Origin of the sequence: Phenylobacterium sp. (assembly GCF_041920015.1) — a bacterium.
Lineage (GTDB): Bacteria > Pseudomonadota > Alphaproteobacteria > Caulobacterales > Caulobacteraceae > Phenylobacterium.
The window spans coordinates 1-54,910 of sequence record NZ_JAYRST010000006.1; the positions used below are offsets into that span (position 1 = coordinate 1).

Below are 54,910 nucleotides of genomic sequence, written 5' to 3' on the forward strand. Positions count from 1 at the left end.
CGTCCACTAATTCGGGGGAGGATCACTTTGAGTTCCCCTCCAATAGCGGACATCCATCAGCAGATGTATGTCGGGATCTGCAAGAGAAACGTCGTGCGATTACAATCTCGCCTATACTCAAGACGCCCGCCATGCGCCGTTGCGATCTGACGCGCGAGCGTCAGCCCGATGCCGGAGCCTTTTGGTTTGGTGGTGTAAAACGGCACGAACGCGGCCTCCGGCTCGACGAGGCCGGACCCGGTGTCCGAGACAGTGAAGCTGACGACGCCATCTTCGGCCACGCAGGCCAGGCGGACTTCGGGGTCTAGCCCTCCAGCGGCCGCATCCCTGGCATTGATGAGAAGGTTCAGCAGCGCCTGTTCGAGTAGGTCGACATCGACTTCGATCAACGCCTGCGGACGGCAGCTTGCGCAGACGAAGCGCACGCCCGACGTCGTCATCATCGTCCCTACCAGGCCGTCGAGCCTCGCCAGAACCTCGGCGGCCGTCACCTTGACCATCGCCCCCGGCGAGACCTCAGCCACCCGCCGGTAGCGCTCGACAAAGGTCATCAGGCCACTGCTGCGCCGGCTTATGATCTCCAAGGCGTCTGGCAGGATCTGCGCGTCGAGGCTCCCGGTCCCGACCCGCTGCAGCAAGCTCTGCGAGAGCGAGGCGATCGGCGTGAGCGAGTTCATCATCTCGTGCGCCAGAATCCGTACCAGATCGCTCTGGGCCTTAATCTCCACCAGATCCAGATCGCCAGCCAATGTCTGAAGCGATACCAAACGCCGCCCGCTCATGGCGGGAGTCCGAAAGACGCTGACCTGCATCAGAGCCGAACGGCCGCCCGCCAAGTCGACGATCTTGCGCCCGCCAGGGGTCCCAACATCCAGTCCGAGAGGCTTCCCAAGTCCAAAGCCCAGCTCGAACGCCGCGCGATTGCCGTGCAGCACCCGCCCCTGGTCGTCGACCACAAGCAGCGCCGCCAACGAGGTCTCCACCAGACTGTCGAGGAAGTCGATCTGCTCCTGGCGCGCCGCGCGAGCTGCTTCGAGCCGCGCCTGCGCGCGGCCCATGGCCGCGCCGAAGGCCGCAAACTGGCGCGGGGCCCGGGGCCACTCATAGCCCTGCGCCGCGACGCCATCGACGAACTGCGCCAAGACACGATCCGCCGAGCGTGACGCTCGGGCCAGATCCGCGGCCACGATGACGATCACCACGCCGAGCACGAGTGCGGTGGCATAGAGTTGGCGGGAGATGGCCAGGAAGGCGACCAGCGCCAATACGCCGATCAGCACCGCGCGCCAGACGACGCCGACCGCGAAAGCCGTTGCGCCCGCGCGCGCGTCAGAGGCCATGACGTTCAAGCCGCCGATAAAGCGCCGGCCGGGTCAGTCCCAGCATGGCGGCGGCGCGGGTCATGTTGCCGCCGCTGGAGGCCAGCACCCTGACGATCGCTCGGCGTTCGATCTCGCCCAGGGTCAGACCCGCCTCGGCCCGCCGCGTGCGCGTCGCCTCGGCCGCCTTCATCATCGCCGCTTCCAGCGCCTCGTTTCGCCACGGCTTGAGGACAAAGTCCTCGGCGCCGCGCTTCAGAGCCTCCACCGCCAGACTGACCCCGCCAAAGGTCGTCATCAGCACAACGGACAATTCGGGTTCGGACGCCTTGAGCCGCCCCAGCGCATCGAGCCCCTCATCGCCGCTCCGAGCACCGAGCGCAAAGTTCATGTCCAGCAACACCGCGTCGCAGCCGGCCGCGCGCGCCTCGATGTCCGCAGGCGACTCCGCCAAATCGACCTGCACCTGCGGTCCGCCCAGCGCCAGCGCCGCGGCCTTCAGCACGTCGGGGTCGTCATCGACAATCAGAAAGGCCAACGCCATGCCATCAGTCTATGGCGAAGCCCCGCCCCGGCAAGCCGCCGCCTTCCAAAGGGTTTGGACGGCATCTGTTCGCCCGGTCAGCCGGCGGTGTCCGTTTCCGGACGCTTTCTCCCCCGCCGCCGCCCACTGAACCGCGCAACCCCTTGCAGGGGCGCTGTTTCCTCTCTGGTCCGAACTGCGTGATCCTGTTGCTCGAGATGACCGAGAGCATGGACAAACCGATCGCAAGGCCAAGGTGGTGGCGGTCCCGCCGCACCCTGCTTGCGGGCTGTGCTGGCCTTGCCCTCGCCGCATTGGTCCTCACTGTCACGATGGCGGGCTTCGGCGCACGCTCCTCTGTTCGCACGCCGGCGGCCAATCTGACGATCGACACAGTCCGCCACGACGTCTTCCAGGACTTTGTCACCCTGCGGGCCAAAGTCGTTCCGCGCGACATCGTCTATCTCGATGCTCTGGAGGGTGGGCAGGTCGAACAGGTCTTCGTGCAGCCTGGCGACTTAGTGGCGTCCGGCCAGCCGCTCCTGCGCTTCCGCAACACCGCGCTGGAGCTTGAGGTTCTCGACCGCGAGGGGCGGTTGGTAGAATCCATCACCCAGCTGCAGACCTACGAGAAGCAGCTGGAGGACACACGCCTCGCCAACGAAAAGGCCGTCGCCCGCATACAGTACGACATCGTCCGGCTGCAACGCTCCGCCGAACGACGCGACGCCCTGCTCGCCAAGGGTTATGTCAGCCGCGACCAGCACGAGGCGGTGCACGACGAACTGGCGTACAATCGCGGACTGCTGCCGCTGCAGCTCACCGCCAACCGCGAGCAGGAGACCCTGCGTCGCCGGCAGACCCCCCAGATCCAGGCCGAGCTGGCCAGTCTGCGCGAAAGCCTGGTCATCACCCGCGCGAAGCTTGAGAGCCTCGTGCTCCGGGCGCCCATCGCTGGCCGCTTGACCGACATGGACCTCAAGGTCGGAGAAATCCGCGACCGCGGCCAGCGACTGGGGCAGATCACGCCCAATACGGGGTTCAAGCTGCAGGCCGATATCGACCAGTACTATCTCGAGCGCGTCCGGGTCGGACAGCAGGGCCAGGTGGAGATCGCCGGCCGCTCGAGCGCGTTTCGGGTCGTCCGAGTAGATCCCCAGGTCAAGAACTCCACCTTCCAGATCGAGATGGCCTTCGACCAGGCGCCACCCTCGGGCCTGCTGCCCGGGCAGGCGCTGGAGGGCCGGCTGACGCTCGGGGGCGATCGGAAGGGTCTCGTGCTGGCCGCAGGTCCGTTCCTTGAGCGCTCGGGCGGCGACTGGGTGATGGTGCTGAACGACGGCGGGCGGCGGGCTGAGCGCCGGCGCGTGCGCCTTGGCCGCCGCAACGCCGAGCAGGTGGAGGTCCTGAGCGGCCTCACCGCCGGCGAGCGCGTCCTGACATCGGACTACACGAGCTTTGAGAAAGTCGATCAGGTGATCCTGACGAAATAGGAGGGCGGCATGCTGAGACTGGAATCGATCAGCAAGATCTACCGGACCGAAGAGATCGAAACCCTGGCCCTGAACGAGATCTCCCTGGAGATCGCGCCGGGAGAGTTCGTCGCGATCATGGGGCCGTCGGGCTGCGGCAAGTCCACCCTGCTCAATGTGCTGGGCCTGCTCGATGGGCCGTCCAGCGGGGCCTACCACTTCTTTGGCGAAGAAGTGGCCAGCTACCCCGAGCGCCAGTTGACCGCCCTGCGCCGCGACCACATCGGGTTCGTGTTCCAGAGCTTCAACCTGATTGACGACCTCTCGGTCGCCGAGAACGTCGAGGTCGCCCTCCTTTACCGCCGCGTCCCTGCGGGTGAACGGCGCAGGCGCGTGATGGCAGCGCTGGAGCAGGTCGGCATGGCCCACCGCGCGCGCCATCGTCCCAAGCAATTGTCCGGCGGCCAGCAGCAGCGGGTCGCCGTGGCCCGCGCGCTGGTCTCCGAACCAAGCCTGATCCTCGCCGACGAACCGACCGGCAATCTCGACACCGCCAACGGCGAGGCGGTTATGGCGATGCTCACGGGCGCGGCGGCGGCCGGCGTCACGGTGGTCATGCGGCTCGACACCGACAAGGTCATGCTGGTGTTCTCGCGCCCGTGCTCGGAGCAACTGCGTGATCAGTTGCGCGCCCTGCCCGGCGTCCGCAGCGCCGCCTGCGCCTCGGCCAATGCGCTCAACCTCTCCGAAGACCGCCACACCGTCGTGATCGACGGGAGGAAGGTCGATCTCGCCGTCGCCCCAGTCGACTTCGACTTCTTCCAGGTGTTCGGCCTTCGCCCTGTCGCCGGGCGTTTCTTCGACCGCACCCGCCCCGCCGATGGAGACCTCACGCTCGAGGACGCCAATCCACCTGTCGTCATCAACGAGGCGGCCGCCCGTCGCCTGGGCTTCAAGAGCCCAACCGCGGCGGTGGGCGCCACGATCCTCTGGCCCGGCGTCTGGGACGAGAGCCAGCGCCGCGACACCTTTACTCTGCCGCCGCTGCGTCCCTCACGTGTGATCGGGGTCGCCCCCGACTTCACCCTGGGATCGATGCGCGAGCCGATCCAGCCGGCGCTCTATTCGATCGGCCGTAACCTGCCGCCCTATTCCGTGGCGCTGGCGGCCAAGCTCGACGGCGCGCAGCTCCCGCAAACCCTCAACGAGGTCGACCGGATCTGGCGGCGCGTCGGCGGCGGTGAGCCGAAGCTGCAGGTCTTCGTCGATCAGTTCACGCTGCGCCTCTACATCGACACCCTGATACAGGGCGCGACCATCGCGCTGGCGGCGCTCATCGCCCTCTCCATCGCAGGCCTCGGTCTCTTTGCGCTGTCCGCCTACACGACCGAGCGCCGGACCAAGGAGATCGGGATCCGCAAGGCGATGGGCGCGGGGTCGTCCGATGTTCTGCGTCTTCTGCTCTGGCGGTTCAGTCGTCCTGTGCTGATCGCCAACCTCATCGCTTGGCCGATCGCCTGGCTGGTGATGCGCCAGTGGCTGCAGACCTTCGCCTATCGGGTCGAGCTCGCGCCCTGGACGTTCCTGGCCGCTGGCGTCGGCGCCCTGGTCATGGCCTGGGCCGCCGTTCTGGCTCACGCTCTGCGTGTCGCCCGCGCCAAACCCGTCAACGCCCTGCGCTACGAGTAGGCCACGCATGTTCCGCAATGTTCTGGCGGCGGCCCCGCGCAATCTGGGCCGCAACCGCTTCTACGGGACCCTCAGCATCGCCGGGCTGGCGCTCGGCTTGGCCGCCGCGATCCTCACCGCGCTCTACGTTCGCAGCGAGCTGTCCTACGACCAGTTCGCGGCGGAGAGCGAGCGCACGTTCGTCGTAACTTCTGACCTGCGCTCACCAGGCGAGGCCCAGGTTCTCTCCGACTACGCTCCGGCCTGGATCGGTCGCCGTATCTCGCAAGGCGTGCCGCAGGTGAGCGCCGCAGCGCGCCTGGCCTATGATCAGGTCAGCCTGCGCCACGGCCAAGTCTCCGCGCGTGAGAACCTGGCTTGGGTGGACCCGGACTTCTTTGCCGTTCTGCGCCTGCCAGCCCTCGCCGGCGATCCGCGCGAGGCCCTCAGCGATCCGGCCGGAGTGGTCATCACTCGGTCGCTCGCCCGCAAGTACTTCGGCGCCGAGGCGCCGCTTGGCCGGAGCCTCGAACTGGACGGCCACCACAGCCTGCGCGTCAGGGCTGTCCTGGCCGACTTCCCTCCCGAGACCCATTTGACCCAGCAGGTGTTCGCCTCAGGCCGCGCCTCGTTCTCACGGCTCGCCCGCATCGACGCCGGCTCCAACCCGAACCAGGGATTCGCCACCTGGCTGGTCACACCGCAGCCGGGCCGCTCGCCACCCTTCCGGTTCGAAGCCGTCCGCCTGCGCACCTATGTCCGCCTGGAAGACCCTGGTCATGCGCCCGCCGCGGCCGACGCCCTCAACCGGCTTGCGGTAAGCAGCGCCATCCGCGCCGGTCTGCCGCCCGGCTCCAGCGTGCGGCTGGGACTGGCTCCCCTCACCTCACTGCACCTGCAGGACTTTCGCGGCGCCAACCTGGGCGCCGGCGACGTCCGCTCCAGCCGTGGGGCGCTCCTTGGTCTTGCCGCAGCCGCCGCGCTCGTCCTCGCCCTGGCTCTGATCAACCTGATCAACCTGACGACGGCCCGGGCCGGGCAACGCGCGGTCGAGGTCGGCGTCCGCAAGGCCGCTGGCGCCCGCCGACGCGATCTAGTCGTTCAGTTCGTAGGCGAAGCCTCGTTGCAGGTCATCGCCGCTCTGGTTCTGGCGATCGCCGTTGTCGAACTGATGCTCCCGGCCCTCAACGCCTTCCTCGGCAAGGCGATGAGCTTTCCCTACTGGCGCGATCCAAGCTCAGCGCTCGCCCTCGCCGCAGGGGCCTTGGCGCTATCCCTCGCGGCCGGCGCCTACCCAGGCCTTGTGCTCTCAGCATTCCGCCCCGCCAGGGTTCTCAAGGGTGGTGGCCCCGTCGAGACGGCGGGCTCCGGCGGCGTCCGTCTTGCCCTTGTCGTGGGGCAATTCTCGGTCCTGATCGGCCTGGCAGTCGCCGTCAGCGTCGTCTGGATGCAGACCCGCTTCGCGACCGGTGAGGGGCTGCGGATGGACACCGACCAAGTGCTGGTGGTGCAGGCCACGCCCTGCCGCGGCGCCTTTGAGGCAGAGGTTCGCCGCCTCCCAGGCGTGCGCGCCGCGGCTTGCTCCTCGCGCAACCTGCTGGGCCTCGACGACTTCGATCCGGTCAAGAACGTGATGGACGCCAAGGTCGCCGGCGGCCCGACCGCCCATGCCGACATGGGCCTGGTCGACCAGCATTGGTTCGCGCTCTATGGCGTGCAGCCCCTCGCCGGTCGCCTCTTCTCGCGCCAGCACGGCAAAGACGAACTGCCGGTGCAGAACTTCCCGCAGCTCCAGCGCGGCTCGGTCGTGATCAATGTGGCCGCCGCCCGCGCCCTTGGCTTCGCCGGCCCGCAGGCTGCCCTCGGCAAGCAGATCCAGGTCGGGCCCGGCTACGGGGAGTTTGAGGTCATCGGGGTCACGCCCGACGTCACCCTCGACCTGAAGAGCGCGCGGGTGAAACCGACTTTCTTCTTGGTCGACTTCGCTAACTATCCGGCCGACCAGGTGCTGAGCATCAAGCTGGGCGGAGCAGACCTCCCCAAGACCGTCCGCGCCATCGACCAACTCTGGCGCTCATCGGGCCAGCCCGGCGAAATCCGCCGCCAGTTCCTGGACGACTATGTCGAGCAGCTCTACGTGACGACCATCCGGCAGGGCGTTCTGGTCAGCATGCTCTGCGGATTGGCCCTCTTACTGGCCGGCCTCGGGCTCCTAGGCCTGGCGGCGTTCACCGCGGAGCGACGCACCAAGGAGATCGGGGTGCGCCGGGCGCTGGGCGCCAGCCGGCGCGCCATCCTGCAGATGCTCGTTTGGCAGTTCACCAAACCCGTTCTTCTCGCCTGCCTGATAGCCTGGCCGATCGCCTGGCTGGTTATGCACGCCTGGCTTGAGGGCTTCGCCTACCGGATCGCTCTATCACCCTGGATCTTCATTGCCGCTGGTCTAGCTGCGCTAACTCTAGCCTGGTCAACGGTTCTGGCGCACGCCCTCAACGTGGTCGCCCGCAAACCGGTTGACGCCTTGCGACACGAATAGGTTCGTGCCAGCGAGGATCGCCCGCTGAGCGCTACATCGAGAAGTAAGTAGTGAGTTAGGCTATCCTCTCTAATAGACCGCGTAGAGAAATATAGCCTGAAAGCAGCATCCTATCGGAGATAAGTTGCCGCGCGACTGCCCCCTCCGCCACCCTTGCTCAGATCCTTGAAACACAAGGGGATCGAGCAAGCCCAGCTTCCCTTAGAGAATGAAGCACCGCCTGTCTGTCACACGTGTAGCAGATGGAATCTCGCCGACTATCTCGGCCTGCTGCAAGCGAGCGAAGATTGCCTCCTCCGCGGCTGGGCGGCGCTGCGCGAGGCGCACCCGACCACTCCCGATGTCGGCCAGCAGAGCGCGCTGTTCGCCGGCTGGTCGCGCGAGAATCTCGCCGCGCTCGCGCCTTATGCGGGGACTTACGGCGCGCGCCAGGAGGGTGAGCCGGAGGCCTTGGCGAGGGCGCTTGCCGTCGGTCGTCCGCAATCGGGTTTCGGCCTGATGCGCGACCTTCAGGCCCTGTGGCTGATGGCCAACGAAAGCTTCGTCTCGACGACGGTGCTCATCCAGGGCGCCCGCGCGCTTGGCGACCGCGATCTGGAGAAGAGCCTGCGCGAGATCGAGAACCGCAACGACCGCCAGCGCACCTGGCTCATGGCGCGTCTCCGGCAAGCCGCGCCGCAAACCCTGGCCGTTCCGTCCTGAACCTCGACGGCGCGGCGAACCGAGGAGCTCGAAAAATGGCGAAGCGATTCAAGATCGGCGATCATGTGACATGGAACTCCGAAGCCGGCCGGGTTTCGGGGACCATCATCGCCGTCCATACCCGCGACTTCGACTACAAGGGCCACACGCATCGCGCGACGGAAGACGACCCTCAATACGAGATCAAGAGCGACAAGACCGATCATGTCGCCGCGCACAAGGGCGGCGCCCTGCGCCATGTATGAGCGCGGCCAGGCATGACGCCGCCCTTCTTCACCATCGGCCATTCGAACCGCAGCCTGGAAGCGTTCGCCGGGCTTCTGCGCGACGCCGAGGTGGCGCTGCTCGTCGACGTCCGGAAAATCCCGATGTCGCGCGCCAATCCCCAGTTCAACGCGGACGCGTTGCCGGCCGCCCTGGAGCCCTTCCAGATCTTCTACGAGCATATCGCCGCGCTCGGCGGCCTGCGCGGCAAGGCCCCTGCGCTGCCTGCGGACATCAATGGCTTCTGGGAGAACAAGAGCTTCCACAACTACGCGGACTACGCGCTTTCCCAGCCTTTCCATGAGGGCTTGAAGCGCCTGATCGAGGCGGGGTGCGAGCGACGCTCAGCGATCATGTGTTCCGAAGCGGTCTGGTGGCGATGCCACCGCCGCATCGTCGCCGACTATCTCATCGCCAACGGCCAGACCGTGTTTCATATCCTGGGGCCGAACCGCATCGAGCCCGCGCGCCTGACCACGGGAGCCATCGTCCAGCCCGACGGGACCGTCCGCTATCCCGCTCCGCATGGCCCTCAACGATGATCGAGAAGGTATTGGAGCGCAAATCGGGAGATTGCTATTGGCTTGGCTGCGGCGGTGGCGGCGTCGCCGACCGGCCGCCTACGATCCCTGCCGCCCGTCACGAAGGGTTCAGATGACCAACCTCACCACCCCGTTCCGATACCGTGGCTCCGATGGTCAGGCTCTGGCTGGTTATCGTTGGTCGGCGGCCTCGGCCCAGCCTCGCGCCGTACTGCAACTGGCCCACGGCGCCGGCGAGCACGCCGGGCGCTATCGCGCGGTTCTCCAGCCCTTGCTCGACGCCGGCTACGTCATCTACGCCGCCGACCATCGCGGCCATGGGCTTACCTCCGGCATGTCCGGCCTCGGCAGTTTCGGCGCCGGCGGAGCGCCCGCCTGCGTCGACGACATGGCGACGCTGGCCCGCCTCGCCCGCGAAGCAAATCCTGGCCTGCCGCTCGTGCTCATGGGCCATTCCATGGGCGCCATGTTCGCGCAGGCCTTCATCCTCGACCATTCGGACCTGATCGACGGGCTGGTCCTGTCGGGAACGGCGGGCCCGGGACCACGGACGCCCGGCGGCCCGAACAGCGTCTACAAGACCCCACGGACCGACTACGACTGGCTGAGCCGCGCGCCGGCCGAGGTCGACGCCTACATCGCCGACCCGTTCTGCGGCATCCAGTTCGATGCGGACTCCGCAGCCTCGTTCGCATCGCTGCGCGAGCGGCCGGCCTCGCCTGACGCCCTCGCCGCGGTGAAGCCGGGCCTGCCGATCTATATATTCGTGGGCGACGAAGACCCCATCAACCACAAGCTCGAACGAATCCATCCCCTGGTCGCGAACTATCGCGCCGCAAACCTGGCGGTGGACCTGAAGGTCTATGCCGGCGGCCGTCACGAGATGCTCAACGAAACCAATCGGGACGAGGTCGTCGCCGACCTCCTGGCCTGGCTCGACGCGACGGTCGGTCGCCTCGCCGCGGGAGTCTGAACACACCGCCCGCCGAACCGCGCGACGATCAAATTTGCTCGGGGCTGGGCATCGGCCGCCCCGACCTCGTATAAGGCCCGCCCGGCGCGCCGGGAAAGGATGCGTGTCGTCAGGTCGCGGTGGCAGGAGATGTGAAGATGAGCAAGGTGCTAGTGATCGGCGCCGGCGGCGTGGGATCTGTCGCCGTCCACAAGATGGCGATGAACTCGGACGTCTTCTCCCAGATCACCTTGGCGAGCCGTCGCCGCGCCAAATGCGACGCGATCGCCGTCTCGGTGAAGCAGCGGACGGGCGTGAGCATCGAGACCGCGGAGCTTGATGCCGACGACGTGGAGGCGACCGCCGCGCTGATCGACCAGGTGAAGCCGGAACTGGTGGTCAATCTCGCCCTCCCCTACCAGGATCTCTCGATCATGGAGGCCTGCCTGAAGGCCGGGGCCAACTATCTCGACACCGCCAACTACGAGCCGCGCGACGAGGCCAAGTTCGAATATGGCTGGCAGTGGGCCTACCAGGACCGGTTCAAAGACGCTGGGCTGACGGCGGTGCTGGGCTGCGGCTTCGATCCGGGCGCGACCTCGGTGTTCGCCACCTACGCCCGCAAGCATCTGCTCGACCGGATCGACACCCTCGACATCCTCGACTGCAACGGCGGCGACCATGGCCATCCGTTCGCCACCAACTTCAACCCGGAGATCAACCTGCGCGAAGTCACCGCGCCCTCGCGTCACTGGGAAGACGGCCGGTGGGTGGAAGGCCCGGCCCTGTCGAACAAGCAGTCGTTCGACTTCGCCGAGGTCGGCCCCCGCAACATGTACCTGATGTATCATGAGGAACTGGAGTCGCTGGCGCGCTTCTATCCGGAAATCCGGCGCATCCGGTTCTGGATGACCTTCGGCGACAGCTACCTGAAACACCTGGAAGTCTTGTCGAATGTCGGGATGACCCGCATCGACCCGGTCAGCTTCCAGGGCGTGGAGATCGTCCCCCTGCAATTCCTGAAGGCGCTGCTGCCCGAGCCCTCGTCCCTGGGGGCGGTCACCCGCGGCAAGACCAATATCGGTGTCATCGCCACCGGCCAGAAGGACGGCGAAGAGAAGACCGTCTACATCTACAATGTCTGCGATCACGAGGAGGCCTATGCCGAGACCGGCAGCCAGGCCGTCAGCTACACCACCGGCGTGCCGGCGATGATTGGAGCGCGGCTGATGCTGACCGGCGCCTGGTCGGGCGCAGGGGTCTTCAATATGGAGCAACTGGACCCCGATCCCTTCATGGACCTGATGAACAGCCAGGGCCTGCCTTGGCAGGTGCGGGACCTGCCCGCGCCGCTGGCCTTCTGATCGCATGGAGACCCAAGCCGGCGGCCCTGGCGCCTTTGCGCGCTTCGACCTTGGCCGTGTCCCCTCGCCTTGTTTCGTGGTCGATGCAGCGGCGGTCCGACGCAACCTCGAGGTTCTAGGGGATATCGCGGACCACAGCGGGGCCAGGGTGCTGCTCGCCCTCAAGGCCTTTTCGATGTGGGCCCTGGGCGATCTGGTCGGCGAGCGCCTGCACGGGGTCTGCGCCTCCGGGCTCTGGGAGGCGCGGTTGGCGCGCGAGCATTTCAAAGGCGAGTTGACGACCTATGCACCGGCCTATCGCGCGGCGGACCTGCCCGAAATCCTGCGCCTGTCCGACACGGTGATCTTCAATTCGCCGGCCCAGATCGCCCGGTTCGAGGCGGTGATTTCACAGGCGCGGGCCGATGGCGAGGTGTTCGAGATCGGCTTGCGCCTGAACCCCGAGCACAGCGAGGCGCCCGTCGCCAAGTACGATCCCTGCTGCCCCGGATCGCGCCTGGGCTTTCCGGTGTCGCAACTGCGGCCCGAGCATCTGCGCGGCGTCGACGGCCTGCATGTCCACGCGCTTTGCGAACAGGGTTTCGAACCCCTGCAGCGACTCTGGAATGCGCTGGAGCCGCAGATCGAGAGCCTGCTGCCCGGCCTGAAGTGGGTGAACCTCGGGGGCGGCCATCACATCACCCGCGCCGACTACGCCCGCGAGGACCTGATCGCATTCGTACAACGCATCCGGGGCCGGCATGGCGTCGAGGTCTATCTGGAGCCTGGCGAGGCGATCGCCCTGGATGCGGGAATCCTGGTCGGCGAAGTCCTCGACGTCTTCGAGAATGGCGCGCAGGTGGCGATCACCGATATTTCGGCGACCTGCCACATGCCCGATGTGCTGGAGGCCCCCTATCGTCCGGCGATGCTGGGCGAAGCAGACGACGGCATGGTCGTCCGCCTGGGCGGGCCGTCCTGCCTGGCCGGCGACGTCATCGGCGACTACCGGTTCGCGCAGACGCCCAGCCCGGGAACGCGCATCGCCTTCCTCGACCAGGCCCACTATTCGATGGTGAAGACCACCACCTTCAATGGGGTCCCTTTGCCCGCCATCGCCCTCTGGAACAGCGAAACCGACGACCTGCGCCTGGTGCGGGAATTCGACTACGAAGATTTCCGCGATCGGTTGTCCTGAAGGGGCAGAACGCCAGACCGGCGCCCTTCAGGTCAAAGGTCCACGGGACGGCCCGAAGCCTCTTCCTCGAGCGTCACCGCGACGTCGGCGTTGGCGGAAAGGCGCACCCTGTCCCCTTCCACATCGGCGACGAAGCCGAGCTCGATATAGTGATGATGCTTGCCGTGCGCGCCGAAGCCGTCGCGCTTCTTCAGCTTGATGCGCGAGCCGTCCACTCGGTCCACCGTCCCCACATGCACGCCATCCGCACCGATGACTTCCATGTCCGCCTTGATCTCGTCAGTCATCTCTCGTCCTCCATCGACCGACAACGCAATGACTACTCAGATTGTTCACGCCGCCGCCCGGTGGCGCGCGCCGCGACCCGCGGAAACGATGCCTCAAGACCGATGCAGGCTCAGGCTTCTGCATGCGCGGGCGGCCGAGAGACTTTGGCACGCCTCGCGATCAGCTCGCCATAGCAAGTATTGGCTTGATGAACATCAAGCCAAATCCTGACGTCCAATCCTTGAGCCTCATATGTCCCGGCGATATGTAGAATAGCTACATATCGTGGAGATGTTCGATGCAATCCTGGCCCGCCGCGCTGCTGGTGCAACGCCGACGAGGAACGACGTTCAAAGCCCTTCGTATTGCGGCCGCGGCCTGGCCTGTGCTGGCCCTGGCCGCCGGACAGGCCCTGGCGCAACAACCGCCGCCGGAGACCTGCACGGCCATCAGCGATGAAGGCCTGCCCCCCGCCCTGGCGGGCTGGGCGAGCCGCTCGCCCGTGACCGCCGCCGCCGACGTCTCCGGCGTGGGCGCCGCGCAGCTTCCCGTCGGACGGTCGATCGCCGCCAAGCTTCGGCCGACCCGCGACGTCGTCTTTCCGGTGCTTCCCGCCCAGCCCGGCGGCTCGGTCAGCCACAGCGGCCTGTTCGAACTGCCGATCACCGAGGCGGGCGACTACCAGATCTCCTTGGGCGGCGGCGCGTGGATCGACGTGGTGAGCGGGGAAAGCAGCATCCAGTCCTCGCGGCACGGTCCCGGCCCGGCGTGCTCCAGCGTCCGCAAGACCGTGACCTTCCCGCTGCAACCCGGCCGATACGTAGTCACGATCACTGGGGCCGGCGATCCGGAGTTGGTCCTCATGGCCTCGCACGCCGCGCCCTGAAGATCACACCATGAGGATCTTGGCCGCCGCCGTCTGCGCCGTCGCTGCGATCGGATGCGCGGCGGCCGCCCCCGATTTCGACTGGGGTCTTCCGCGCGGCGTGGCGCCGCCGCCGGTCCCGGCCGATAACCCGATGTCTGCGGCCAAGGTCGAGCTCGGGCGGCGGCTTTTCTACGACGCGGACCTGTCGATCGACGGAACCCTGTCCTGCGCAAGCTGTCACGAGCAGCACAACGGCTTTGCGCACAGCAATCCCACGCGCCCGGGCGTCAAGGGCGCGGCCGGCCGGCGAAACCCCATGGGCCTCGCCAATGTCGGCTACTTCAAGACACTCACCTGGGCCGATCCGGGGCTGACGAGCCTCGAACAGCAGGCGAACGTGCCCATCGTCGGCCTGCATCCCGTCGAGATGGGGATGCACGGTCAGGAGGCCGAGATCGCGCGGCGGCTGGGCGGCGACGCCTGCTACCGTCAGATGTTCGCCGCCGCCTTCCCGGAGGAGGAAGGCGCGATTTCATTGGCCGCGACGACCAAGGCCATCGCCGCCTTCCAAAGGACGCTGGTCTCCTGGTCCTCGCCCTATGACCGCTATCTGCGCGGCGAGCGCGCGGCGATCTCGCAGGTCGCCCGCCAAGGCGCACGCCGCTTCCAGACAGCGGGCTGCAGTCAGTGTCATGCAGGCCCGGCCTTCACCGATGGCGAGTTCCACGTGATCGCGCCGATCCGCGGCGCCGATGAAGGGGCCTATGAGAAGACCGGCCGCAAGGCCGACCGCGCCGCGTTCCGCACGCCTTCGCTCCGAAACCTCGAGGTCACGGCGCCCTACCTGCATGACGGCTCGGCGAAAACGCTCGAAGCGGCGATCATGGCCCATGAGGGCGTCCCGCGCCTCGCCGACCAGGACCTGGCGCAGATCGAGGCGTTCCTCCGAACCCTCACCGATCCCGACTTCCTCAAGGCGGAGCGGTTTTCGGTTCCAAAATCCTTCTGCGGGGTCGCTCGCCTCCGCTGAGCATCAGGACGCCTCCAGCGGCCCCGCCAAACGGCTCGCCCGCCTTCGAAACTCGGCTAAGCTGGTTTCAGGGAGAAACGCCGATGACAGACGACAGCAAGATTCAGGACTGGCCCGCCATCGTCGGAGAGCTGGAGCGGCTGCTCAAGCTGCGCTCCATCCCCTTCGGCATGAAGATGTTCGAACGTCGCGAGGACATGGAGGCGATCGAGCGCATTCGGCGTCCTTCGGCGGTCCACACCCTCGACCAGGTGGTCGGCCAGGCTTCGCGCCTCGGCTGGACGGTGGGCGTCACGGCCGACGATCTCGTCGGCGCCCAGTGTCGGGCCGTGGTGGGGCTGGGCTCGGCCAAGTCCGACGCCTGGCGGTCGGGCCGGCACATGACCGGGGTCTGGTTCTCCACGGAGGAGGACGCCGCCGCCCACCAGGCGGCGATGAACTGCGTCCCCGACGGCCGCTACGAGGCGCTCGCCGTCGGACCGCTGTCGACTGGCAAACTCGATCCGCCGGACATCGCCCTCTTCTACGCCACGCCCGGCGCGATGATCTATTTCATCAACGGCCTGCAATGGGCCGGCTACAAGCGGTTCGACTGGAGCGTGGTGGGAGAGAGCGCCTGCGCCGACAGTTGGGGCCGCGCCCTGACCAAGCGCGAGCCGAGCCTTTCCATCCCCTGCTTCGCCGAGCGCCGCTATGGCGGGGTGCTGGACGACGAGATGCTGATGGCCACGCCGCCGGAACACCTCCTCAAGGCCATCGAGGGGATGAAGGCGCTGTCCAAGAACGGCTTTCGCTATCCCTTCCCGCAATACGGCGTCCAGCAGGACGTCCGCACCGGCATGGCGGTCAGCTACGCGCCGAGTTAGGCAAGTGCGGAGCGCGGCCGCTATCGTCGCGCCCGGACGCCCCACGCTCCGCATCTGATGCAATTTGCATCATTTCGATGGTGCGCAAGCCCTCGCTTGCACAAATTTCATGCAATTCGCCTCATCAGGCGCCGACGCCTCTCCCGGCGAGGTGAGCCCGACCGCCAGAGTGGGGGCGATGAGGATGACATCGGACACCATCGCCGCGCTCCATGGGCGCTCGACCGCGCGCGGCGCGCCGATCGGCCTGGAGCGCCCATGAGTTTCTTCGAGATGACGGACGCGGCCGGCCGCGTGCGACCCTGCTACGCCGGCGTCCAGCAATGGGTCGAGGCGGTCGGCGTCGATGGCCTGAGGGCCCGCCTCAAGGAGGCCGAGACCATCTTCCGTCGCATCGGGATCACCTTCGCGGTCTATGGCGAGGGCGGCGACCCGGAGCGGCTGATCCCGTTCGACCTGTTGCCGCGCATCTTCTCCGGCGCGGAATGGCGGCTGCTCGACCGCGGAATCCGCCAGCGCGCCCAGGCGCTCAACGCCTTCCTCTACGACGTCTATCACCGCGGCGAGATCATCAAGGCCGGGATCGTGCCAGCAGACCTCGTCTATCGGAACCGCGCCTTCGAGCCCGAGATGATCGGCTTCGAACCGCCGGGTCGGGTCTACAGCCACATCGTCGGCATCGACATCGTGCGTACGGACGAGGGCCGCTTCCAGGTGCTGGAGGACAACTGCCGAACGCCGTCTGGCGTAAGCTACATGCTCGAGAACCGGGAGATCATGCAGCGCATGTTTCCCGAACTGTTCGGCTCGACGCGGGTCGCCCCGGTGGACTCCTATCCGAGCGACCTCCTCTCCACGCTCAAGGAAGTGGCCCCCGCCGGAGCGGGCAGCGACCCGACCGTGGTGGTGCTGACGCCCGGCGCGTTCAACTCGGCCTATTACGAGCACAGCTTCCTGGCCGACCTCATGGGCGTGGAGCTGGTCGAGCCGATGGACCTCTATGTCGACGACAACCGCGTGTGGATGAAGACCACGCGCGGCCCCAAGCGGGTCGACGTCATCTATCGGCGGATCGACGACGAATATATCGATCCCCTCACCTTCCGCCCCGACAGCCTGCTGGGCGTGCCGGGCCTGTTCGGAGCCTATCGGGCCGGCGGGGTCACGCTCTGTTCGGCCCCCGGCGCAGGGATCGCCGACGACAAGGCGATCTACCTGTTCGTGCCGGAAATGATCCGTTTCTACCTCTCCGAGACGCCGATCCTCGACAACGTGCCGACCTGGCGCTGCGCCCTGCCGGACGAACGCGCCCACGTCCTCGACCATCTGCACGAGCTCGTCGCCAAGGAGGTTCACGGATCGGGCGGCTACGGCATGCTGATCGGCCCGCAGGCCACGGCGGCCGAGGTCGCCGCCTATGCCGAGCGTATCCGCGCCAATCCCGCCGACTTCATCGCCCAGCCGACGCTCGCCCTCTCCACGGCCCCGATCCTCGGCGACGCGGGCGTGGCGCCGCGCCATGTCGACTTCCGGCCCTATTGCCTGGTCGGCAAGCAGATGCGGCTGGTTCCCGGCGGCCTGACGCGGGTGGCGCTCACCGAAGGGTCGCTGGTCGTCAATTCGTCACAGGGCGGCGGGGTCAAGGACACCTGGGTGCTGGACGACTGAGATGCTGAGCCGCACCGCAGAGAACATCTTCTGGATGGCGCGCTACATCGAGCGCGCCGAGAGCACCGCGCGCCTGATCCAGATGGGGCAGCGCATGACCATCCTGCCCGGCCCGATCCATCGCGAGGAATGGCGCTCGGTTCTGCAGGTCAGCGGCTCGGACGGCCTGGTGGGCGGCGAGCGCGTCGTGGACGAGGAGGACATCGTCCGCCTGCTGGTCCTCGACGAGACCAATCCCTCTTCGATCTGCTCGTGCCTCGGCCGCGCGCGGGCGAACGGCCGGGCCGTGCGCACCGCCCTGACCCAGGACATGTGGGAGGCGCTCAACGACGACTGGCGGCGGCTGGAGACCTACGACCTGCCGCGAGCGCGCCGCGACCTGTCCGAACTGCTCGACTGGGTGAAGACGCGCGCCTCCACCTTCCGCGGCACGGTCGAAACCGGCCAGCTCCGCAACGAGGGGCACGATTTCCTGCGGATCGGAGGCGCCATCGAACGCGCGGAAATGACCCTGCGCCTGCTAGACGTGAAGTACTATGTCCTGCTGCCGGAAACCGCGGTGGTCGGCGGGGGGCGCGATCACTACCAGTGGACCTCGGTCCTGCACGCCCTGACCGCGGCCAGGGCCTATCATCACGTCTATGGCGGCGCCGGCTATACGCCCTGGCAGATCGCCGATCTCCTGATCCTCAACCCCCAGTTCCCACGCTCTGTCGCGTTCTGCTTCGGCCAGATCTCCTGGCACCTCGACCGCCTCGCCCAGGCGCACGGGCAGCGCGGCGCCGCGCACGAGACCGCTGCGACCATGCTGGCCGAACTGCGCGGACGCGAGCGCGGCGAGATCTTCGAGGACGGCCTGCACGAGTTCGTCGCCAACGCGCTCATCGTCACCAACCGGCTCTCGCGAGAGATCGCGCAAGCCTATCATTTCGCCTGACATGATCCTCGTCGTCCGCCACCTCACCGCATTCCGCTATCCCGGGGGCGCCGCCGGCGTCGCGCTTCGCCTGAAGCTCTTTCCGCAGAGCTTCGAGGGCCAGCGGGTGATCGACTGGCATGTGAGCGTCGATGGGGTCGAGGTGGAGAATTGGATCACCGGCGGCTACGGCGAGCGCTTCGCCCAATGGCTGGACCGGCGCCCGCGCGACAGCCTGGACATCGTCGCCTGGGGACAGGTCGAGACCAAGGACCGCTCCGGCGTCGTCAGCGGCCTGCGCCGGCCCTGCGCGCCGGCCGTGTTCCTGCGCGATACGCCGCTGACCCAGGCCGACGAGGCGATCCTGGCCCTGGGCGACGGGCTCCAGCCCGGCGCGGCGGCGCTTCCGGGCCTGCACGCCCTGAGCGCCAGGGTGCGCGAGGCCCTGCCCTATCGCGTGGGCGTGACGGGCTCGGCCACGTCCGCCGCCGCGGCCCTGGCTGGCGGCGGCGGGGTCTGCCAGGACCACGCCCATGTGTTCATCGCTGCGGCGCGCTCGAAGGGCGTGCCGGCGCGCTATGTCGCCGGCTACCTCCTGGCCGGCCAGGACGAGGACCAGCAGTTCGAGACCCACGCCTGGGCCGAGGCGTTCGTCGACGGTCTGGGCTGGATCGGCTTCGACGTCGCCAACGGCATCTGCCCGACCGACCATTATGTGCGTATCGGCGCGGGGCTGGACGCGCACGACGCCGCCCCGGTCCGGGGGCTGGTCACCGGCGGCGGGCCGGGCGACCTTGTGGCGGATGTCCGAATCGCCGCCGGCGACAGCGACATCGACGCCATGCTTCAACAACAGCAGTAAGAGCCCCAGGGGACGACGAGAGATGACCTACTGCGTGGCCGTACGCGTCTCCGACGGCCTGGTGATGCTGTCCGACACCCGCACCAACGCCGGCGTCGACAACATCTCGAGGTTCTCCAAGATGTTCACCTGGGAGGTTCCCGGCGAGCGGGTCATCGCCATCATGACCTCCGGCAACCTGTCGATCACCCAGGGCGTCATCACCCGCATCAACAAGGCCGTCGAGCGATCCCGCGAGGACCCGACCGTGGAGTCGATCCTCAACGCCGACAGCCTCTATCACGCCGCCGAGCTGGTCGGCGAAGCCATGCAGGGCCTGCAGGACCGCTACCGCAACTCGATCCAGGCCGGCGGCGCCGGCGCAGACGCCACCGTGGTCGTCGCCGGCCAGCGACGGGGCGGCCGCCACCGCCTGTTCATGGTCTATTCGGCGGGCAATTTCATCGAGGCGGCCGACGATACGCCCTACTTCCAGCTCGGCGAGCACAAGTACGGCAAGCCGATTCTCGATCGCGTGCTGTCCATCGACTCCCCGCTCGACCAGGTGGTGAAGGCGGTTTGCGTGTCCATGGATTCCACGCTTCGCTCCAACCTCACGGTCGGCATGCCGCTTCACCTCGCCGTCATCCGGCGCGATCGCTACGCCTTCGACGTGCGCCGCAGGATCGAGGCGGACGACCCGGAGTTCGAGGCGATCTCGCAGCACTGGGGATCGGCCCTGCGTGACGCTTTCGCCGAACTGCCCGACATCGTGGACTTCGTTCGATAGACCGCATCAGACTCCGCCCGGCTGGCCGGGCGAAGCCTTTGCAGTCGGTCAGACGACGCCGAAGGCCCGCATAGCTTCGGCCACCCGGACGAAGCCGGCGATGTTGGCGCCCAGCACGTAGTCGCCGGGAGCGCCGTATTCCTCGGCGGTTTCGGCGCATCGGTCGTGGATGCCGCGCATGATCGCCGCCAGCCGGGCCTCGGTCTGTTCGAAGGACCAGCTATCGCGCGAGGCGTTCTGCTGCATCTCCAGCGCCGAGGTGGCCACGCCGCCGGCGTTGGCCGCCTTGCCCGGCGCGAAGAGGACGTTGGCCGACTGGAAGGTGCGCACCGCATCGGGCGTGCACGGCATGTTGGCGCCTTCGCCGACCACGACCACGCCGTTCGCCACCAGGGTCCTGGCGTTCTTGCCGGTCAGCTCGTTCTGGGTCGCCGAGGGCATGGCGACCTCGCACGGCACGTCCCAGACGCTGCCGCCCTCGACATAGCGCGCCGAGCCGCCTCGCAGGGCGACATAGTCGGCGATGCGCCCGCGCCGCACTTCCTTCACGTCCTTCAGGAGCTCCAGGTCGATCCCGGCGTCGTCGACCACGTAACCGTTGGAGTCCGAGCAGGCGATGACGACCCCGCCCAGTTGCTGCAGCTTCTCGATGGTGTAGATCGCCACGTTGCCCGAGCCGGAGACGACCGCCTTGCGGCCTTCCAGCCCCTCGCCGCGACGCGCCAGCATGCTCTCGACGAAATAGACCGCGCCATAGCCGGTGGCTTCGCGCCGGGCCTGCGAGCCGCCATAGACCAGACCCTTGCCGGTCAGCACGCCGGCCTCGTAGCGGTTGGTGAGGCGCTTGTACTGGCCGAACATGTAGCCGATCTCGCGGCCGCCGACGCCGATGTCGCCCGCGGGTACGTCGGTATATTCGCCCAGGTGCCGGTGCAGTTCGGTCATGAACGACTGGCAGAAGCGCATGATCTCGCCGTCCGAACGGCCGCGCGGGTTGAAGTCCGAGCCGCCCTTGCCGCCGCCGATCGGCATGCCGGTGAGGGCGTTCTTGAAGATCTGCTCGAAGCCCAGGAACTTGATGATCCCCAGGTTCACCGACGGGTGGAAACGGATGCCGCCCTTGTAGGGACCGAGCGCCGAATTGAACTGGACGCGGAACCCACGGTTGATCTGAACCTGGCCCTGGTCGTCGACCCACGGCACGCGGAAGATGATCTGCCGCTCCGGCTCGCAGATCCGCTCGATCAGCGCATCGTCGGCATAGTCCGGGTGCTTGGCGACCACGCGGCCCAGGCTTTCGAGCACCTCGCGCACGGCCTGGTGGAATTCTTCTTCACCGGCGTTTCGGCTCAGCACCTCGGCCAGAATGGGTTCCAATTTCTCGTCGACCGGCATGGATATCCCCCTAGCGTTCGGCACATCTGACTGAAAGTCCGGTCTTCTACGTGAAGAAAACCGCCGGAGGCCAGGGCGTTTGTCGCAATGCTCACGCCCAGCATGCGAAAAGCGCCGCCGTTTGGCGTGCGTCGAAGGTCGTCCGCAGACCAGCAAATGTGAATTCGACCTGCCTGGAAATGCGCCATCAAGGGCTGGCGCTTGTGGGGCGCAAGCCGCAGAAAGTGATCTTCGGCACGATGGATTGGCGAGACAGGGTGAGTTCGAAGGATCAGGGGTTGCAGTCCGGCGCCGGCGGGACCGAACCGGACTCGCTCCATCAGGCGCGCCTGCGCCTCGCCGCCGAGGCGGGCGCGCCCGGCGAGGTCGAGATCGATCCCGACACCCTCGAACTCCGCTGCTCTCCCCGCGCCCTCGACATCCTGCAGATGGCCTCGCCGCCCGCCGGGCGTAGCTGGCTGCAGCTTGTCCACCCGGGCGAGCAGGCCGCCGTGGAGCTGGCCATCGGCCTGGGGCTGCTCGGGCTCGAAACGCGCCGCATCCGCCTGATCGCAGGAAGTCCGCAGCCAAGACATCTCGTCCTGCGCCTCGCCGAGGCCGACGACGACGGCGCAAGGCGTCTGCCGGGCCTGCTCTCCATCGCCGAGGCTGCGGACGACGGGCCGCAGGCGCAGGACCGCGTGAAAACCGTCCTGGCCATCGTCCGCGTGCTGGCCCGCCGCACGCGCGAGAACGCCCCCGATCTCGACGCCTACGCCTCGCATCTCGATGGCCGCCTCGCCGCCCTGGCCCGCGTCCATGGCGCGCTGGGACGGCGTCCGGCCGGCGCCGACCTGGAGGAACTGGTCCGCGAGGAACTGCTGCAGCACAAGGCCGAGGACGTCGAGGGCGTCTCGATTTCCGGACCGCCCATACGTCTGAGCGGTTCGGCTGCGGAATATCTGGCCCTGGCCCTGCACGAGCTGGCGGTCAACGCCATGAAGTTCGGCGCCCTGACCGTTCCGGGCGCGCGGCTGTCGGTGACCTGGACGCGCCTCGACGCCGCCGATGGGCCGGCCTTGCGCTTCTGCTGGCGCGAAGAAGGCGTTCCGGTTCTTGCAACCAATCCGCGGCGGACAGGGTTTGGAAGGCAGCTTCTCGAGCAGGGACTTCCCTACCAACTCGGCGCCAGGACGAGATTCAGCTTCGAGCCGGGGGGTCTGTGCTTCGACCTCGAATTCTCCCCGACCGATGCGGAGGCTGATGCATGAGCGCGATCCGAGAGCGCACGGCCTGCCGCGCCGTCGCCGCCCTCAACCGGCTGTCTTCGCTCGCCGACCTGTCGGAAGCGAGCATCCGGCTGATCCAGGACCTCAGCGATCTCAGCTCCATTCCCGCAGGCGTCGAACTGGGCAGCGAGCGGGAAGCGGCGCTGCGGCCGCGGTTCGTCCTGGGCGGCTGGGCCGCGCGCGTGCGCTGGCTCCCCGACGGTCGCAGGCAGATCCTGAATTTCATCCTGCCCGGTGAATCCATCGGGGTCTGCGAGCGGCCGAGCCCGCTCTCCCTGGCCACCATGGTGTCGCTGACGCCGATGCAGTTCATCGACGCCGTCCCCGTCCAGCGGGCCTTGAACTCGACCGACCCGACCTTCGCCGATCTGCGCGATGCGATCCATATGGCCGCCAGCCTCGACGAGGCGTTCCTGCTGTCGCAGGTCCTGCGGCTGGGCCGGCAGACGGCGTATGAGCGCCTGTGCCACCTGCTGCTCGAGCTGCGCGACCGCCTGAGCATGTGCGGCCTGGGCGAGGAGACGCACTTTCCCCTGCCGCTGACCCAGGAGACCCTGGCCGACGCCACCGGCCTCAGCATCGTCCACATCAATCGGGTGCTTCAGCAGTTGCGCCGCGAGGGCCTGGTCGCCGTACACGGCGGGCGCGCCCGCCTGCTGCAGCCCGAATTGCTCCGCACCATCGCCGACTACCGCAAACCTCTGGTTTCAGCAGAAGCTCCACTTCGCCCTCTGTTTTAACATGAGTGAATGTCGAAGCCTCGTCCGTCCGCCTTAAGCACGGGTGTTGGATGAGCTGCGGGGCGAGGCGTGGGTCGCAAGAAGATCGAACTGGCGGGCCTGAGAGTGCTCGTGGCCGATAGCCAGTGGCTGCTGGCTCACGAGACGGTCAGCCAACTGCACCGCGAGGGCGTGGAAGTCGAAGGGCCCGTCGCCACCGTCCAGGCCGCCATCGACATCGTCCGTCGGGGGCCCCTGGACGCCGCCATCGTCGAGGCGGGGCTGCGTGGCGGCGACCTGGCGGGCCTGCGCGCATTGCTGGCCGCCAAGGCGATCCCGGTCGCCTGGATCGCCGAAGCCGGGCAAGGCGACGCCAGTCGCTTCGACCGAGGGGCCGACGCCGCGCAGTTCCTCCGCGCCTTGCTCGCCCCGGATCTCAGCTAAAATTCAGATATTCATCACGCGATGCGCTTCAAAGCCAACGTGAATACTCCACACCCTGGCCTTTTCAGGCCTGACACATGGCTCCGCCACGCGCTCGCCAGATATTGGCCAATATTTGTCGCCGCCGCTCAAATTGTCGCCAGCCTATAACATATGATAACGCCAACCTTCCCATATTTGTTGTTGTTTGCTGCGCTGCGACCATGATTAGATTTGGAAGAGTAGCTCGGTCCGCATCCGCAATCTGAACCTGGGGGATTCATGACGCCCGGTCGCAAGAGTCCGGAGTCGGCGGTCGCCGAAAGTCCGCGACCCCTCGCGAAGGACCTGGCGGCGATCGCCAATGTGAGCGAACTCCTCACCTTCACCGACCGGCTATTTCGCGCCGGATCGCTGACGGAGGCCGCCGAAGCCGCACTCGACACCATCTGCCGCGTGATGGGATGCAACAAGGCCGCGGTGCTGAGGTTCGACGCCGCCGGCGTCATGCGGTTCGTCGCCTGGCGCGGCCTCAGCCCAGCCTATCGGGCCGTTGCGGAAGGCCACACCCCCTGGGCGGCCGGCGCCACCCAGGCCAGCCCGACGGTCCTTACCGATCTTTCCGCCCTCGGCGACCCGGCGCTGCAGGCCGCCGCGCGGGAGGAAGGCGTCGCCGCCCTCGCCTTCATCCCGATCTGGAGCGACGGGCAGGTCGTCGGCAAGTTCATGGTCTACTATCCGCAGCCGCGCGGATTGAACGACGAGGAACTGGCCCTGGCCAGCTTCATCACCCGCCAACTGGGCTTCTGCCTAGAGCGCCTGTCGACGGACGAGCGTCTGCGTCGCGAACGCGAGCTGCTGGCCACCATCATCGACCGCATCCCGGCCATGGTGGCGGTCTTCAGCCAGGACGGCCGACTCATCCGCGACAACGCGGCGATCCGGCGCCTTGGCGTCCCGCTCGGGACCCCCGGTGCGATCGGCGCTCTTCTCGACGGCCTGTTGCCCGACATGTCCGAGCGAAAACGGGCGAAACGCGCCCTGGAGGCCGCGGCCGACGGCTGGACCGAACTCACCCTCAAGACCTCCGGCCAGGACCCGCTCGAGACGCTGTGGACCAGCGCCCGCCTGCCCGACGGCAGCGCCGTGGCCATCGGCCTCGACGTCACCCAGCGCAAGCGCATCGAACAGGACCTGCAGCGCCACGCACGGCACCTCGCCGAGTTGAACGGCCTCTCGCGCCAACTGGCCAGCGAACTGGACGAAACCGTCATCGTCCGGACGGCGCTCGCCGCGGCCATGACGCTGACCCGTTCCGATTGGGGCGCCTTCGTCGGGCGCGAGGGCGAGGTCGAGGCCGTGATCGGCGATGACGCGCAGGACCTCCAGGCGCCTAACCGGACCCTGCACGCCGATCTCCAGGCCGCGCTGGAAGTCTCCGACACGGTTCACTGCATCAGCGAGCCGGCGCGGCAGGACCGGCGCCATACGCTGATCGCTCCGCTGGTCCTGCGGTCGGGGGCGGCCTATGGCGCCTTCCTGCTGGTTCGCCGCGAGGACCCGGCCTTCTCGTCGGAACACGAAATCCTCATGGCCTCGCTGGCCAGCCACGCGGCCCTGGCGGTCGAGAACGCCGCCTTGCTGGCCGCCGCCGAACAGGCCGCCGAGGCCCACCGCACCGCCGGCGAGATGGCCGCCCGGCTGGCCGCCATCGTCGAGAGCTCGGAAGACGCCATCCTGGGCAAGTCGCTCGATGGGGTCATCACCAGTTGGAACGCCGGGGCCGAGCGGTTGCTCGGCTATTCCGCCGCCGAGATCGTCGGGCGCTCGGTGATGATGCTGGTCCCGCCCGAACGCGCCGAAGAGGAGGCGCAGATTCTGGAGCGCGTCGGCGCCGGCCTTCGGATTGCGCCCTTCGAGACGGCGCGGCTGCACAAGGATGGAACCCTGGTGGAGGTCTCGCTGGCGGTGTCGCCGGTGCGCGATACGAGCGGCCGCCTGGTCGGCGCGGCCACCATCGCGCGCGACATGAGCGAGCGCCGCCAGGCCGAGGCCCGCCAGAAGCTGCTGATCCGGGAGATGGACCATCGGATCAAGAACCTCTTCACGATGGTGAGCGGCCTGGTCTCGGTCAGCGCCCGGAGCGCCGACGATCCCAAACAGCTCGCCACCTCGCTGCGCCACCGCCTAGCCGCGCTCGCCGAAGCCCACTCCCTGACCCTGCCCCAGGCCGACGGCGCGCCGGCCTCGATCAGCCTTCACGGGCTGCTGCGCCGGGTTCTAGCCGCCTACGACCACAGCGAGGGCGCGGCCAAGACTTCCTTGAGCGTCAGCGGCGACGACATCGCGCTCAACCCCGGCGCGGTGACGGCGCTCGCCCTGCTGGTCTACGAGCTGGCGACCAATGCGGTGAAGTACGGCGCCCTGGGCGTGATCGGCGGCCGGGTGACGATCCGCACCGACCGGGACGGCGAGCGCCTGACCTTCGCCTGGACCGAGACCGGCGGGCCGCCGCCCGCTCCGCCCAGCCACGAGGGCTTCGGCTCGGTCCTGACCCGCGCCACCATCGAGCACCAGCTCGGCGGCGTCTTCGATCGGAAATGGGGCGCCGGCGGCCTGGAGGTCACCATGACCTTGCCGCTGGACCGGATCGTCTGAGCCACCAGCCCGCGGCGCGACGCAAATGCGAAAGCCCTCGGAACAACTCTCTCGGAGATCGGTTCGGGGTGGATGAGCAGCCGCTTCTGGATCACCGTCCTCGGCCCTGACGCCAAGGCGCTGGGCCGCGCCTATCTCGCCTGTGAGAGCGCGAGGGAGGCCTCGATCCTGGCGTTCAACACCGCCAGCCCGTTCGGGCACCAGCTCTGGTCGAGCGACGGCCTGATGGGCGTGTTCGACACCGCCCTCTCGGCGAACGAGCCGACCACGCCAGTCGAATAGCGCCACAGGCGGACTTAAGCGCGGCTGGACGCCCCTCATCCCCGGCAATAGACAACGCCTGTAGCATGGGGAGGACGAGCATGCCGGCCATGACCAGGAGAGCCGCCGTCGCGGCGTCGGCCGCAGCGGTCGCCAGCCGCGCCCAGGCCGCGCAGCCCGCCGAGCGGCCGAACATCCTCTGGCTGGTCAGCGAGGACAACAACCCCTTCATCGGCGCCTATGGCGACCCCCTCGCCCATACACCGACCATCGACGCCCTGGCCGCCCGCGGGGTGCTCTATCGCAACGTCTATTCGACCGCGCCGGTCTGCGCGCCCTCGCGGTTCGGCATCCTGACCGGGATCTATCCCGAGAGCTGCGGACCGGCCGAGCACATGCGGGCGCGGGCCGCACCCCCGCCCGGCGCGGCGACCTATCCCGAACGGCTGCGGGCGGCGGGCTACTACTGCGCGAACAACGCCAAGACCGACTACAACGCCGACGTCGACCCGGCCGCGATCTGGGACGTTTCCGGCGCCAAGGCCCACTGGCGCGGCCGCGCGCCGGGCCAGCCGTTCATGGCGGTCTTCAATCACGAGACGACGCATGAATCGCGCCTGTTCCTCAACCCGCCGCCCGGACGGGTGACGCCCCAAGACGTCCGCGTTCCGGCCTATCTGCCCGATACGGCGGCGATCCGGGCGGATATCGCCAACTACTACAACCTGATCGAACGGATGGACGGCCAGCTCGCCGAACGCCTGGCCGAACTGGAGGCCGACGGCCTCGCAGACGACACCATCGTCTTCTACTATTCCGACAACGGCGGCTCCCTGCCGCGCAGCAAGCGCTATTGCTACGACGAGGGCCTGCGTTGCGCCCTGATCGCCCGCTTCCCGCCGAAATGGGCCCATCTCAGCCCCCATCCAATGGGCGGCCAGGTCGAGGCCCCGGCCAGCCTGATCGACCTGGCGCCGACCGTGCTCTCGCTAGCCGGCCTCGCGCCGGGGCCGCAGATGCAAGGTCGGGCCCTGGCCGGGAAGCACGCTCGGCCGGCGCAGCGCCACGCCTTCGGCATGCGCAACCGCATGGACGAGCGCTACGACTTCGTCCGCACCGTGACGGACGGCCGCTGGCGCTATATCCGCAACTACATGCCTCACCGGCCCTGGAGCATGCACGGCGCCTTCGAATGGCTGGCCAAGGGCTATCAGGACTGGGAGCGCGAATATCGCGCCGGCCGCCTGAACGCCGTCCAGTCCCGCTTCTTTGAGCCCAAGCCGTTCGAGGAACTCTACGACCTCTCCGCCGACCGCGACCAGGTGCGCAACCTGGCCGGCGACCCCGCCCATGCCGCGCGTCTGGGCGCCCTACGGCAGGCCCTGGACCGGCACATGCTGGCGATCGTCGACAACGGCTTCATCCCCGAAGGGCTGGCGCCGGAAGGCTATGGCGCCAGCCGCGATCGCAAGGCCTATCCCCTGCCGCGGGTCATGGCTCTGGCCGCCGCGGCGGCCAGCGGCGCGGCGCAAGACCTGCCCGCCATGCTGACGGCGCTGGACGATCCCAACCCGGTCGTTCGCTACTGGGGGGCCAGCGGTTGCCTGATCCGCGGCGCAGCGGCGGCGGCGGGGCGCGAACGCCTCCAGCACGCGATGCGCGCCGACCCCGCTCCCCAGGTCCGCGTGGTCGCGGCCGAGGCCTGCGCCGCCTTCGGCGAGCCGGCGGAACCCGTCGCGATCCTGTCCGCCCTGGCCGGCGACGGCGAGGCCTGGCAAGTGCGGCTCCAGGCGCTCAATGCGCTCACCGCCCTGGGCGAGGCGGCCCGCCCCGCCCTGCCGGTCATCGAGGCGGCCGCCGCCAGCGACCAGGAGTATCTCCGCAACGCCGGGCGCTATCTCGCCGCGGTGCTGAAGGGCGAGTACCGCCCCGAATCTCCGGTCTTCGACCTCGGCCGGATGGCGCGGGGCTGATCGCCCTACCGGCCGCTCTTCACCTCGCGGAACGGGATATCGCGGTCGACCTCCGGCTCCTTGGGCAGGCCCAGCACCCGCTCGCCGATGATGTTGCGCTGAATCTGGTCGGTGCCGCCGCCGATCGAGGTGAAATAGGCGTTGAGCGCCAGGAAGTTGGCGTCCTCGGCCCGCGGATGCTCCGGTCCTTCCAGCAGGCTTCGGGCGCCGAGGATCGCGGCGCGCACCCGCGCCTCGTCGTGCAGGATACGGCTCATGGCCAGTTTGCCGAGGCTCATCACCGGCGAGGACGAGCCCTGCGCCAGGTCGGCCTTGGCGCGGGCGGTGTTGAGGGCGTTCAGCCGTTTGTAGGCGATGACCTGGGCGATGTCCTGGCGCAGCAGCGGATCGTCCAGCCGCTCGGCCTCGCGCGCCAGGGCGATCAGCGGCTCTTCGGTCTTGGACTCCGCCGCGCCGCTGCGCGGCCCGCGCGCGCCCTCGCCCATCACCGAGCGCTCGTAGGCGAGGGCGGTCTGTAGCACGCCCCAGCCCTCGCCCAGGTTCTTGAGCAGGTTCTCGGCCGGGACGATGGCTTCGGTGATGAACACCTCGTTGAAATGACGCTCGTCGGTGATCTGGCGCAGGGGCCGCACCTCGACCCCCGGCTGCTTCATCGGCAGGAAGAAGAAGCTGATGCCCTTGTGCTTGGGGACGTCCCAATCGGTGCGGGCGATCAGCATGCCGTAGTCCGCCGTGGCCGCACCCGACGTCCACACCTTCTGGCCCGTCACCACGAAGTGGTCGCCCTGGCGGTCGGCGCGCGTGCGGATGCCGGCCAGGTCCGAGCCTGCGCCCGGCTCGGAATAGAGCAGGCACATGCCGACCTCCTGGCGCAGCAGGGGCAGGATCAGCTTCTGCTTCAGGGCCTCGGTCCCACAGGCCAGCAGGGTGTTGGCCCAGAGGTTGGTGCGATCCTGGCCCGTGCCCGGCGCGCCGACGGAGGCGAACTCGCGCTCGATGATCTTGGCCTGGGCGTTGGAGAGGCCGCGGCCCGACCATTCCGGCGACCAACGCGGAACCGCCCAGCGCGCCTCGACCACCTTGGCCATCCAGGCCTTCTGCTCGGGCGAGACGGTCCAGCCCGCACCCTCCGCGCCGCTGCGCTTCGGCAGCCCCTTCCAGTTCTCGGCCAGCCAGGCGCGGACCTCTTCGCGCAGCGCTTCGTCGGTCATCTCGGACATGATCAGGCCTCCAGCGCCTTGAGGAAGCGTTCGCGGTGCAGGTTCGAAGCGCCAAAGAGCTGGGCGCCAGAGCGAGCCCGCCGCAGGTAGAGATGGGCCGGGTGCTCCCAGGTGAAGGCGATGCCGCCGTGCATCTGGATCGCGTCCGCCGTCGTCCTGGCGTAGGCGTCGGCGCAGGCGAAGGCGGCCAGCGCCACGGCGGCCTCGGCGTCGGGGGCGGCGTCGGCCAGCTTGGCCGCGGCGTTGCGGGCCGCGGAGATCGCGCTCTCGCTCTCCAGCAGCAGGTCGGCGGCCATGTGCTTGACCGCCTGGAACGAGCCGATGGCGCGGCCGAACTGGAAGCGGGTCTTGGCATAGTCGACCGTGAACTCCAGGCACCGCTGCGCGCCGCCCGCCTGATCGCCAGCCAGGGCGACCAGCGCCAGGTCCAGGGCCGCCTGCACCGCGGGCCAGGCCTGGCCTTGCAGCCGATGGCCGGGCGCCCCGTCGAAGGTGATGCGGGCCAGGCGCAGGGTGTGGTCGAAGGTCGGCAGGGCCGCGACGACCACGCCCGCCGCATCGGCGGCGACCTCGAAGACGGCCAGGCCGTCCGGCGCATTGGCCAGCACCAGCAGCACGCCGGCGTTCTGGCCGTGGATGACATAGCTCGCATGGCCGCTGAGCGCGCCGTCCGCAGAGGCGCTCACCGTCACGCCCTCTGGCGTCCAGCTTCCGGCGTCGCCGGTCAGGGCCGCGGCGGCGATCACGGTTCCGGCCGCCATGCCCGGCAGCAGGCGCGCCTTGGCCTCGGCGTCGTCCAGACCCTGGAGCAAGCCAGCCGCCAGCACGCCGGAGCCCAGCAGAGGGGCGCAGAGCAGGCTGGCGCCGGCCGCCTCCATCACCGCCTCGAGCTCAAGCGGCCCGGCGCCCGCCCCGCCATAGGCCTCGTCGATGACCAGGCCCGCCACGCCCATCTCGGCAAGCTGGCTCCAGAGCTTTTCGTCGTAGCCCTGCGCGGTCTCCATGGTCCGGCGGACGTCCGCCTCGGTGCTGTGATCGGCCAGGAGGCGGGTGACCGCATCCCTCAGCGCCGTCCGTTCCTCTGCCGACAGGCTCGCCACGTCGCACTCTCCTTGATTATCGGACGGCTCCCGTCTAAAAATATGCACATGACGGACCCGGTCGCAAGCAGGAGCGCCGCGCGTGGCTGACGGAACGCCCGCGCCGCGCGGCCGCCCGCGCGATCCGGGCCTGGAGGACCGGGTGTTCGACGCGGCCATCGCCCTCTATGCGGAGGCCGGGTGGGCCGGCTTTTCGTTCGAGGCCCTGGCCCGGCGCTCGGGCGTCGGCAAGGCCGGGCTCTATCGCCGCTGGAGCGACCGCCAGGACCTGCTGCGCCAGACGCTGGAGGCGCGCTGGCTGGCGCCGGCGAAGATCGACAGCGGAGCCTTGCGCGGCGACCTGATCGCCCTGGCCCGCCAGGTGTTCGCCGCCTATGCCGGCGACAACGCCCGCGTCGCCCGCTGGATGGCCATGGACGGCGAGCGTCATCCCGAAGTGCGCAGCGCCACCGCCCCCTATGTCGAGGCGACCATCCGCCAGGGCCGCGCCATCGTGCGGCGCGCCATCGCCCGCGGCGAGATCGGCGGCCAGGTCAATCCGGGCCTGCTGATGGACCTGATCGTCGGCGGCGTGGTCAATCACGTCGCCACCACCCCCTTGCGTTTACGTGGCGCGATGGTCGCAAAGATGGACGCCTTCACCACCGACCTGGTCGATACGGCGCTCCGAGGGATCGGGGTCGCCCCGAGCGAGGACAGATGAGCATCAACGACAACACCCCCGTCATCATCGGCGTCGGCGAGGCCTCCGAGCGGATCGACGCGCCCGGCTACGCCGCCCTGTCGCCGGCCGCCCTGGCCGCGGCGGCGGCCAAGGCCGCCATCGAGGACGCGGGCGCGGGCGACATCGCCGGCCAGATCGACGTGATCGCCGCCATTCGCCAGTTCGAGGTCTCCGGCCCCGGCGCCAAGCCGCCGTTCGGCGCGGCCGACAACTTCCCCCGCTCGGTCGCCGCCCGCATCGGCGCGGACCCGCGGCACGCCATCCTGGAGGTGGTCGGGGGCCAGGGGCCGCAGCACCTGGTCAACGAGTTCGCCCACGCCATCGCCAGCGGCGAGACGGGCGTGGCGCTGATGGTCGGCTCCGAAGCGATCTCCACCGTCCGCCACCTGGCCGGCAAGGGCGAGAGCCGCGACTGGAGCGAGGCGATCGGCGGTCAGCTCGAAGACCGCGGCTATGGGATGGAAGGGCTGCTGACCTCGGACCTCGCCGGCCACGGCGCGCGCACGCCGATCTCGGTCTACGCCCTGTTCGAGAACGCCCGCCGCGCCCGCGAGGGCAAGGACCGGGCGAGCTACGCCCTGGAGATGGGCAGGCTGTTCGCCCCCTTCACCCAGGTCGCTCACGGCAATCCGCACGCCATGAGCCAGGAGGTCTATTCGGCCGAGGACCTGGCCACCGTGACCGGGCCCAACCGCCTGACCAGCGATCCCTTCCCGCGCCGGATGGTGGCGCGCGACCAGGCCAACCAGGGCGCGGCCGTGCTGATGACCTCGGTGCGCAAGGCGCGCGAACTTGGCGTGCCCGAAGACCGCTGGGTCTATCTCTGGGGCGGGGCGGACGTGAAGGAACGCACGCCGGTCCAGCGGCAGGACCTGTCGAAGAGCCCGGCCTCGACCGCCGCGGTCCGGCGCGCCATGGAGGTCGCGGGCGTTTCCCTGGCCGATATCGACGTCTTCGACCTCTATTCCTGCTTCCCGATCGCGGTGTTCAACATCTGCGACGACCTGGGCCTGGCGCCCGACGATCCGCGCGGCCTGACCGTGACCGGCGGCCTGCCGTTCTTCGGCGGCGCGGGGAACAACTATTCCATGCACGCCATCGCAGAGATGATCCGCCGCCTGCGTGCGCGACCCGGCGCCGTGGGGCTGGTCGGCGCCAATGGCGGCTTCCTGTCGAAATATTCCGTCGGCCTCTATTCGACCCAGGCGCGCGACTTCCAGCCGTTCGATTCAAAGCCCTTGCAGGCGCAGATCGACGGCTGGGCCGCCCCGGTCCTCGACCAGACCCATGTCGGCGAAGCGGCGGTGGAGACCTACACCATCGACTATGCCGGCCCCGCTCCGCGCGGGGTGGTGGTGGCCCGCACGCCGGCGGGCGCCCGCATCATCGCCATGACGCCGCCGGACGATACGGCCGTGGTCGGTGAAATGATCGCGACCGACCCGCTGGGCCGCCGCGCGATCCTGGCCCCCGGCGAGGGCGGCAAGGTGCTGGTGAGCGGGTTCGCGGGCTGATGGACGAGGCCGAAACCGCGCAGGACCTGAACAAGACCCTCGGCTTCGTGCGCCGGGTCTCCATGGACCCGGAGGGCCGCGCCACGATCGAGTACGAGGCGGGCATGCACATGTGCCACTCCGGCGGGGTGGTGCAGGGCGGGTTCGTCACCGGCTGGATCGACGCGGCGATGGCGCACGCGGCCATGGCCATGGCCGGCCCGGACGTCACCCCGATGTCGCTGGAGCTGAAGGTCAGCTTCTTCGCCCCGGCCCGCCCGGGCCGGGTGATCGCCGAGGCCTGGGTCGAGCGACGCGGCAAGCGCACCTGCTTCTTCGAGGGTCGGCTGCTGGACGGCGAGGGCAAGGTGCTGGCCAAGGCCAGTTCCACCCTGATGCTGGCCGCCCGCGACCGCGTCGAGGCGGCCGCGAAGGCGGCCAGGGCCTAAATAGCGTCCAGCACGCGGCCGACCGCGCTTTCCAGCACCTTGCGGGCCTGGACCGGCGAGAGGCCCTGCTCACGCCGCAGACGGGCCCAGCTCTCCCAGCTCAGCAGCAGGTCCAGCGTTTCCAGCCGCTCGCGGTCGGCGACCACCTCGGGCGGAGCGATATGCTCCAGTATGGCGCGCAGGGCCACGACCAGGCGATTGCTGTCGGCGTCCAGGAATTGCGAGCGGTGACGCAGCGCCTCGGACGCCCGCTTGAAGGGCGCGATCTTCTCGAAAGCCTCGCCGCGACGGGCGACCAGTTCCAGCACCCGGCCCCGCGGCTCGGCGCTCCTGAACGGCTGCTCGGAGATCGCCCGCACCTCGCGCTCAATCACCTCGGACATCTCGCTATAGAGGCTATCCATGTCCTTGAAGTGCCGGAAGACGGTGCGCAGACCCACCTGCGCGCGCTCGGCCACCTGCTCGGCGACGGGGCTGACCTCGCCGTCACGGATCATCTCCAGCATGGCCGCGACGATGCGGGCGCGATTGTCCTGGCCGCGACGGCGCCGGCCGTCCTCAATCTCGTCCTGCTCCGCCACGCCCACGCCTCGCTGCCCACGGGCGTCTGACTAGATCCGATCGCGCCCGCCGTTCAAGCTCCGGCGTCGAACAGCGCCTCGCAGCCCGTGCCCGCCAGCAAGCCGTCGACCCGAGCCCGCGCCTCGCCATTCAAGGCGGCGTGCGACTCCCGCAGCCACTTCAGGCACTTGGCCTGATAGGGGAAGGGTTGCTGGCGCCACGCCTGGCCGTCGACCACGGCCTGGACCTCCTCGGCGCCGGCCGTCACCGCCCTGGCGTTGGCCAGCATCAACGGGACATAGGTGCGGCCGATCTCGGCCAGCAGCGGCTTCAGCGTCGCCGGGGGCGCGGCGAGATCCAGCCAGTCCTGCGCCCCCGGCTCCAGGCCCGACTGGTCCTCCATCAGCCCGACCCAGGCGGCGACGCGCGGGGCGACCTGCAGCGTCAGGGCCGCAGGGGTCGGATCGAACTCGGCGAGCTGGGTCAACTGGCCGAAGGCGGCGAAGTCGCTGGCGCCGGGACGCTCGCCCATCAGATAGGGCCGGTCGCGCAGGTGCGCCTCGAACAGCTCGAGGAACCGGCGATAGCTCGCCTCGATCACCGGCCCGGTTCCGGGATTGGAGCCGACATAACGCAACCTGCCGATCTGGCGTTCGGCGACCATGCGCCCGCGCGCGGCCAGTTCATCGTCGGGAATGCAGAAGCCGCGCCAGCAGGGCAGCAGCGCCGCGGCCTTGGCGATGTCGGCCTCGTAGGACCAGCGATAGTGGAACATCGCCTTGGTCAGCCATTCGTCGGCATAGTCCTCGATCAGTTCGTCGAGGAAGGCGAGCGCCGGATCGGCCGGGATCAGGCTGCGGCCCTCGTGCTCGCGCTCCAGTCGCCGGATGATCGGGGTGGAGTCGGTCACCGCATGCAGCTCGCCGGTCTCGTCGGGCAGATAGAAGGTGGGCAGCAACGAGACCTTCGGCTGCGGCAACCCCTTCAACGCCGGCCCCGAGGGCGGCAGGAAGCGATAGGGGATGCGGCGATAGCGCAGCACCGCCAGCATCTTGCGGGTATAGGGCGAACCGGGCGCCCCGGAGAGCGGAATGGGAGTCTTCATCTCTGCGGCCCTCGTCATTGGAAGATCGCCAGCCGGTTGGTGCGGGTGATCTGTGTCCCGCCGGTCGGCAGGCTGAGGAAGTCCCCGTCGTGGCCGACGCGCACTTCGCCTGAGAATATCTCGCGCGAGCGGCCCAGGAACGGGCCTTCCAGCGCCCGCATCGGCAGGGGCGGGATGATGTGGGTGAACAGCAGGTAGCGCGCGCCGGCCCGCTGGGCGATGGCCGTCGCCTCTTCCGGCGGGGTGTGGTAGGACAGGATGTCGTGGGTGATGGCCGCCAGGTTCGCGCGCCCGTGCGCCTTGGCCGCGTTCGTCTGCATCGCCACCAGGTTCGGCGCGAGCCCCTCGTGCACCAGCACGTCCGCGCCCTTGGCGGCGGCCTCCACGCGCGGCGAGGCGGCCGTGTCGCCGCTGATCACGACACTGCGGCCCTTGTAGACGAACTTGTAGCCCACGGCCGGCTCCACCGGCTCGTGACGCACCGGGAAGGCGCTGACCTTCAGGTCCGGCGTGTCGATCAGCACCAGGTCCGGCCCCTCCGCGGGCGGATCGAACGGACGGGCCACGCCGCCGAAGCCGGCCGGCGGAACCACCTTGGGGCCGTGGTGGGCGATGCGGAATCCGCTGTCGATGCGATAGGCGTCGGTGAAGCCCGCCACCACGGTCTCGACTCCGCTCGGCCCCCATATCGGAACCGGCGCATCGCGGCCCCCGCCGGCCCAGCGCTGCAGCATCAGCTCGCCCAGGCCGTCGATATGGTCGGAGTGCAGGTGGGTCAGGAACACCGCGTCCACCCGTCCGGGCGGCAGGTTCATCAGCGCCAGGTTCTTCACGCTGCCCGCCCCGGAATCGATCACGAAGAGCTGGCGTCCGGCCAGCACCACCGTACACGGCCCCGCGCGGCCGGGATCGGGCATGGGCGAACCCGACCCGCAGAGCCCGACATGCAGCCCATCCGGCAACCCCGCATAGGGGTCGGCGTTCATGGCGCGGTCGTAGATCCGCTCCATCGCCGCGACAGCCAGCGCCCCGCGCGCCGCCCACAGCCCCACCCCCGCCAGGATCACGGCCGCCGCGATCCCCAGCGCGATCTTTCCGCCTCGAGACATGGTTCCTCACCCATGGCCGCGGCTTGACCGCCGCATATAATGACATTCATAGTGTCATTAGTTTTGGAAATGACCAGCGCAAAAATGGAGCAACCGATGCAGGTGTTGCGGACGCCGGACGCAAGGTTCGAAGATCTCGCGGACTGGCCCTACGCCCCGCGCTATGCGGAGATCATCGACGCCGACGGAACGCACATGCGCCTGCACTATGTCGACGAGGGGCCGCGCGACGGCGCCCCGGTGCTGCTGATGCACGGCGAGCCGTCCTGGGCCTATCTCTACCGCAAGGTCATCGCCGGCCTGGTCGCCCGCGGCCGCCGGGTGATCGCGCCCGACCTGATCGGCTTTGGCCGTTCCGACAAGCCGGCCGCCCGCGCCGACTACACCTTCGAGCGGCACGTCGCCTGGATGAGCCAGTGGCTGACCGGCCTGGACCTGACGGGCCTTACCCTGTTCTGCCAGGACTGGGGCGGGCTGATCGGCCTGCGCCTGGTGGCGGCCTTTCCCGAGCGCTTCGCCGGCGTGGTGGTCGCCAACACCGGCCTGCCCACCGGGACGGGCATGACCGACGGATTCAAGGCCTGGCTGACGTTCAGCCAGTCGGTCCCGGCCCTGCCGGTCGGCATGATCGTCAACGGCGGCGCGGCGCGAGACCTGTCGCCGGAAGAGGTCGCCGCCTATGACGCGCCGTTCCCGGACGAGAGCTACAAGGAAGGCGCGCGCCAGTTTCCGGCGCTGGTGCCGGTGACGCCGGAGCACGCCTCCATCCCCGAGAACCTCGAAGCCTGGAAGACGCTGGAGGCGTTCGAGCGCCCGCTGGTCACCGCCTTCAGCGACGGCGATCCCGTCAGCAAGGGCGGCGAGGCGGTCTTCCAGGCCCGTGTGCCCGGCGCGAAGGGCCAGCCGCACGTCACGCTCAAGGGCGGTCACTTCCTGCAGGAGGACTGCCCGAGCGACATCGTCGCGGTGATCGACGGGCTGATTTCCCGGACCCGGACTTAAGGAGCGCGGCCATGCAGGTCCTCAACGCCGTCTATCCGCCGCCCGAGCAGGCCATGGATTTCTTCGGGGGCGCCGAGGATGGCCCCTTCGTCATGGTCAATCTGCTCAAGTTCAAGCCGAAGGCCGAGTACGCCGACGGCTCGGACGCCCATCTCACCGGCGCGGAGGCCTATGCCCGCTATGCCGAGGACGTGCGCAAGCTGGTCGAGGCCCTGGGCGGCAAGATCCGCTATGGCGGCCAGGTCACCGGCCTGCTGATCGGCGAGGTCGAGGAACTGTGGGACATGGTGGCCCTGGCCGAATATCCCTCGCTCGCGGCCTTCCAGCAGATGGCGATGTCGCCGCAGATGCACGCCATCGAGCATCACCGCACGGCGGGCCTGGCCGGCCAGCTCAACATCCGCACCCGGCCGGGCGCCGGCTTCTAGCCGCCTGGCCGCCGCAGCGACAGGGCCAGGAAGACCAGGCCCAGCACCAGACCCGCCAGGCTGCCGTAATGTTCGGGCGGGCGATGGCTGGGGGCGGCCGCGCCCGGCCCCCAGGCGTTAAGCGTCAGCAGCGCCCGCTCCAGCACGAACAGCGTCAGGAACAGCGGCGTCAGGCTGCGATAGCGCAAGGCGACGGCGATCATGGCCAGGCCGTAGGCGATCTGCGTCGCCCCGTGCCAAGCGAACAGGGCCACGACCAGTTCGCGCCGATCGCCCATGTCCAGCCCGGCGATGCTGCCCGCCCCGCCGTCCGGCAGGAAGGCGTGGATCATGCCGGGAACCAGGGTCAGGAGCCCGGCCAGGGCGAGGAACCAGGCCGAGGCGCGGGCGCCGCGGTACTGGTCGTTGGCGGCGGGGGCCAGCAGGGACATGGCCGCCTCAATTGTCCCAGAGGATGTATTCGTCGCCGGCCTTCTGGGGAACGCCGCCGGGCTTGTCGATGAACACCGGGCCCTGCAGCAGCGAGGGCCAGATCGGCTTGACGCTGCGCGCGTCCTGCTCGGCCAGCAGCGCCTGCAGGGCTTTGACCTTGTCGGGGCGCGAAACGGAAAGGTCGCGCTGCTCGGTCGGGTCGCTGGCCAGGTCGTAGAGCCAGACCTTGCCCCGCGCGCCGTTGACCTGGAGCTTCCAGTCGCCGTCCAGCACGGTCTTGTACTGGCCCGAGCGCCAGAACAGGGTCTGGTGCGGCCGCGCCGCGTTCCGGCCGTCCAGATAGGGCCGCAGGTCGACGCCGTCGATCGGCCGGTCGGTCGGCACCGCCGCCCCCGCCGCGCCGGCCGCGGTCGCGAAGATGTCGATGTGCCCGACCGGATAGCCATAGCGGCTGCCTGGCGCGATCACGCCCGGCCAGCGCATGAAGAACGGCGCGTGGACGCCGCCCTCGAAGAAGGTCGACTTGAAGCCGCGATAGGGCTTGTTGAGGTCGGGCAGGCCGACATAGCCGGCGCCGCCGTTGTCGCTGGTGAAGATGACCAGGGTGTTCTGGTCCAGCCCCTCGTCCTTCAGCGCCTGGAGGATGCGGCCGACATTGGCGTCGAGATTGCGCGCCATGGCCCCATAGACTCGCTCGCGATGGTCCTTGATCTGCGGCAGGGCGTCGTAGTCCGCCTTCTTGGCCTGCAAAGGCGTGTGGAGCGCGTTCGGCGCGAAATAGAGGAAGAAGGGCCGGTTGCGGTTGGCCTTGATCGCCTTCACCGCCTCGTCGGCCAGGTAGTCGGTCATGTAGCCGCGCGGGGCGAACATCGGCGAGCCGTTGTACTGCACCGCATAGGGCAGGTTCGGCCACAGGAAGCGGTCGATGGCGTCCCACGGCTGCTTGGAATTGACGACGCTCGGGTCCTTCTCGGGCAGGTACATCGAGCCGCCGGCCATGAAGCCCAGGCTCTCGTCGAACCCCTGGTCCTCGGGGCGCGAACCGGCCTTGCCGCCCAGGTGCCACTTGCCCAGGTGGATGGTGTGGTAGCCGCGGGTCTTCAGCACCTCGGCGATGGTGATCTCGCTGGCCGGCACGCTCAGCTCGTTGACCGCCAGGGGCGTGCGCGCCGTGCTGCCGGGCGGCATGTCCTTGATGCGCTCGGGGAAGAACTTCGGCTTCACGATCGCACCCGGCTCGGCCTCGGTGCCGACCATCCGTTCGAAGGCGACCGGCGCGGGCGTGAACTCGAAGCCGAAACGGGTCGGATAGCGGCCGGTCAGGATGGCCGCGCGCGAGGGCGCGCAGGTGGCGTTACCGGCGTAGCCGTTGTCGAAGGTCACGCCCTCCCGGCCGATGGAATCGATGGCCGGGGTCTTCACCGTCCCGTCGGCCACGCCGCCGCCGTTGAAGCTGAGGTCGTTGTAGCCGAGGTCGTCGGCCAGGATGAACACCACGTTCGGCGGCCGCGCCTGGCTGGCCGGCGCCGCCGGGCCCTGCACCCATTCCACCGGCTGGTTGGGCGCCACCGGCGGCAGGCGCGAGCGGGCGATCATCGAGAAGATCGCGGTGCGGTTCGCCGCCGCCACGGCAACCCCCGCCGCCAGGACCAGCACGCTGGCGCCCAGCCATCTCGACAGCTTCATGATCGCCTCCCAGGATATTATGGCATTTATCGTGCCACTATATCCCGAGATCGGCAAGAGGCCTGCTCCGCCAGCGAGGCGGAGCTACCTGGCCGCCGGATACCCGACCCCGATCTGGTCGAGATAGGTCTTATATTTCCTGGGGTTGTAGTAATACGGCTCCATCTTCGGCCGCATCTGCTCCATGATCTCCTTGTTCAGGTGGATCGCAGGCTTGTCGTCCGGCCCCAGGGTCGGGTCGTACTTCTGGTCCTTGAGCTGGACGTCGTGGAAATAGGCCTTGGCGTCCTCGACCAGCTTCGGCGTGGTGACAAGGTCCAGCACGGTCAGGGCCACCGCCTTGGCGCCGGCCTCGACGCCCTTGTGGGCGATCGGCGTGGTCATCGCCATGGCCGAGGTCACGTTATGGGCGATCGCATTGGGAATGTTCGACGGGTAGCGGACGGTGATGGTCGGCACGGTCCACATGATGTCGCCGATATCGTCGGAGCCGCCGCCCATGGCCGGTCCGCGGGTGTCGGGCGTCGAGAGCGCGGCCACCTCGCCGGCCAGCGGCTCCAGCTTGAAGCCGTTGGCCTCCTGCACCGCCTTGGCGAAGGCCTGGTCGTCGGCCGACCACTTGGGCATGCCCACCCGCTTGATGTTGGCGTAGGCGGCCTCGGCCAGCGGCTTGTTGCCGTAGTTCGGGGCCGCATAGCCCAGCACCCGCCGCTCGACGCTCGTGCCGGTCGCCTTGGCCGCCGCCTCGGAAATGGTGTTGCCGAGGTCGTAGAGCTCGCGGATCGACTGGAAGGAATTTTCGCGGAAATAGTACCAGACGCTGGCCACGCCCGGCACGATGTTCGGCTGGCCGCCGCCATTGGTGATGACGTAGTGCGAGCGCTGGGTCAGGGGCAGATGCTCGCGCCGCATGTTCCAGGCGATGTTCATCAGCTCCACGCCGTCCAGGGCGCTGCGGCCCGACCAGGGCTGGCCGGCGGCGTGCGCCGTCTTGCCGTGGAAGGTGTATTCCACCGACACCATGCCGGTGTTGCCCATCGGCCCCCAGCCGGTCGCGAAGTCACGGCTGACATGGGCGAAGATCGAGGCGTCGACATCCTTGAAGAGGCCGGCGCGGACGTAGAAGGCCTTGGTCGCCAGCAACTCCTCGGCCACGCCGGGCCACAACATCAGCCGGCCGGGGATCTTGTTCTTCTCCATGACGTCCTTGGCCGCCAGGGCCGCGACGATCATCATCGGCATGCCGGAGTTGTGGCCCTCGCCGTGGCCCGGCGCGCCCTCGACCTGCGGCTTGACGTTCGGATCACCGGGAACCTGCGACAGGCCCAGCAAGGCGTCGATGTCGCTGCCCAGCGCGATCACCGGCCCGCCGCTTCCCCAGGTGGCGGTCCAGGCGGTGGGGATGCCCGCCACGCCGCGTTCGATCTTGAAGCCGTTCTTCTCCAGGATCGCCGTCAGGTATTCGGAGGTCTTGACCTCCTGGAAGCCCGGCTCGGCGAAGCTGTAGACGGAATCGACCATCTCCTGGGACAGCTTGGCCCGCGCCTCGACGCCGGCGACCGCGACCTGGCGCATGGCCTCGGTCGGCTCGCCCTGCGCGACCGCGGGCAACGCCAGCGCCGTGGCCATCAGCAGCCCCGCCAGGGTTTTCGTTCCAAAGACGCCGGTCATTCCTGTTCCCCCAAAGCGCTCGCCCGCAAAGGACTCGATTTGAGCGCGAGTCTCCGGCGCCACAACCTGCAAATCCGCTCGCCGGCCGCCGGCGGCTCGACCGGGGATGGCGCGGGCGCTGGATGTCGTCGTAGCTTGCGCTCCCCGCCGAAGAGGACCCGCATGGCCGCACCGCTCGATCCTGCCAGCCAGCGCGACCTCGACATCGGCCAGGTCCGCCTGCGCGAGCATTTCCTGAACCACGCCGAGCTGCTGTTCCAGCGCGTGCTGGAGGCCGCGCCCGACCACCCGGTCGCGCTTCGCTTTCTGGGCGTGACCCGCTTCAAGCTTGGGCAGGCAGGCGAAGGCGTGACCCTGTTGCGGCAAGCCGCGCAACTCGCCCCGGACGACGCCGGCGCCTGGCGCGACCTGGGCGCGGCCCTGGCCCGCAGCGGCGCGGCGGACGAGGCGGCCGCCGCCTATGCCCGCGCCGGCCAGGCGCAGGTTCCAGCCCATCCCGCCTTCGCCAGCGAGGGCGGCGCGCACGCGTTCAAGGTCGTCGACTATCCCTATCGCGCGGCGGTGCGCTACGGCGGCGGACGCCCGGCCCATGCGGGGCTGGAGGCCCTGATCGGCGCGGGCCGCGAGCGCTATGGCGCGATGATCGACGAGATGGCCGCCCTGCACGGCGACTTCTGCGAAACCCCGATGGGCGGCCGCTACGAGGACGCCGAGCCGTTCTGGCTGAACGCCTGGTTCCCGCCGCTGGACGCCATGGCCCTCACCCACGTGCTGCGCAAGACCAATCCCGGCCGCTTCGTGGAGATCGGCTCGGGCGTCTCGACCAAGTTCGCGCGCCGGGCGGTGAGCCGCTATGGGCTGCGCACCAAGCTGATCTCCATCGACCCGCAGCCGCGCAACGAGATCGACGGGCTCTGCGACCAGATCCTGCGCAAGCCGCTGGAGGCCTGCGATCCGGCCATGGTCGAGGCCCTGGAGCCGGGCGACATCTTCTTCCTCGATTCCTCGCACCGGGCGTTCCAGAACTCGGACGTGACGGTGTTCTTCCTGGAGATCCTGCCGCGGCTGAAGCCCGGGGTCCTGATCCAGATCCACGACATCTACCTGCCCGACGACTACATCGGCGGCCACCTGCACCGGATGTGGAACGAGCAGTACCTGCTGGCCACCGCCCTGCTCTATGCGCCGGACGCCTTCGAGATCGTCTTCCCCTGCTGGTTCGTCGGCCAGGATACGGCGTTGGCCGCCCGCGCCGCCCAGGCGCTGCGCCGCGGCCCGCTGGAGGGGCTGAACCTCTATGGCGCCTCGTTCTGGATGCGCAAAAACTGAGCTTGGCCGCGTTGCGCCCGGCCTGGGTCCGGGGCAGTTTGCGACCTTGCCCGATGCGTGGGCGGGAGGATTTTCCGATGACGGATGTGTCGCTCGAAGACCTGAAGCTGGCGGCTCAGGACGCCTGGATCTTCGGCCTGCCGCTGATCGAGATCGCCAGCACCCGTTCCGAACGCGGCCAGTTCTCCCAAGCGGAGGTCAACAGCTTCGGTCATATGCGCGACCTGGCCGACCACCGCTCGCGCGCGGTGACCACGCCCAACAACGACACCCTCTATTCCAGCGCCCAGCTCGACCTGTCGGCCGGCCCGGTCACCATCCACCTGCCCGCGGCGGGCGACCGCTACATCTCGCTGGCGCTGATGGACGCCTACACCAACAACTTCGCGGTCCTGGGAACCCGCACCACCGGGCCCGAAGGCGGCGTCTTCCGCATCGTGGGCCCGAGCGACGCCGCCGAGGGCGACAATGTCGTCCGCTCTCCGACCAACCACGTCTGGGCCCTGGCCCGCATCCTGGTGGCCGGCGCCTCGGACCTGGACGGCGCCCGCGCCGTGCAGGCCGGCGTCTCGGCCCAGGGACCGGCCGCGCCGCCATCCAAGACCTTCGCGAACCGCCACGCCCCCTGGCAGGACTACTTCGCCGCGGTGGACGAGCTGATGACCCTCAACCGGCCTGCGGCCACCGATCTGGCCCTGCTGCGCCGCATCGCCCCGCTGGGGCTCGGCGCGGGCAAGTTCGATCCCGCACGCTTCACCACCGAAGAGGCCGGCGCCATCGAGGCGGGCGTGGCCGACGCCAAGGTGCTGATCCGCAGCCGCCGGGTCGGCGGGGTCCAGTGGATCGACGGCTGGTCCTATCCGCGCGCCGAACTCGGCGACTTCGGCCAGAGCTACGCCTACCGCGCCCTGATCGCCCTGGCGGGCCTGGCCGCCCTGCCGCCGGTGGAGGCGATGTACATGCGCGGCCAGGGCGAGGCGCGCGCCCTCTACGACGGCTCGCGCCAGTGGCGTCTGCACTTCCCGGCCGACCGGCTGCCGGCCGTCGACAGCTTCTGGTCGCTGAGCCTCTACGAAGCCACCGACGACGGGCAGTTCTTCTTCGCCGACAATCCGATCAACCGCTACGCCATCGGCGACCGCACCGAAGGGCTGACCTATAACGAAGACGGCTCGCTCGACATCTGGATCGGCCACGAGCCTCCCGCCGAGGAGCATGTCGGCAACTGGCTGCCCGCGCCCGACGCGCGCTTTGCGCTGTTCATGCGCGCCTACCTGCCCAAGATCGAGATGCAGGTGGGCATCTACCGGCTGCCCCCGGTCGTACCAGCCTAATGGATGCGCTCGAAGTGCCCGCACAGGCGCTCGAGCGCATAGACCGTCGCCCGTAGCTCGGCGAAGAGGTCGGGCGCGGCGCCGGCCGACCACAGGGCGCTGTCCGCCGCGCAGGCGGCCAGCATGGTGCGCAGGCCCAGGATCAGGTCCTCCCAGACCGAAACGCCCGGCGAGGACTGCGCCGAGCCCGCGCCCGACAGCACCTCGGCGAACCGGCGCATGCAGGCGGCCGCATGGCCGACGTCGATCGCCAGATGGCTGCCCTCCAGATGAGCCGGCGCCAGGATCCGCTCCAGCTCGCCCGGCGAGGCGCCCGCCCAAAGCAGGCCGTTGTTCAGCCGAGTGAGCGCCTCGCTCAGCCGCAGCAGCCAGTTGGCGATATCGTCGTGGGATTGAGGTCCGGGAAGCTCCGAGGCCATGGCGTCAGCGGGACGGCCCGGCCGAAGGCGCCGCGAGGCTGCGCTTCAGGGCGCGCCCGAGCACTGTGACCGTGACTAGCCAGATGGCCAGAAAACAGGAGATAAAGAGTGCGAAATTCATCGGGACAACGGGGATGACGCGCTCCCTCCCGGGGAAGGAAGCCCGCCCCGGGTAGCCCAGAACGGCAAGGGGGCGGCGTAAACTTCTGGAACCTTTACCCTTGTTTACAACCCAGGCGCGGCCCATGCCTGTAACTGTGACCCTGGGCGCCGGTTCTTATGCGGCGTCGATGGCGGTCTGCGGTCTGTATCGAGCATGCGTATGAGAATCGCGGCGTTGGATGACGACGACGCTCAAAGAGAAGCGATCTCGCGATTGCTGGTGGGCGGCGGCCATAGTTGCCAGTGTTTCCACCTGGGCGCTCCGCTGATCGCTTCGTTGCGTCGCGAAACCTTCGACCTGCTCATCCTCGACTGGAACCTGCCCGACATGAGCGGGATCGAGGTGCTGACCTGGGCGCAGAAGAACCTGTCTCCCTGCCCGCCCGTCCTGCTGCTCACCAGCCGCGCGGGCGAGGCCGACATCGTCACCGGGCTGAACAGCGGCGCCGACGACTATGTGATCAAGCCGGTCCAGGGCGGCGTGCTGCTGGCCCGCGTCAACGCCCTGCTGCGCCGGTCCTATCCCGACCGCGGCGCCGGCGGGATCGAGGTCTATGACGACTACAGCTTCAACCTGCCGGCCGAGCAGGTGACCCTTCGGGGCGAGCTCACCCCTCTGACCGCCAAGGAGTTCGGCCTGGCGCTGCTGCTGTTCCGCAACCTGCATCGCGCCCTTTCCCGCGGCCATATCCTCGAGGCGATCTGGGGCCGCAACCCGGACCTGCCGACCCGGACCCTGGACATGCACATCTCGCGCATCCGCACCAAGCTCGACCTGCGCCCGCAAAACGGCTTCCGCCTCGCCCCGGTCTACAGCTACGGCTATCGACTGGAGCGGCTCACCGACGGCTGGGCCGAGGAGGAGAGCGCGCAATGAACTGGCGCCTGGTCGTCGTGGCGGGCCTGGCCCTCGCCGCCCTGCCCGCCATCGCGCAGGCCGCCGATCCGGCCGAGGTCTATGTCGTGAGGCGCGGCGACACGCTCTATGGCCTGGCCCAGGCCTATCTGCTCCAGCCGAGCGACTACCGCGTGGTGCAACGGCTCAACGGCGTGGCCAATCCGCGTCGCCTGGCGGTCGGCAAGCGGCTGAAGGTGCCGGCCGACCTGCTGCGCACCCGTCCGATCGAGGCGCGGATCGGCGCCTATCGCGGCTCGGTGCAGGCCAGCCTCGCCGGACGCGCGGTCCCGCTCGCGGTAGGCGCGACCCTGGCCGAAGGGACCGTGGTCGCCACCGGCGCCAACGCCTTCCTGCGCCTGGACCTGCCGGACGGCACGCGGCTTTCGCTGCCGTCCCAGAGCCGCGTCCGGCTCGGCCGGATGATCGCCGTCGAGATGACCGGCGTGGTCCGGCGCGAGATCAGCGTCGAGGCCGGGCGGCTGGAATCCGAGGTCGTCCCGCTGCGCAATCCGCGCGACAGCTACACCGTCCGCACCCCCATGTCGGTGTCGGCCGTCCGCGGCACGGTGTTCCGCGTCGCCTACGACCCGGCCTCGTCCACCGCCCGGACCGAGGTCGTGGAAGGCGTGGTCGCGGTCGACGCCAAGGCGCAGGAAACCACGGTGGCGGCCAATTTCGGCGCGCTCGTCACCGCCGCGGGCGTCAGCGGCGCCCTGGCCCTGGCTCCGCCGCCGCAGATCGACAATCCGGGCAGGATGCAGGACGAGGCTCAGATCCGCTTCCACGTCGCCGACGGGCCGCCCGCCCGCGCCTATCGCGCACGCCTCGCCGCCGATGCCGGCTTCCTGGACGTGCTGAGCGAAGCCGTCGCCGAGACGCCGGACCTGCAGTTCGAGGACTTGGCGGACGGCGTCTATTTCCTGCGCGTCGCGGCCTTCGACGAGAACGGGCTGCTGGGGGCGCCGGCGACCTACGCCTTCGAGCGCCGCCTCAACACGCTGAACGTCAGCGCGCCGGTCAGCAGCAGCGAGGACGGCGTGCGGCGCTACCGGTTCCGCTGGGCTGCGGCCGGCGCCGGCGAGCGCACCTACCGCTTCCAGCTCCTGCAGCAAGGCGCCGCCGTCCCGGTGGTGGACGAGGCCGGCCTGACCGCCCAGGAATTGACCCTCACCCAGTTGCCGCCGGGCGTGTATGAGTGGCGGGTCATGTCACGCACCTTCGCCGCCGGGCGGTACGTCGAAAAGTGGTCGCCCCTCGAGCGGTTCGAAATCGGCAGTTGAGCGACGACGGGGGCACAGCGCGGCCGCCCGGCCGGTCGGCGCGCCGCAGGGTGACCGCCGAGTGGGCGCTGGTCGCCCTGGCCGCTACCGCCCTGGTTCTGTTCCTGTCCTTCAGCCGGGTCACCGAACGCGCCGACAACGTGGTGTTCGATGCGCTCGCCTCCCTGGGCGTACGCGCGCCCGAACCGCAGATCGTCATCGTCGCCATCGACAACCGCAGCCTGGCCGAGCTGGGCCGCTGGCCCTGGCCGCGCCAGCGTCACACGGCCTTGCTGGAACAACTGGCCAAGGCCGGGCCGCGGGCGGTCGCCTATGACGTCCTGCTGGTCGAGCCCGATCCCGACCCGGCGGCCGACGCCGCCCTGGCCGCCGCCCTGCGCCTCGGCCCGCCGATCTTCCTGCCCCTGACCTTCGAGGTTCCGGGCCGCAACGGCGCGGCCTACGACCTGGTGGCGCCGGTCGAGCCGATCGGGTCGGCGGCCGCGGGGCTGGGCCAGGTGAACGTCGAATTCGACGCCGACGGGGTCATCCGCCGCGCCTACCTGCTCGAACGCGACGGCGACCAGGTCTGGCCGCACCTGATGGAGTTCCTGCGCCGCGCCTGGACCGGCGAGGCCCTGCCCGCGCCCGCCGCTCAGCCCGCGAGGGGAAAGGCGCTGCTGCGCGAGTCGCCGATGCTGATTTCGTTCGCCGGCCCGCCGGGACACTTCCGCACCATCTCCTTCGTCGACGTCCTGCGCGGAGAGACCCCGCCCGAATTCCTGCGCGACAAGCTGGTGCTGGTGGGGGCCACGGGCGACGGCCTTGGCGACCGCTACGCCACGCCGCTGTCGCACCACACCGAGATCATGTCCGGCGTCGAACTGCAGGCCAACCTGCTCGACACCCTGCTCGCCGGGCGGACGGTCAGGCCCGCCCAGCCCGGGCTGCTGGCGGCCTTCTCGCTGGCCCCGCTGTGGCTGGCCCTGGCCGGGTTCCTGTTGTTCCGGCCCCGCCTCAACCTGGTGATGTGGGCTGGCCTCAGCGTCGCCGCCGTCGCGGCCAGCGCCCTCATCCATCTGCACGGCCGGATCTGGCTGCCGCCGACCGCGGCCCTGGCGGGCCTGCTGCTGGTCTATCCGCTGTGGAGCTGGCGGCGGCTGGAAGCGACCAGCGCCTACATGTTCCAGGAACTGCAAGCGTTCTCGCGCGAGCCTGATCTGTTGTCGGCCCTCTCGCGGCCCCGCGGCCCGCCGACCGACGTCATCGACCGCCAGCTCGTGCTGATGCACAGCGCCATCGAGCGGGCGCGCGACCTGCGCCGGCTGGTGCTCGACGCCCTGCACGGCCTGCCCGACGCCACCCTGGTCACCGACCTGACCGGCCAGGTGCTGATCGCCAACCGCGAGGCCGAGGCCCTGTTCCACGCCGCCTCGCCCGAGGCGCTGACCGGGCGGCCGCTCGCCGAGTTGATCGGCCTAGTCGTCCCCGACGCCCCGCCGGAAGCGGCCGACACCAGCCTCGCCCCGACCCTGGAGATCGAACTGGCCGCCCGCGACGGCCGCGCCTTCCACCTGCGCCGCACGCCCCTGTCGGACGAGACCGGCGCCACGGCCGGATGGATCGTCCGCTTCACCGACATCAGCGCGCTGAAAGCCGCCGGTCGCCAGCGCGAGCGCATCCTCGAACTGCTCACCCACGACATGCGCTCGCCCCAGGTCTCGATCCTGACCCTGCTGGGCTCGCCCGGCCTCGGCGCGCCCGCCGACCTGGCCAAGCGCATCGCCGGCTATGCGCGCCGCACCCTGGCGCTCGCGGACAATTTCGTGAACCTCGCCCGCGCCGAAGGCGACCAGTACGCGATCGAGCTTCTCGACCTGGGCGACGTGCTGGTCGAAGCGGTGGACGATCTCTGGCCGCAGTCCTCCGCCCGCGGGATCGAGGTCGTCACCATGGGCCTGGAGGGCGAATATGTGGTGGAGGCGGACCGCTCGCTGCTGACCCGCGCCCTCATCAACCTGATCGACAACGCCGTGAAGTTCTCGCCCGAGCGCAGCCGCATCGCCTGCAGCCTGACGCCGGCCACCCTGGGAGGACGCCCCGCCGTCGCCTGCGCGATCTCCGACCAGGGGCCCGGCCTGTCTGCGGCTCAGATCGGGAGCCTGTTCCAGCGGTTCCATCGCGCCGCCTCGCAGGGCGAGCGCCGCGTCGACGGCGTGGGCCTGGGCCTGTCCTTCGTCCAGGCGGTGATCGAGCGGCACGGCGGCGAAATCGCCTGTTCGAGCGCCCCGGGCGAAGGCGCGACCTTCACCTTGATCTTGCCCCTAGAGCAAAATCCGATCTGACTGGATCGGATTTTGCTCAAGACTCTTTGAATTTGGAGCATTTTCTACACCGAACCGGTATCCACTTCGGCGGAAAATGCTCTAGCGTCTACCAGCGCTTGAACCCGCAAGGCTCGCGGCGACCGCGGCGACCAGCGCTTCCGACCGGCCGCACCCCTCGCCCCGGCCAAGCGCCGAGGCGCGGACCCGATAGGCCTCATGGCCGTCCGCGGCGGCGATGACCCGGGCCTCCAGGGTGCAGATCCTGGCGCTCTTCGGCGCCCACCAGGGCCGCGGCCGGGGCGGCGCCAGCCAGGCCGCGGGCTCGTCCGGCGCGCTGTTTCCCGAATAGGCGCCGACCGGCCACGGCCGCTCGCCCGAGGCGATCTCCAGCAGCAGAGGCGCCTCGGCCCGCGCGGTGTCGACGCCCTGCTCGCGCAGCTTCGAGATCAGCGCCGTCCCGGCGCCCGCCTCGGTGGTCCCGGCCAGGGCCAGGCCGCTCGCCAAGGCAGGCGCCGCGCCCTGCTCGGCGACGTCGACGCCGCCGGTGGCGCATCCCGCCAACGCCGCGACCACCGCCAAACCCGCAACCTGCCGCCAAGTCTTCATGTCGGTACTCGCACTCACCCTGAGCTCAGTATCCCAACAATCGGCGCCCCTCAGAAGCGAAATCGCGCCGGGACCGCCCCGCGCACTCGCGTTTAAGGCGAGAGAACGGCGATATTCTGAAGATTCGATCCAGGTGCGAACTTGGGTAAATTACAACCATACAGATGAAATGCGGGCCAGATACAGGTCCACCGCGGCCGATTTCGGCCACCCAGAGCTCATGCGAAGCGACCTTGGGGCGCGTTTTTCCGCGATTACGAGGTTTTGACACAGCGAGTACTTGCAGCTCGCACAACGCGTTCGCTGAACGCGCTCGGCATTCACCGCACTCGCAACGACGAGTACTCTTTTCAAATCAAGAGGATGGGCCTTAACTCCCTTGAATCCAAAACGAACCTCGGAGCTTCTGCTCCGGCGGCTGAAGTCTTGGATGAGGAGACCACAATGTCTGCTGAGCCTTCGAACAAGACCCCCGACCCGATGGACGTGGCCCTGGGCGCCGCCGTGCGAATCCGGCGGCGAACCATAGGCATGTCGCAGGAAGCGCTCGCGGAGCAATGCGGCGTGAGTTTCCAGCAGATCCAGAAGTACGAGAACGGCGCCAACCGCATCTCGTTCTCGCGGCTGGTCCAGATCGCCCGAGCCTTGCGATGCCGGGTTGTGGACCTGATGGACGTCCTCGACACGCCGGCCGGCGAGGGCGACGTCGACCTCTTGAGCCGCATGCGCACGCCCGGCGCGCTCGAACTGCTCAGCGCCTTCGAGCGGCTGCCTCAGGAGGCCCGCTCGTCGCTGGTCAACCTGCTGCGGGTCATGACCGATCCGGACGCGCCCCAGCGCGGCCGGCAGAAGGAAGTCGCCTGACGAAAAGGGCGCCGGCCGCAAGACCGGCGCCGCAAGTCGTCCTGGCGGCGAGCCTCAGAGCGGCTTGAGATCGACCGCGGCGACCTTGCCGCGCTCCTCGCGCTCCTGGAATTCGACCTTCTGCCCTTCGTTGAGGCTGCGAAGGCCTGCGCGCTCGACGGCGGAGATATGGACGAACACGTCCTTGCCCCCGTCATCCGGCTGGATGAAGCCGTATCCCTTGGTGGTGTTGAACCACTTGACCGTCCCGGTGGCCATGACGCTCTCGTCTCCCTGACAAGCGTTCCGCAAGAGGCGCGCCAGCGCACGCCCCGAAACAATCTCAGTCATCTGGGAAGGTGGGTTCGATCCGCAAGCGCGGGAAGAAGAACGTCCGCAGGCCCAAGTCCGGATTGCGGCGCGAAGGTTGCACACGCACGCACGGCCCGGTCAACGGCGAACGTCGTTCAATTTTCCGCCAGCACCTTGTCTATAAGGGCCTTGGCGTCCTTGCCAGACCAGTCGGCGCCGCCGGCCAGCCGCCCCTTCTCCAGCCCGTCCGCGCCATAGATGATCGTCGTCGGCATCCCCGCCGCCACCGGCTTGAAGGCGAACGGCAGCGCCATCTTGGGATCGTGATAGAAGGCCAGCGGCCCATGCTGGGCGATGAAGGCCCGCGCCTTGGCCTCGTCCTCGGGGCGGTCGATGCTGACCGCCACCACCTCGACCGGCTTGCCCTCGTAGCTGGCGGCCAGCCTGGCCAGGGTCGGCATCTCGATGACGCAGGGGGCGCACCAAGTCGCCCACAGGTTCACCACCGCCACCTTGCCCTTGAAGTCGGCGATCCTGCGGCTCTGGCCGCCCGCGTCCAGGAAGCTTTCGGCCGGCGGCGGAGCGGCCTCCGCCGGAACCACGAACTTGGCCATCTCGCCGCGCGCCAGCGGCTTGAGCGCGCTCTTCTGCTGGGGGGTTATGGAGGCTTGGGCGATGATGTAGACAACCGCCGCGACGCCGACGACGGCGGCGCCCCGCAGACCCCATTTCAGCGGGAAGCCCCCAGGTTCGCCGGCGGACTTCTCTCCAGACTTATCGGTCATATGACGCAAACTTCCTCGACTGCTTCCGGCGACGCCGCCCAGACCCCAGGGGAGGCCCAAGGCCAGGCCATGTGGGGCGGGCGCTTCTCCGCCAAGCCCGCCGAGCTGATGCAGGCGATCAACGTCTCCATCGGCTTCGACAAGCGGCTGGCCGCCCAGGACCTGGCCGGGTCCCGCGCGCACGCGGCGATGTTGCTCAAGCAGGGCGTGATTACAAGCAAGGACGAGGCCGCCATCCAGGGCGGCCTGGCCGCCATCGAGGCCGAGATCGCCGCCGGGACCTTCCCGTTCCGCGACGAATACGAAGACATCCACATGAACGTGGAGGCGCGGCTGCGCGAGCTGATCGGCCCGGCGGCCGGCCGGCTGCACACCGCCCGCTCGCGCAACGACCAGGTGGCGCTGGACTTCCGCCTGTGGGTCCGCGACGCCTGCGACCGCACCATCGCCCAGATCAAGGCCCTGCAGGGCGCCCTGCTCGCCAAGGCCGAGCCGCACGCCGCCACCCTGATGCCGGGCTTCACCCACCTGCAGCCGGCCCAGCCGGTCACCTTCGGCCATCACCTGCTGGCCTATGTCGAGATGTTCGGCCGCGACGCCTCGCGCTTTTCCGACGCGCGCGCGCGGATGAACGAGTGCCCGCTGGGCGCGGCCGCCCTGGCCGGCTCGCCCTTCCCGATCGACCGTCACGCGACGGCGAAGGCCCTGGGCTTTTCCCGCCCCACCGCCAATTCGCTGGACAGCGTCTCGGACCGCGACTTCGCCCTGGAGAGCCTGTCGGCCGCCAGCCTCTGCGCGGTGCACCTCTCGCGCCTGGCCGAAGAGATCGTGATCTGGATGACGCCGCAGTTCGGCTTCGTGAAGCTGACCGACGCCTTCACCACCGGCTCGTCGATCATGCCGCAGAAGAAGAACCCCGACGCGGCCGAGCTGATCCGCGCCAAGGTCGGCCGGGTGCTGGGCTCGCTGACCCAGCTCACCATGGTCATGAAGGGCCTGCCCCTGACCTATTCGAAGGACATGCAGGAGGACAAGGTTCCGACCTTCGAGGCGTTCGACGCCCTGGAGCTGTCGCTGGCCGCCATGGCCGGCATGGTCGCCGACCTGGAGCCGAACGCCGAGCGCATGGCGCTGGCCGCCGGCGCCGGCTTCTCCACCGCCACCGACCTCGCCGACTGGCTGGTGCGCACCCTCGACATGCCGTTCCGCGACGCCCACCACGTCACCGGCGCGGCGGTGAAGCGGGCCGAGACCCTGGGAGTCGACCTGCCCGGCCTGCCGCTCGGCGAACTGCAGGCCATCGAGCCGCGCATCACCGCGGCCGTCTACGAGGTGCTGACGCCGGAGGCCTCGGCCGCCAGCCGCAAGAGCTATGGCGGAACCTCGCCCGAGCAGGTCCGCGCCCAGATCGCGCGTTGGAAGGAGACCCTGCAATGACCCTTCGTCCCGTCGCCGTCGCCGTCCTGGCCGGCGCCCTGGCCCTGGCCGGCTGCGGCAAGCTCGGCGAACTGGAACGCCCCGGCCCGATGTTCGGCAAGGCCGCGACCGACGCCGACGCCGGCTCGGCCTCCTCGCGTTCGGTGCGCACGGTCGACCCGCGCAACCGCAACGACCGGCCGGCCCCGCCGCAGGCCACGCCCGCCGACGCCGCCCAGACCCCCGACGCCGATCCGCGATGAACCATTTCGAGCTCAAGGGCGGCGAGCTCTTCTGTGAAGGCGTCGCCCTCGCCGACATCGCCGCGGCGGTCGGCACGCCGGTCTATGTCTATTCCACCGCCACCCTGGAGCGGCACTACACCGTGCTGCGCGACGCCCTGGTCGCCGAAGGGATCGGGGACGGCCATGGCGGCGAGCCGCTGATCGCCTTCGCCGTGAAGGCCAATTCCAACCTCGCCGTGCTGCGCACGCTGGCTGCGCTGGGCGCCGGCGCCGACACCGTGTCGGAAGGCGAGATCCGCCGCGCGCTCGCCGCCGGAATCCCGCCCGGGAAGATCGTCTTTTCCGGCGTCGGCAAGACGGCCGGCGAAATCGCCTTCGCCCTCCAGGCCGGCGTCGCCGAGATCAATGTCGAATCCGAGCCGGAGATGAAGCTGGTCAGCCAGGTCGCCCGCTCGCTGGGAACCCGCGCCACCATCGCCATCCGCGTCAATCCCGACGTCTCGGCCGGCGGCCACGCCAAGATCTCGACCGGCAAGTCCGAAAACAAGTTCGGCGTCTCGTTTTCCGAGGCCGAGCGGCTCTACGCCAACGCCTCCAACGACGCCGGCCTCGATCCGGTCGGCGTCACCTGCCATATCGGCAGCCAGATCACCGACCTGGAGCCGATGGAGCAGGCCTTCGCCAAGATGCGCGGCCTGGTCGAACGCCTGCGCGGCGAGGGGCTGTCGGTCCAGCGCCTCGACCTGGGCGGCGGCCTCGGCGTCCCCTATTTCAACCAGCCCGAACCGCCGCCGCCCGCCGACTATGCGCGGATGATCGCCAAGGCCATGAAGGGGCTGGACATCGGCTACGCCTTCGAGCCGGGCCGGATGATCGCGGCCAACGCCGGCGTGCTGGTCGCCCAGGTCCAGCACATCCACGAGCGGCCGGAAGGGCGCAGGTTCGTGGTGCTCGACGCGGCCATGAACGACCTGATCCGGCCGGCCATGTACGACGCCTATCACGAGATCGTCCCGGTCCGCCCGCGCGACGGCGAGCCGGTGGTTTACGACGTGGTCGGCCCGATCTGCGAAACTGGCGACACCTTCGCCCGCGACCGCGCCCTGCCGCCGCTGGCGGCCGGCGACCTGGTGGCCTTCCTCAGCGCCGGCGCCTACGGCGCGGTGATGTCCAGCGAGTACAACAGCCGTCTCTTGGTTCCCGAGGTGCTGGTCAAGGGCGGCGCCTACGCCGTGGTCCGCCCCCGCCCGACCTTCGAGGACATGATGGCCAGAGAAGCCCCAGCTCCCTGGCAGCACGCCCCGGCGAGCTAAACCATTCCTGAACCCCCGCCTGCCATCTTGTCGCACCTGAGGCGGGGGCGGCAGTGGCGCTGAACGAGATTCTGGACGACGGCCGCGAAGGCGCCACCCTGCGCATGAGCAAGCGCAGCGCCATCAACCGGCGCGTCATCACGCTCCTGATGGGCGTGCTGCTGCTGGCCGAGTTCGGCTGGGGCGCGGCGATCGCCTGGGGCGCCGCCAGCCTGGTGCT

The 54,910-nt window shown here is 69.1% G+C and carries 53 protein-coding genes (1 of these 53 cut by a window edge); 37 read left to right on the top strand and 16 right to left on the bottom strand.

Annotated features, from left to right (window positions below):
* Nucleotides 1–56: 56 nt before the first annotated feature.
* Both ACE3TL_RS02425 and ACE3TL_RS02430 read right to left on the bottom strand, forming a co-directional pair.
* Complete coding sequence (locus ACE3TL_RS02425) at nucleotides 57–1,340, bottom strand: PAS domain-containing sensor histidine kinase (RefSeq protein WP_374577145.1); 1,284 nt, start codon at nucleotides 1,338–1,340, stop codon at nucleotides 57–59.
* Complete coding sequence (locus ACE3TL_RS02430; RefSeq protein WP_374577060.1) at nucleotides 1,330–1,863, bottom strand: response regulator; 534 nt, start codon at nucleotides 1,861–1,863, stop codon at nucleotides 1,330–1,332. The genes ACE3TL_RS02425 and ACE3TL_RS02430 overlap by 11 nt, the downstream gene beginning before the upstream one ends.
* A gap of 179 nt (nucleotides 1,864–2,042) precedes the next feature.
* Here ACE3TL_RS02430 and ACE3TL_RS02435 point away from each other — a divergent pair, with 179 nt between their 5' ends.
* The 9 genes from ACE3TL_RS02435 (at nucleotide 2,043) to ACE3TL_RS02475 (ending at nucleotide 12,519) form a co-directional block, all read left to right on the top strand.
* Entirely contained in the window at nucleotides 2,043–3,335 is a 1,293-nt protein-coding gene (locus ACE3TL_RS02435) for an efflux RND transporter periplasmic adaptor subunit (protein WP_374577061.1), read from the top strand.
* 9 nt (nucleotides 3,336–3,344) lie between these two features.
* Entirely contained in the window at nucleotides 3,345–5,003 is a 1,659-nt protein-coding gene (locus tag ACE3TL_RS02440; protein ID WP_374577063.1) for an ATP-binding cassette domain-containing protein, read from the top strand.
* 7 nt (nucleotides 5,004–5,010) lie between these two features.
* Nucleotides 5,011–7,518, top strand: a complete 2,508-nt coding sequence (locus ACE3TL_RS02445) for an ABC transporter permease (RefSeq protein WP_374577064.1) — start codon at nucleotides 5,011–5,013, stop codon at nucleotides 7,516–7,518.
* A gap of 165 nt (nucleotides 7,519–7,683) precedes the next feature.
* Nucleotides 7,684–8,220: a hypothetical protein gene (locus tag ACE3TL_RS02450; RefSeq protein WP_374577065.1), complete on the top strand. Its 537-nt coding sequence runs from the start codon at nucleotides 7,684–7,686 to the stop codon at nucleotides 8,218–8,220.
* Between the two features lie 35 nt (nucleotides 8,221–8,255).
* Nucleotides 8,256–8,465, top strand: a complete 210-nt coding sequence (locus tag ACE3TL_RS02455; RefSeq protein WP_374577067.1) for a DUF2945 domain-containing protein — start codon at nucleotides 8,256–8,258, stop codon at nucleotides 8,463–8,465.
* 12 nt (nucleotides 8,466–8,477) lie between these two features.
* Nucleotides 8,478–9,026: a DUF488 family protein gene (locus tag ACE3TL_RS02460; RefSeq protein WP_374577068.1), complete on the top strand. Its 549-nt coding sequence runs from the start codon at nucleotides 8,478–8,480 to the stop codon at nucleotides 9,024–9,026.
* 112 nt (nucleotides 9,027–9,138) lie between these two features.
* On the top strand, nucleotides 9,139–9,999 hold the full coding sequence (locus ACE3TL_RS02465) for an alpha/beta hydrolase (RefSeq protein WP_374577070.1): 861 nt from the start codon (nucleotides 9,139–9,141) through the stop codon (nucleotides 9,997–9,999).
* A gap of 137 nt (nucleotides 10,000–10,136) precedes the next feature.
* Nucleotides 10,137–11,342: a saccharopine dehydrogenase family protein gene (locus tag ACE3TL_RS02470; protein WP_374577071.1), complete on the top strand. Its 1,206-nt coding sequence runs from the start codon at nucleotides 10,137–10,139 to the stop codon at nucleotides 11,340–11,342.
* A gap of 4 nt (nucleotides 11,343–11,346) precedes the next feature.
* The gene (locus tag ACE3TL_RS02475) at nucleotides 11,347–12,519 is read left to right on the top strand and encodes a carboxynorspermidine decarboxylase (RefSeq protein WP_374577072.1); all 1,173 of its coding nucleotides are present in this window, start codon (nucleotides 11,347–11,349) and stop codon (nucleotides 12,517–12,519) included.
* Nucleotides 12,520–12,551: 32 nt separating this feature from the next.
* Here the strand turns inward: ACE3TL_RS02475 and ACE3TL_RS02480 are convergent, their stop codons facing one another.
* Nucleotides 12,552–12,806, bottom strand: coding sequence for a DUF2171 domain-containing protein (locus ACE3TL_RS02480; RefSeq protein WP_374534101.1), 255 nt, complete (start codon nucleotides 12,804–12,806; stop codon nucleotides 12,552–12,554).
* A gap of 278 nt (nucleotides 12,807–13,084) precedes the next feature.
* Between ACE3TL_RS02480 and ACE3TL_RS02485 the strand changes: the two genes are divergently transcribed.
* The 7 genes from ACE3TL_RS02485 to ACE3TL_RS02515 all read left to right on the top strand — a co-directional run bounded on the left by ACE3TL_RS02485 (nucleotide 13,085) and on the right by ACE3TL_RS02515 (nucleotide 19,765).
* Nucleotides 13,085–13,672 carry a homogentisate 1,2-dioxygenase gene (locus tag ACE3TL_RS02485; RefSeq protein ID WP_374577074.1) on the top strand — a complete coding sequence of 196 codons (588 nt, stop codon included), beginning with the start codon at nucleotides 13,085–13,087 and terminating at the stop codon, nucleotides 13,670–13,672.
* 10 nt (nucleotides 13,673–13,682) lie between these two features.
* Nucleotides 13,683–14,684 carry a cytochrome-c peroxidase gene (locus ACE3TL_RS02490; protein ID WP_374577076.1) on the top strand — a complete coding sequence of 334 codons (1,002 nt, stop codon included), beginning with the start codon at nucleotides 13,683–13,685 and terminating at the stop codon, nucleotides 14,682–14,684.
* A gap of 83 nt (nucleotides 14,685–14,767) precedes the next feature.
* Nucleotides 14,768–15,550, top strand: coding sequence for a DUF169 domain-containing protein (locus tag ACE3TL_RS02495; protein WP_374577077.1), 783 nt, complete (start codon nucleotides 14,768–14,770; stop codon nucleotides 15,548–15,550).
* Between the two features lie 258 nt (nucleotides 15,551–15,808).
* Complete coding sequence (locus tag ACE3TL_RS02500; RefSeq protein WP_374577079.1) at nucleotides 15,809–17,218, top strand: circularly permuted type 2 ATP-grasp protein; 1,410 nt, start codon at nucleotides 15,809–15,811, stop codon at nucleotides 17,216–17,218.
* Nucleotide 17,219: 1 nt separating this feature from the next.
* Nucleotides 17,220–18,155, top strand: coding sequence for an alpha-E domain-containing protein (locus tag ACE3TL_RS02505; RefSeq protein WP_374577080.1), 936 nt, complete (start codon nucleotides 17,220–17,222; stop codon nucleotides 18,153–18,155).
* A 1-nt stretch (nucleotide 18,156) separates the two neighbouring features.
* On the top strand, nucleotides 18,157–18,996 hold the full coding sequence (locus ACE3TL_RS02510) for a transglutaminase domain-containing protein (protein ID WP_374577082.1): 840 nt from the start codon (nucleotides 18,157–18,159) through the stop codon (nucleotides 18,994–18,996).
* A gap of 22 nt (nucleotides 18,997–19,018) precedes the next feature.
* A complete protein-coding gene (locus ACE3TL_RS02515; RefSeq protein ID WP_374577084.1) occupies nucleotides 19,019–19,765 on the top strand; it encodes a peptidase in 747 nt (248 codons plus the stop codon).
* 48 nt (nucleotides 19,766–19,813) lie between these two features.
* On the opposite strand, the gene gdhA is transcribed toward ACE3TL_RS02515, so the two are convergent.
* Nucleotides 19,814–21,160 carry an NADP-specific glutamate dehydrogenase gene (gene gdhA / locus ACE3TL_RS02520; protein WP_374577086.1) on the bottom strand — a complete coding sequence of 449 codons (1,347 nt, stop codon included), beginning with the start codon at nucleotides 21,158–21,160 and terminating at the stop codon, nucleotides 19,814–19,816.
* Between the two features lie 257 nt (nucleotides 21,161–21,417).
* Here gdhA and ACE3TL_RS02525 point away from each other — a divergent pair, with 257 nt between their 5' ends.
* From ACE3TL_RS02525 to ACE3TL_RS02550, 6 genes are all read left to right on the top strand, one after another.
* Nucleotides 21,418–22,410: an HWE histidine kinase domain-containing protein gene (locus ACE3TL_RS02525; RefSeq protein ID WP_374577087.1), complete on the top strand. Its 993-nt coding sequence runs from the start codon at nucleotides 21,418–21,420 to the stop codon at nucleotides 22,408–22,410.
* Nucleotides 22,407–23,168 carry a Crp/Fnr family transcriptional regulator gene (locus tag ACE3TL_RS02530; protein WP_374577089.1) on the top strand — a complete coding sequence of 254 codons (762 nt, stop codon included), beginning with the start codon at nucleotides 22,407–22,409 and terminating at the stop codon, nucleotides 23,166–23,168. Before ACE3TL_RS02525 ends, ACE3TL_RS02530 begins: the two co-directional genes overlap by 4 nt.
* A 69-nt stretch (nucleotides 23,169–23,237) precedes the next feature.
* On the top strand, nucleotides 23,238–23,591 hold the full coding sequence (locus ACE3TL_RS02535; RefSeq protein ID WP_374577090.1) for a hypothetical protein: 354 nt from the start codon (nucleotides 23,238–23,240) through the stop codon (nucleotides 23,589–23,591).
* Nucleotides 23,592–23,936: 345 nt separating this feature from the next.
* Nucleotides 23,937–26,228, top strand: a complete 2,292-nt coding sequence (locus ACE3TL_RS02540) for a PAS domain S-box protein (RefSeq protein WP_374577091.1) — start codon at nucleotides 23,937–23,939, stop codon at nucleotides 26,226–26,228.
* 72 nt (nucleotides 26,229–26,300) lie between these two features.
* The gene (locus ACE3TL_RS02545) at nucleotides 26,301–26,510 is read left to right on the top strand and encodes a hypothetical protein (RefSeq protein WP_374577093.1); all 210 of its coding nucleotides are present in this window, start codon (nucleotides 26,301–26,303) and stop codon (nucleotides 26,508–26,510) included.
* Between the two features lie 80 nt (nucleotides 26,511–26,590).
* Complete coding sequence (locus tag ACE3TL_RS02550; RefSeq protein ID WP_374577095.1) at nucleotides 26,591–28,462, top strand: sulfatase-like hydrolase/transferase; 1,872 nt, start codon at nucleotides 26,591–26,593, stop codon at nucleotides 28,460–28,462.
* A 5-nt stretch (nucleotides 28,463–28,467) separates the two neighbouring features.
* Here ACE3TL_RS02550 and ACE3TL_RS02555 read toward each other — a convergent pair whose 3' ends face one another.
* Entirely contained in the window at nucleotides 28,468–29,682 is a 1,215-nt protein-coding gene (locus ACE3TL_RS02555) for an acyl-CoA dehydrogenase family protein (RefSeq protein WP_374577096.1), read from the bottom strand.
* 2 nt (nucleotides 29,683–29,684) lie between these two features.
* Nucleotides 29,685–30,782 (bottom strand): acyl-CoA dehydrogenase family protein, encoded by a 1,098-nt coding sequence (locus ACE3TL_RS02560; protein WP_374577097.1) that lies wholly within the window; start codon nucleotides 30,780–30,782, stop codon nucleotides 29,685–29,687.
* 82 nt (nucleotides 30,783–30,864) lie between these two features.
* Here ACE3TL_RS02560 and ACE3TL_RS02565 point away from each other — a divergent pair, with 82 nt between their 5' ends.
* From ACE3TL_RS02565 to ACE3TL_RS02575, 3 genes are read left to right on the top strand one after another with little or no spacing between them, the layout of a single operon-like run.
* Nucleotides 30,865–31,485, top strand: a complete 621-nt coding sequence (locus ACE3TL_RS02565; RefSeq protein WP_374577098.1) for a TetR/AcrR family transcriptional regulator — start codon at nucleotides 30,865–30,867, stop codon at nucleotides 31,483–31,485.
* Nucleotides 31,482–33,020, top strand: a complete 1,539-nt coding sequence (locus tag ACE3TL_RS02570) for an acetyl-CoA acetyltransferase (RefSeq protein ID WP_374577099.1) — start codon at nucleotides 31,482–31,484, stop codon at nucleotides 33,018–33,020. The genes ACE3TL_RS02565 and ACE3TL_RS02570 overlap by 4 nt, the downstream gene beginning before the upstream one ends.
* Complete coding sequence (locus ACE3TL_RS02575; protein ID WP_374577100.1) at nucleotides 33,020–33,448, top strand: PaaI family thioesterase; 429 nt, start codon at nucleotides 33,020–33,022, stop codon at nucleotides 33,446–33,448. Before ACE3TL_RS02570 ends, ACE3TL_RS02575 begins: the two co-directional genes overlap by 1 nt.
* Here the strand turns inward: ACE3TL_RS02575 and ACE3TL_RS02580 are convergent.
* From ACE3TL_RS02580 to ACE3TL_RS02590, 3 genes are read right to left on the bottom strand one after another with little or no spacing between them, the layout of a single operon-like run.
* Nucleotides 33,445–34,029, bottom strand: coding sequence for a TetR/AcrR family transcriptional regulator (locus ACE3TL_RS02580; protein WP_374577101.1), 585 nt, complete (start codon nucleotides 34,027–34,029; stop codon nucleotides 33,445–33,447). The two genes, ACE3TL_RS02575 and ACE3TL_RS02580, sit on opposite strands and share 4 nt — an antisense overlap.
* Before the next feature lie 53 nt (nucleotides 34,030–34,082).
* The gene (locus ACE3TL_RS02585; protein ID WP_374577102.1) at nucleotides 34,083–35,114 is read right to left on the bottom strand and encodes a glutathione S-transferase family protein; all 1,032 of its coding nucleotides are present in this window, start codon (nucleotides 35,112–35,114) and stop codon (nucleotides 34,083–34,085) included.
* 14 nt (nucleotides 35,115–35,128) lie between these two features.
* The gene (locus ACE3TL_RS02590; RefSeq protein ID WP_374577103.1) at nucleotides 35,129–36,223 is read right to left on the bottom strand and encodes an MBL fold metallo-hydrolase; all 1,095 of its coding nucleotides are present in this window, start codon (nucleotides 36,221–36,223) and stop codon (nucleotides 35,129–35,131) included.
* A gap of 96 nt (nucleotides 36,224–36,319) precedes the next feature.
* Between ACE3TL_RS02590 and ACE3TL_RS02595 the strand changes: the two genes are divergently transcribed.
* Together ACE3TL_RS02595 and ACE3TL_RS02600 are read left to right on the top strand one after the other, a co-directional pair.
* The gene (locus ACE3TL_RS02595; RefSeq protein ID WP_374577105.1) at nucleotides 36,320–37,225 is read left to right on the top strand and encodes a haloalkane dehalogenase; all 906 of its coding nucleotides are present in this window, start codon (nucleotides 36,320–36,322) and stop codon (nucleotides 37,223–37,225) included.
* Nucleotides 37,226–37,236: 11 nt separating this feature from the next.
* A complete protein-coding gene (locus ACE3TL_RS02600) occupies nucleotides 37,237–37,653 on the top strand; it encodes a DUF1330 domain-containing protein (protein ID WP_374577106.1) in 417 nt (138 codons plus the stop codon).
* On the opposite strand, the gene ACE3TL_RS02605 is transcribed toward ACE3TL_RS02600, so the two are convergent.
* From ACE3TL_RS02605 to ACE3TL_RS02615, 3 genes are all read right to left on the bottom strand, one after another.
* On the bottom strand, nucleotides 37,650–38,084 hold the full coding sequence (locus tag ACE3TL_RS02605; protein ID WP_374577107.1) for a hypothetical protein: 435 nt from the start codon (nucleotides 38,082–38,084) through the stop codon (nucleotides 37,650–37,652). The two genes, ACE3TL_RS02600 and ACE3TL_RS02605, sit on opposite strands and share 4 nt — an antisense overlap.
* Nucleotides 38,085–38,091: 7 nt before the next feature.
* On the bottom strand, nucleotides 38,092–39,771 hold the full coding sequence (locus ACE3TL_RS02610) for a sulfatase-like hydrolase/transferase (protein WP_374577109.1): 1,680 nt from the start codon (nucleotides 39,769–39,771) through the stop codon (nucleotides 38,092–38,094).
* 84 nt (nucleotides 39,772–39,855) lie between these two features.
* Complete coding sequence (locus ACE3TL_RS02615; RefSeq protein WP_374577110.1) at nucleotides 39,856–41,442, bottom strand: amidohydrolase; 1,587 nt, start codon at nucleotides 41,440–41,442, stop codon at nucleotides 39,856–39,858.
* 162 nt (nucleotides 41,443–41,604) lie between these two features.
* On the opposite strand from ACE3TL_RS02615, the gene ACE3TL_RS02620 reads away from it, so the two are divergent.
* On the top strand, nucleotides 41,605–42,771 hold the full coding sequence (locus tag ACE3TL_RS02620) for a class I SAM-dependent methyltransferase (protein ID WP_374577111.1): 1,167 nt from the start codon (nucleotides 41,605–41,607) through the stop codon (nucleotides 42,769–42,771).
* A 77-nt stretch (nucleotides 42,772–42,848) separates the two neighbouring features.
* Nucleotides 42,849–44,105: a DUF1254 domain-containing protein gene (locus tag ACE3TL_RS02625; protein WP_374577112.1), complete on the top strand. Its 1,257-nt coding sequence runs from the start codon at nucleotides 42,849–42,851 to the stop codon at nucleotides 44,103–44,105.
* Here ACE3TL_RS02625 and ACE3TL_RS02630 read toward each other — a convergent pair.
* Complete coding sequence (locus ACE3TL_RS02630) at nucleotides 44,102–44,524, bottom strand: hypothetical protein (protein ID WP_374577113.1); 423 nt, start codon at nucleotides 44,522–44,524, stop codon at nucleotides 44,102–44,104. The two genes, ACE3TL_RS02625 and ACE3TL_RS02630, sit on opposite strands and share 4 nt — an antisense overlap.
* A 316-nt stretch (nucleotides 44,525–44,840) precedes the next feature.
* On the opposite strand from ACE3TL_RS02630, the gene ACE3TL_RS02635 reads away from it, so the two are divergent.
* Genes ACE3TL_RS02635 through ACE3TL_RS02645 form a run of 3 tightly spaced genes read left to right on the top strand, consistent with a single transcriptional unit; the run spans nucleotide 44,841 to nucleotide 49,188 of the window.
* Nucleotides 44,841–45,563, top strand: coding sequence for a response regulator transcription factor (locus ACE3TL_RS02635; protein ID WP_374577115.1), 723 nt, complete (start codon nucleotides 44,841–44,843; stop codon nucleotides 45,561–45,563).
* Nucleotides 45,560–46,864, top strand: a complete 1,305-nt coding sequence (locus tag ACE3TL_RS02640) for a FecR domain-containing protein (protein ID WP_374577116.1) — start codon at nucleotides 45,560–45,562, stop codon at nucleotides 46,862–46,864. Before ACE3TL_RS02635 ends, ACE3TL_RS02640 begins: the two co-directional genes overlap by 4 nt.
* Entirely contained in the window at nucleotides 46,861–49,188 is a 2,328-nt protein-coding gene (locus ACE3TL_RS02645; protein WP_374577117.1) for a CHASE2 domain-containing protein, read from the top strand. Before ACE3TL_RS02640 ends, ACE3TL_RS02645 begins: the two co-directional genes overlap by 4 nt.
* A gap of 81 nt (nucleotides 49,189–49,269) precedes the next feature.
* Here the strand turns inward: ACE3TL_RS02645 and ACE3TL_RS02650 are convergent, their stop codons facing one another.
* A complete protein-coding gene (locus ACE3TL_RS02650; protein ID WP_374577119.1) occupies nucleotides 49,270–49,776 on the bottom strand; it encodes a hypothetical protein in 507 nt (168 codons plus the stop codon).
* A gap of 444 nt (nucleotides 49,777–50,220) precedes the next feature.
* Between ACE3TL_RS02650 and ACE3TL_RS02655 the strand changes: the two genes are divergently transcribed.
* Nucleotides 50,221–50,640 carry a helix-turn-helix domain-containing protein gene (locus ACE3TL_RS02655; protein ID WP_374534972.1) on the top strand — a complete coding sequence of 140 codons (420 nt, stop codon included), beginning with the start codon at nucleotides 50,221–50,223 and terminating at the stop codon, nucleotides 50,638–50,640.
* Nucleotides 50,641–50,694: 54 nt separating this feature from the next.
* Here the strand turns inward: ACE3TL_RS02655 and ACE3TL_RS02660 are convergent, their stop codons facing one another.
* Together ACE3TL_RS02660 and ACE3TL_RS02665 are read right to left on the bottom strand one after the other, a co-directional pair.
* Nucleotides 50,695–50,898, bottom strand: a complete 204-nt coding sequence (locus ACE3TL_RS02660; RefSeq protein ID WP_374577120.1) for a cold-shock protein — start codon at nucleotides 50,896–50,898, stop codon at nucleotides 50,695–50,697.
* Between the two features lie 188 nt (nucleotides 50,899–51,086).
* On the bottom strand, nucleotides 51,087–51,716 hold the full coding sequence (locus tag ACE3TL_RS02665; protein ID WP_374577121.1) for a TlpA family protein disulfide reductase: 630 nt from the start codon (nucleotides 51,714–51,716) through the stop codon (nucleotides 51,087–51,089).
* Between ACE3TL_RS02665 and argH the strand changes: the two genes are divergently transcribed.
* The 4 genes in view from argH to ACE3TL_RS02685 are tightly spaced (at most 53 nt apart) and all read left to right on the top strand, a layout consistent with a single transcriptional unit that may run on beyond the window.
* Nucleotides 51,717–53,153, top strand: coding sequence for an argininosuccinate lyase (argH, locus tag ACE3TL_RS02670; RefSeq protein WP_374577122.1), 1,437 nt, complete (start codon nucleotides 51,717–51,719; stop codon nucleotides 53,151–53,153).
* Nucleotides 53,150–53,395, top strand: a complete 246-nt coding sequence (locus tag ACE3TL_RS02675; RefSeq protein ID WP_374577123.1) for a hypothetical protein — start codon at nucleotides 53,150–53,152, stop codon at nucleotides 53,393–53,395. Before argH ends, ACE3TL_RS02675 begins: the two co-directional genes overlap by 4 nt.
* A complete protein-coding gene (lysA, locus tag ACE3TL_RS02680) occupies nucleotides 53,392–54,690 on the top strand; it encodes a diaminopimelate decarboxylase (RefSeq protein WP_374577125.1) in 1,299 nt (432 codons plus the stop codon). The genes ACE3TL_RS02675 and lysA overlap by 4 nt, the downstream gene beginning before the upstream one ends.
* Before the next feature lie 53 nt (nucleotides 54,691–54,743).
* A protein-coding gene (locus tag ACE3TL_RS02685) for an ATP-binding protein (RefSeq protein ID WP_374577126.1) crosses the window boundary here: on the top strand, nucleotides 54,744–54,910 show its 5' portion. Its footprint extends 1,549 nt past the window's final position; the window shows 167 of its 1,716 coding nt (coding positions 1–167); the start codon lies at nucleotides 54,744–54,746; the stop codon falls past the right edge of the window.

What these genes read in the sequence shown, in the direction of transcription:
- ACE3TL_RS02425 (WP_374577145.1), bottom strand. Translation starts at nt 1,340, where the DNA reads ATGGCCTCTGACGCGCGCGCGGGCGCAACGGCTTTCGCGGTCGGCGTC.
- ACE3TL_RS02430 (WP_374577060.1), bottom strand. Translation starts at nt 1,863, where the DNA reads ATGGCGTTGGCCTTTCTGATTGTCGATGACGACCCCGACGTGCTGAAG.
- ACE3TL_RS02440 (WP_374577063.1), top strand. Translation starts at nt 3,345, where the DNA reads ATGCTGAGACTGGAATCGATCAGCAAGATCTACCGGACCGAAGAGATC.
- ACE3TL_RS02445 (WP_374577064.1), top strand. Translation starts at nt 5,011, where the DNA reads ATGTTCCGCAATGTTCTGGCGGCGGCCCCGCGCAATCTGGGCCGCAAC.
- ACE3TL_RS02455 (WP_374577067.1), top strand. Translation starts at nt 8,256, where the DNA reads ATGGCGAAGCGATTCAAGATCGGCGATCATGTGACATGGAACTCCGAA.
- ACE3TL_RS02460 (WP_374577068.1), top strand. Translation starts at nt 8,478, where the DNA reads ATGACGCCGCCCTTCTTCACCATCGGCCATTCGAACCGCAGCCTGGAA.
- ACE3TL_RS02465 (WP_374577070.1), top strand. Translation starts at nt 9,139, where the DNA reads ATGACCAACCTCACCACCCCGTTCCGATACCGTGGCTCCGATGGTCAG.
- ACE3TL_RS02470 (WP_374577071.1), top strand. Translation starts at nt 10,137, where the DNA reads ATGAGCAAGGTGCTAGTGATCGGCGCCGGCGGCGTGGGATCTGTCGCC.
- ACE3TL_RS02475 (WP_374577072.1), top strand. Translation starts at nt 11,347, where the DNA reads ATGGAGACCCAAGCCGGCGGCCCTGGCGCCTTTGCGCGCTTCGACCTT.
- ACE3TL_RS02480 (WP_374534101.1), bottom strand. Translation starts at nt 12,806, where the DNA reads ATGACTGACGAGATCAAGGCGGACATGGAAGTCATCGGTGCGGATGGC.
- ACE3TL_RS02485 (WP_374577074.1), top strand. Translation starts at nt 13,085, where the DNA reads ATGCAATCCTGGCCCGCCGCGCTGCTGGTGCAACGCCGACGAGGAACG.
- ACE3TL_RS02490 (WP_374577076.1), top strand. Translation starts at nt 13,683, where the DNA reads ATGAGGATCTTGGCCGCCGCCGTCTGCGCCGTCGCTGCGATCGGATGC.
- ACE3TL_RS02495 (WP_374577077.1), top strand. Translation starts at nt 14,768, where the DNA reads ATGACAGACGACAGCAAGATTCAGGACTGGCCCGCCATCGTCGGAGAG.
- ACE3TL_RS02500 (WP_374577079.1), top strand. Translation starts at nt 15,809, where the DNA reads ATGAGTTTCTTCGAGATGACGGACGCGGCCGGCCGCGTGCGACCCTGC.
- ACE3TL_RS02505 (WP_374577080.1), top strand. Translation starts at nt 17,220, where the DNA reads ATGCTGAGCCGCACCGCAGAGAACATCTTCTGGATGGCGCGCTACATC.
- ACE3TL_RS02510 (WP_374577082.1), top strand. Translation starts at nt 18,157, where the DNA reads ATGATCCTCGTCGTCCGCCACCTCACCGCATTCCGCTATCCCGGGGGC.
- ACE3TL_RS02515 (WP_374577084.1), top strand. Translation starts at nt 19,019, where the DNA reads ATGACCTACTGCGTGGCCGTACGCGTCTCCGACGGCCTGGTGATGCTG.
- gdhA (WP_374577086.1), bottom strand. Translation starts at nt 21,160, where the DNA reads ATGCCGGTCGACGAGAAATTGGAACCCATTCTGGCCGAGGTGCTGAGC.
- ACE3TL_RS02530 (WP_374577089.1), top strand. Translation starts at nt 22,407, where the DNA reads ATGAGCGCGATCCGAGAGCGCACGGCCTGCCGCGCCGTCGCCGCCCTC.
- ACE3TL_RS02545 (WP_374577093.1), top strand. Translation starts at nt 26,301, where the DNA reads ATGAGCAGCCGCTTCTGGATCACCGTCCTCGGCCCTGACGCCAAGGCG.
- ACE3TL_RS02550 (WP_374577095.1), top strand. Translation starts at nt 26,591, where the DNA reads ATGCCGGCCATGACCAGGAGAGCCGCCGTCGCGGCGTCGGCCGCAGCG.
- ACE3TL_RS02555 (WP_374577096.1), bottom strand. Translation starts at nt 29,682, where the DNA reads ATGTCCGAGATGACCGACGAAGCGCTGCGCGAAGAGGTCCGCGCCTGG.
- ACE3TL_RS02570 (WP_374577099.1), top strand. Translation starts at nt 31,482, where the DNA reads ATGAGCATCAACGACAACACCCCCGTCATCATCGGCGTCGGCGAGGCC.
- ACE3TL_RS02575 (WP_374577100.1), top strand. Translation starts at nt 33,020, where the DNA reads ATGGACGAGGCCGAAACCGCGCAGGACCTGAACAAGACCCTCGGCTTC.
- ACE3TL_RS02585 (WP_374577102.1), bottom strand. Translation starts at nt 35,114, where the DNA reads ATGAAGACTCCCATTCCGCTCTCCGGGGCGCCCGGTTCGCCCTATACC.
- ACE3TL_RS02590 (WP_374577103.1), bottom strand. Translation starts at nt 36,223, where the DNA reads ATGTCTCGAGGCGGAAAGATCGCGCTGGGGATCGCGGCGGCCGTGATC.
- ACE3TL_RS02595 (WP_374577105.1), top strand. Translation starts at nt 36,320, where the DNA reads ATGCAGGTGTTGCGGACGCCGGACGCAAGGTTCGAAGATCTCGCGGAC.
- ACE3TL_RS02600 (WP_374577106.1), top strand. Translation starts at nt 37,237, where the DNA reads ATGCAGGTCCTCAACGCCGTCTATCCGCCGCCCGAGCAGGCCATGGAT.
- ACE3TL_RS02605 (WP_374577107.1), bottom strand. Translation starts at nt 38,084, where the DNA reads ATGTCCCTGCTGGCCCCCGCCGCCAACGACCAGTACCGCGGCGCCCGC.
- ACE3TL_RS02610 (WP_374577109.1), bottom strand. Translation starts at nt 39,771, where the DNA reads ATGAAGCTGTCGAGATGGCTGGGCGCCAGCGTGCTGGTCCTGGCGGCG.
- ACE3TL_RS02615 (WP_374577110.1), bottom strand. Translation starts at nt 41,442, where the DNA reads ATGACCGGCGTCTTTGGAACGAAAACCCTGGCGGGGCTGCTGATGGCC.
- ACE3TL_RS02620 (WP_374577111.1), top strand. Translation starts at nt 41,605, where the DNA reads ATGGCCGCACCGCTCGATCCTGCCAGCCAGCGCGACCTCGACATCGGC.
- ACE3TL_RS02625 (WP_374577112.1), top strand. Translation starts at nt 42,849, where the DNA reads ATGACGGATGTGTCGCTCGAAGACCTGAAGCTGGCGGCTCAGGACGCC.
- ACE3TL_RS02630 (WP_374577113.1), bottom strand. Translation starts at nt 44,524, where the DNA reads ATGGCCTCGGAGCTTCCCGGACCTCAATCCCACGACGATATCGCCAAC.
- ACE3TL_RS02635 (WP_374577115.1), top strand. Translation starts at nt 44,841, where the DNA reads ATGCGTATGAGAATCGCGGCGTTGGATGACGACGACGCTCAAAGAGAA.
- ACE3TL_RS02640 (WP_374577116.1), top strand. Translation starts at nt 45,560, where the DNA reads ATGAACTGGCGCCTGGTCGTCGTGGCGGGCCTGGCCCTCGCCGCCCTG.
- ACE3TL_RS02650 (WP_374577119.1), bottom strand. Translation starts at nt 49,776, where the DNA reads ATGAAGACTTGGCGGCAGGTTGCGGGTTTGGCGGTGGTCGCGGCGTTG.
- ACE3TL_RS02655 (WP_374534972.1), top strand. Translation starts at nt 50,221, where the DNA reads ATGTCTGCTGAGCCTTCGAACAAGACCCCCGACCCGATGGACGTGGCC.
- ACE3TL_RS02660 (WP_374577120.1), bottom strand. Translation starts at nt 50,898, where the DNA reads ATGGCCACCGGGACGGTCAAGTGGTTCAACACCACCAAGGGATACGGC.
- ACE3TL_RS02665 (WP_374577121.1), bottom strand. Translation starts at nt 51,716, where the DNA reads ATGACCGATAAGTCTGGAGAGAAGTCCGCCGGCGAACCTGGGGGCTTC.
- argH (WP_374577122.1), top strand. Translation starts at nt 51,717, where the DNA reads ATGACGCAAACTTCCTCGACTGCTTCCGGCGACGCCGCCCAGACCCCA.
- ACE3TL_RS02675 (WP_374577123.1), top strand. Translation starts at nt 53,150, where the DNA reads ATGACCCTTCGTCCCGTCGCCGTCGCCGTCCTGGCCGGCGCCCTGGCC.
- lysA (WP_374577125.1), top strand. Translation starts at nt 53,392, where the DNA reads ATGAACCATTTCGAGCTCAAGGGCGGCGAGCTCTTCTGTGAAGGCGTC.